A 57,671-nucleotide genomic window follows, 5' to 3' on the forward strand; every position below is an offset into this window, starting at 1 on the left:
TTCTTCTGGACAATATGTCCGTGGAAACCCTGGCAAAAGCGGTCGCGATGGTCGACGGACGTCTGGTAACCGAGGCGTCGGGCAACGTAACCCGTGAAACGGTTGCAGCAATCGCCGCCACCGGAGTGGACTATATCTCTTCCGGCGCGCTGACCCATTCCTACCGGACAATCGACCTAGGCCTGGATTTCTGAACTGGGCGCATCCCGTCTCACCAAGCTAACAGGCCACACAGGGTCGAGAGCACAGCGGCCACATTGGAGTGAGGAGCGCAAGTTTTTCTCAAAACGCCCCATCTCCGATTGACGTTCGCTTCGAATTGACTAGAAAAGGCCGGCACAGTCGGGCCGGAGGCAGGGCTCGGCGAAGAGAAGCAGGCCGCTGTAGCTCAGCTGGTAGAGCACGTCATTCGTAATGATGGGGTCGGGGGTTCGAGTCCCTTCAGCGGCACCACTTTAACATCCAGTTGCGTCCGATTTTGACTGATAGTAGCTTGTAGTTGCAGGATTTCTACTGTCGGATTGTTCGATGTTGTCCTGCCACGTGCGCTGTAATCTACCCCCAAATGGGGTACCGAATTGGGGTACGTGCCACACGATGACTGGAAGGTACCCCCAATGCCTGTCTTGAGCGACGCACGGATTCGGACTCTAAAACCTAAGGAGAAGCCCTACAAGCAGGCCGATTTTGACGGACTATATTTGCTGGTAAAGCCGAACGGTTCGAAACTCTGGCGCTTCAAGTATCGTTGGCTCCAAAAGGAAAAGCTGCTGGCGCTGGGCAAGTATCCTGAAGTGACACTGGCTGATGCGCGACGGAAACGCGACGACGCCCGCGGCCTGATCGCAAATGGCGAAGATCCTTCCAGCGTTCGCAAAGACAAAAAAGCCAGAGAAGAGGCAGAGAACAACGCTACCTTCTCCAAGTTGGCGGCAGAACTGCTGGAAAAGAAGCGCAGCGAAGGCCGTGCCGAAGCAACGCTGACAAAGACCGCCTGGTTTCACCGGCTACTTTCCGCAGACATCGGGAAAATGCCGATCACGCAAATAACAGCACGGGATATTCTGGTTCCGCTGCAGAAGATGGAAAAAAAGGGCAATCACGAAAGCGCCGTACGGATGCGGTCTGCTGCCGGGGCTGTCTTTCGCTATGCCATCGCCCTAGGACTCGCGGATAACGATCCGACCTATGGTTTGAAGGATGCCCTAATCCGGCCCCAGGTACAGCACCGCGCGGCAATCACTGATCCGGCGCAGGTCGGTGCATTGCTCCGGGCTATCGACGGGTTTTCCGGTCAAAGAACTACGCGCCTCGCGTTGCAACTGCTCGCGTTGACTGCCCTGCGCCCCGGAGAGTTGCGAATGGCGGAGTGGGATGAGATCGACGAAGCCAGAATGGCGTGGACCGTTCCGGCACATCGCGCCAAGATGCGTCGGCCTCACACAATACCGCTGTCCCGCCAAACCTTCGATCACTTGAAGGAACTGCGCGAACTGACGGGCTGGGGCATCTGGAACAACGAGGTCCAGAGATCAGCCCCGTACTCCCTATGAAATCCTCCTCAGCCGTGAGTTGTGCCTTTGATCTCGCCACCTCCCAGATCGGACGCAAATGCACACCGCACTCCGTTCGTGATACACTCAAGGCACTTGGGGATGAGCTTTGCACCTCTCCCAAAGACCGCAAAGCCTGGTCCCTAAACCTCGGCCATACGAACGAAAAAATCACGGAAATCTACTATGGGAAAATGTCGGACCAGCAACGTCGCAGCATTATTGAAGGGCTTTCTACTGGTGGTTTGCTGACCGCCAAGGAAAACGCAATGGTGCTCGACTTCTATGAAAGCCGCTTCGAACGCGGCAGTGACGAGTACAACATGGCCAAACGTCTAGCCGAAAGGCGTGCGGCTGCTCGCGACGGAAATGAGGTGCTGGAGTAGGGGCAATTGCTGCGCTGGCCACGAACGGCAGAGATGCGCGGAAAGCAGACTTTGGAAAGTGCAGCAGATTGCTCCAAACGGTCATTGCTTCAGATAGCAGCGTACGTCGGCTATGAGCCCAAAGTAGTCGTTTATTCTTTCGGAGATTCGCTGGTACTTGCCGCTGCAACTGCCGCAAATTGCTCAGCGCTCGGTCGATCGCCAGTTCCTTCAACTTCTGGCATCGCGACCCGCACCTCTTTACGGGCAAAATTTATACCTGCATCGTCGAAAGCAGCCTTTACACGGGCCTGCAGTTCCGCGCGGATAGTAAATTGTTCACCAGGCTTAGTCATGAACTTGCCTCTGACAACCATACCGACATCGTCGAAATCAAAAACTCCCTGGCTCTTAAAGGGTTCGATAAAACTACCCGCGAAAGCCGGGTCGTTCACCATATCTTCGCCGATCTCCTTAAACTTCCGTTTAATGACTTTCGGATCAGTGTCATAGGGTACCGTGAAGCTGAGTTTTACAATGACCCAATCGCGACTGAAATTTGTAAGTTGAGCAATCTGCCCGTACGGGATTGTATGAATGGCGCCGAGATGGTGGCGAAGTTGCATTGACCGGATTGAGATCTTTTCGACGTTCCCCATAGCGTCACCCACCTGCACGTATTCTCCTTTGCGAAAGGCATCGTCCATCAGGAAAAATACGCCGGACAAGATATCCCGAACCAATGCTTGTGCGCCAAGCCCGATGGCAATACCGCCGACGCCGAGACCAGTTACTACTGAATAAGCCGGGAAACCGAACCTTTGTGCGGCCGCGACTATGAGCGCAAAAAGAAAGAGCCCTACAACGATCCAACTCGCAACAGTTAACAAAAGTACCCCTGCCGAGTTTGGCTCCAAACCTCGCGCCCAACTGACAACATCCACAAAAACATTTCCGGCAACAACGATAATCCAACCCAATAGAACAAAACGCAGGACGGCCAGAATATAGGCAACGGTGATCTGAGTATCGCCCGTGAGATTGACGATTTCATCCACAAACCATGCTGCTGCTATCGTGAGTGCGAGCGCAGCAAGCAGAGTTACAAACTGGTTTAGCCTTTTCGCGCGCTCCTGCTCTTGCGTTTCCGCGGTGCCTACCGAGCGCGAAGTGCGCAAAATAGGGATAAACTGCACGGTGAGCAGTATTGTAACCCCGGCCAGCGCGATCCATTGCCAATATGTTTGCTCAAAAACGACCAGCTTGCTCCAGTCCGGCAAGCCTTCGCTCCACCTGAGCGCGATCCCGGGTCCGGGCGTCGTCAGATAGGCCGTGTACAGGCCCGGTGACGAAGTGTCGATGTAAGGCAGTTCGCGTATCGCATCATAATATTCGCGGATATTCTGAGCGGTGCTGGCGGAAAAAAGGTATTCGCCGGTGCGCGGCCCGCTTTCGACAAGAGCAATTGTTATTGGGGTATTCGGGACGCGCCATTTGTTTGGCGTTTCATCGTCAACGGATGGCGCCTGAGTGATGTCCGGTAGCCCTATACGATCAAAAATTTCATCCAACAGTAAAGCAACTTCAATGGACTGGCTGCGCCGGATTTCAGGCGGAAACAGCGACATGTCAATCGTCGCCGCTGCTCGACGTAGAGGCAGTATTGTATCCGATCCTTTAGCATCAGGCTGCGTTGCGATCTTGTAAACATCGGCCATCGCGGCAACAAAAGCTTGCAAGGTCGCCTGCGGGCTTCCGGTCTTTGGTGGCCGAAGGGGGTGTTCCACAGACTGCGCTAAAGCCACCGAAGAAAGTAGCGTTAGAATGGTGAATGCTACAGCGCAGATGACGCGGTTCGAATGAAGCATTTTTGAACCAACTTTTTTGAATATCAGTTACTTACATAGCTCGTCTGGCGACGACATAAAATTGTCGGCACATCCGAGGATATATCGGGGTCCAAATTGGCAATTTTGCAAATGCGGTGCAGCCAAGTAGCGGACCAAATTATCATCTTCGAATGCCGCTCGTCATCAGTTGGATCCGATAACGATGTGGTCTAAAGTCTCTAAACACGGGTAACCGATCAGGCGCATTCGCTCTACGGGCCTGGCACTGAACGTTGACTGCAAAAGACACTGTGATACTCCAACGGCTATATCATCTCCTAAACGCTCTCTGTTTTCGGTGTCGCGATGGCCATCTCCTGCGTGTACTCGGAAACGATTTCAGACGTGCCTGCAGCAACTGCTGCTTGGTAATTCTCCGGATTGACAATGAAATAGCAAAAGGCTTTTTCAGTTTTGCCCGCTAATTCGACCGCAATTGTTTTGCGAACATAAGTGTTGCCTTCGCGGTTGATGGGGTCGTAACCCTCAAGGTTATCAAGCTCTTTCAATCCCTGCGCCGTCACGCGGTACACCTCGCCGCGGACATGTTTGCCCGAACCTTTCTTATCCACCAACGTCGCCATGCGATGTAGGAAACCACAATTAGGATTGTCGCAGGCCGGTTCTTTCTGCACGATCAACGGCATGGTCTGTGTAGTTGTCGCCGCGCCAACAAAATCGCTCAGCAGCTTTGCGTTTTTCTCATAATTCGGGAATCCGCGCTTCAGCGACCCATACGTAAAGTAGAGGTATGTTGTGTCATTGTCGTCGTCCAGCGCGTCGTCTTCATCTAAATCCTCCTCCTGCGGCAGATCACTACGCACGTTCTCGGCCCACTCGTTGAGCAACTTCCGGGTTTCGTCTGAAAGTTCGACGTCAGGGTCCAACAACATCCGCATGCAACTCAGAACCTTGAAGTCGCCAGTGTCGAGGATCAGCCTGATGATATCTTCTGCGCCGTTCTTGATGGCAACGTGCATGGCAGAGTAGCCAGCAATGTTGACACTGTTCACGTCGATACCGAGTTTCAACAATTCTTCGACAGCGGCGACATGTTCAATGCCGTGGGTGGTTCCTGTGCCCAGTGTCTCGCCGGGGCCACCGCAAGCAAAATGCAGCAATGTGTCTTTTGTTTCGTGATCGAGTACATTCACACCAACCACATCTTCCCGTATCATTCTGAAAATACGATCCCACAGTAGGTGATCGCGCGACATGGACGCTTCTTTCGCCCATTTGATAATGCGGTCCGGTTGATGGTCCAGATCATCAAATGCAATGTTCAGAGCCGTGACGATTTCGCTAGGAGTGGCCATGGCACCGATACCCATGGTGCCATTCGAGAGTTTGGAGCGGCGCGGCCCCGCAAATGTTCCTCCAAGACGTTTTAGGATAGCGACATTGTTCTGCGTCGTGATGTTGTTCCACATATTCGTATTGCAGGCAGGGCAAAATATGACGGGTTTGGTTTGATACTGCCAGGCGACAAAAACCGACGTCAGCAGCGTATCTCCGATCCCATGCGCAATTTTCCCCATAGTGTTACATGTAATTGGTGCCACAACCACGCAATCCGCCCAATCGCACAATGCGAGGTGAGAGGCGCGCACCGCCATATCGAACTGCGTATACCGGAAGTTCCATTCATCGCTGTCGCGGTATACATCTTTGGGGGTGATGTGGTCGTAAATGTCGTATGCCTTTTCGTCTCGTTCTTTCACATCTCTGAAAAAGTGCTCTGCGTGGGGTGAAGGGATCAGTTTCACGTTGTGACCAAGGTCGGTGAGCTTCTGCACAAGTTCCGGCACTTTATCCGCCGCAGAGGAGCCGCAAGCGCAAAGCAACACATTGCGCTTCCCGTCGCGTGGCTCCGTCAAACCGCCCTTGGGATATCCGTAGTCATTGTGCTCCAGGCTCGGTGTCTCGGTTTTTAACAACACGCGCAAGCCGGCCTTCTTGATGTCTTCCTGAAGTCGCCCGGCGATATAGGCATCCATAATGTCTTTTCTTTTGCCGAGGTACTCGCCTTCGAGGAACAAATACGGCACCGTGGGTTTGCTTGTTATTTTTTCAAGCTGCCGCCGCATGCGTGTCGCAAGCGTACTGTCGCCGGACACATCAACCTCAACCAGATCCTCGGCGCCGATGTTGTTCAAGACACTATGCAGCATGTAGGACCACGGATCTTCGTCGTCATAAAAGAGGATCAGTTTATGGTCTTTTAACAGCTGCTGGACATCGCCCGGGTCACGCGGCATTTCTTTTTCTTGAAGTACGACCATCTCGGGATCATTGTTGTCGCGCAGCCCATGAAAGAGAGCTGTGCGGGTTATCTGCCAGACTTGCGAAGTTGCAGGGCTCATATCCACGAGGGTGACGTAATCGGTGTCCTCATTGTATCCGATACAAAGGCACCAGAACTCCTGCAAAAGCGCTGTTTCTGTGAAATCGCTACTGGGCAGAGCCACGGCATTGTGTCCGAGTACCTTGTTCAGATCGATGTTGATCTGCAAGTGACGCTTTTTCTGGTGCGGTTCGTCTTTATCGGGAGAATCAAAACTCTGGTCCGGCTTATGCGTCTCAGGAGATTTAAGGGTCCGCAACTGCGCCTCGAACCAAGCCTCCGCCGTGTCCGGGCTTTCTTTTGTTCTCGTGTTGAACGAATGAAACTCGGCTTTGACGTGCAGATCTTCCATTTTAGCAAGATACTTCCGCGCAATTTTGCTGAGCTCTGCGGCCGATCTGACCTTGCCGAGCGACTCCGTGTAGGAAAGTTCTGCCACCCGCATCAGCTTGTCTTCGCTGGCACCGTGATCTCCGAAAATCTCGAAGCTTTCCGCAAGAACACTCAAACCGTTCAAGTTGGGTGTGGAGCGTCTGAACATCTCATGCCGTTTGTCATTCGAGATGCTTAGATGAATGGTGCTGTCCACGTAACGGATCTCACGTTTGATCGCTTCGAGTTCGGTTGCGACCGCACCGCGGGCTGAGAACCGCAAGATTCCCCTTGCGCGGTGCGAGCTTCCGTCGCGATCGGACATCGCTTCGTAAAGCCGGCCGACCGTTGTCACCCACAGCTTGCCATACTTCTCCGGGTGAACATCCATCATATGCAGCAAGCCGGTGCTCGGGTTGCATTTGGCGATCACGGCAAAATGCCCCCCGGGCATCGGACGACCGTGTGCAATGCCGACCTGAAAATTGGCAACAATGATATCGTCTTTGCCCGCAACACGCTCGGATTCGAGAATGGCTTCCATCAACGTTTCCGCGCTGGTTGTTTCAGGGTCCATGAAGAAAGGCGTCACTTTGACCCGATCCCGAAGACCAACCGTGTGGATGTAGTTGCAAGCGATATCGAAAAGCTCACCCAGCGCGATACCCGTGTTGACGACATAGGAACTCGGCAAGTTGACCTTCCGGAAGATGTCATTGACCTCGCAAGAGAAGCCAAGTGCGGTCATACTCAACGCCGCAGCAGTAACGCTGCAGCAATTGATGGATTGCTGGAAGTCCTGCATGTAGACATTCACCAGGTCGCCAAAGAGCGTTGAGACAAATACTTCGCGTGTCTCGTTCTTCAGATCGCTCCATTTGTTGCGCGACAAGTAAGCCAGAGTTGTGTTTTGCTCTGCTTGGGCGGTCAGGCCAACCGGCAGTTCCGTATATGCAAGGTGCGCCTCGTAAAAATAATCTCCCGTTTCGGCGCGGGCGAGCTTCTCGTCAGTTTGCAAAAGGGCGATATTGCCCTCGAGCACAACATACATCCCGCTTGGCGGCAGGATATCTCCTTTGGCGACGTTTAAGACATCGAATGATGCTCGCAACTCGAGGGGTTCGCTTAACGTCACCGCATCCGGCAACGCCTCAAGAACGATAGCCCATTGATCGTCGCTTACAACCTGCGTTGTTTCGGTCCCCAAGGATTGTGTCTCGGTCATGGGTTGTATCCTTTCCTGCAGGTGCGATCAGTTTTAGGTCGCCGCCGTTTGATAGGGTTTTTTGCGTATGACGGGCATTGCGTTGAACAGGCTCGCCGCCTCTGCCGTCGTTCGAAGTGATGTCAATGCTTCGTTATCTGGCATCCCGCGCGCTTTGTTTGTCAGCGCTCTGGTCCGTTGAATATGATATTGCGACCATGGTGTCGGTTCGTCCGCGGTGTAGTCTTCGAGGGCTGTCGCCAAACGCTCTGCGTCCTCGAAGGCCTCTGCGTTCAGGCAAGCTTGTATGGCATTTCGGTAAAACCGAAAGTAGTTGTGACCAACACAACCCTTTGCAAGCAATGCTTCTCCTTCCCGCAGAATTTCAATGCGTCGCGCGGCATTTGATGTCGTTAGGGCAACCGTGGACATCACCCAAGGGCCTATAAAAGTATCGAGCGCCATTTCGCGCACTTTCGTCAGCGCGTCCTCGGCAAGCCTCTCTGCTTCAATGTCGTTGCCCTGTTCGAACTCTATGCGTGCAAGTGTCTCTTCCAAAAAGGGAAGGAACCGTTTCGCGCCGATGCGTTCGGCTAGTTTGCTGCCCCTGTCGATCTCCGAGCGTGCTTCGGCATACCGCGCCATCGAAGTGAGGATCCAGCCCGCTGTCAGTCGAGACACGATTTCCGGACGATGTGTTCCGAGTTTTTGCGCCAATTCGGCTGACTGCAAGGCGCAGGCCAGCGCCTGCTCGGTCTGGTTCATGTAAATTTTTGTTGTGGCCAACATGAACAGATTAGCACTCTGTACTGCACCCAGACCATGTTGTTCACAAAGCTGCAGGCAGTTTTCTATGACCTCATGAGCGGTAAACATCCTGCCACGCGCATAAGCGGCGTCGCCCAACCCGCTGAGCGCCAGGGCTTGCCTTTCCGGCAAATCGGCTCTCTGCGCATATTCAAGCGATTTGAAATGTTCTTCCTGGCAACCGTCTAGATCACCACGTGGGAAATGCAGGCTCCCACGCAGATAGTGTATATTGCTCAACTCAGACAAAAGCGTGCCGCCTTCGGCAATAGTCTGGGCTTCGTCGAGAACCGCGTACGCTTCATCGATCCGGTCCAGGATACGCATGGCGGCAGCGATGCCGATCAACGAACGGCATTTGTCCAACGCATGCGCTGCGCAGTCTTGTGCCTCGCGGAAGCATGTGATGGATTTCTCACTGTCACCTGACTCCCGCAGAACATCGCCTTTGACCCGCAAAAGTGCACCACGCGTGTCTAGATCGGGATCGCAGTTCAACCCCTTTTGTGCAAAATCCAGAGCATCATCTGATTGGAATGCATCTCTTGCGTCACGCGCCGCCGAGAGAAACGCCTCAGCGGCGCGCGGGTCTTCGGCGAACGAAAGATGTTGCGCATAAAGTACGACGCCGCGCTTCTCAAACCAATTTGCGGCTGCCAAATGCAATGCGCGCAAGTCTTTCCGCAGAATAGTACTGAGAATGGCATCCCGTATCAGAGCATGGGCAAAAAGATATCCGTCGTCGATGGGTTTTATCAGGGCTGCGTCCAGCAATGGGCGCTCGTCGTAAACGCTCACCTCTGCAATTTGCGTCACGGCGCTCATCGTAAAACGCTGCCCCAACACGGCTGCCGCATGCAGTATTTTCTTGTCTTGCGGCGCAAGTCGGTCAAAGCGGGCCTGAATCAAGCTTTGGATCGAACTGGGAACCAGCCCATCTACATCGTTCGCGTGGGCCAACATCTGAACCAGAAAAAGCGGGTTACCCTGCGCCTTCTCGATACACTCATCGACCATTTGGTTCGTGACGCGAATGGTCATCTGTGCAAGTTCCATCGCATCAGCCGATTTCAGAGCGCCCAGGGTCATTCTTCTTACACGCGCTGAACTTTCGATCGGAGCAATATCCATGTCCATCACGTATCCTTCCATACGTGATGTAAGCAAAAGAAAGACCGGATTGGCCTGACTTTCATCGACCAGAATATTTATCAAGGGCAGCATTTTGGGATCTGCCCAATGGACATCCTCCAAAACAATCAGTTGCGGTGTTTGCGCTGAGAAATGACGCACGACGCGTCTGATGGTTTCATGCAACCCTTCCACCCGAGCGGTGTCACTCATGGCACCAAGCATCACCGACATCTCAAGATCAGGTTTCACGCCCAGAATCTGAACCATGAAAAGTGTGGAAATCTCATTCAGGACGTCTGCCTCGGTCAATCGCTTGATCACGGACATGACCGCTGATTGTTGAGCGTGCTCTCCCAGACCACACATACTGCTTATGATTTTGTTCACGGGCGACTCTGCATCTCCCAGACCAAAGTCAAGAAACAGTGCGGAATGCCTGTCAAAACCTTTCGCTTTTGCCCTTAAAAGAGTTTCCTGAACCAGCCTCGTCTTGCCGATACCCGCATCTCCGCGCAGGTATACCGTTTCACCAGTACGCCGCGAGATGGTTCCGTCAAGTGCTCGACCCAGTAGCTCGACTTCTCGATCACGTCCGACAATTTTGTTTTGTGCGACCGCCCGACCGAAGCCGACAAACCGATGCGCCAGCACGGGGCTTTCGTACCCTTTAACCTGTAAAGAGACTGGAGCGTCGCAATGAATGCTTTGACTGAGAGACAGAAATATCTTGTCGTCAATCAGTGTTTCTTTTGGGCCAGCCTGATCAGCAAGGCGGGACGCTAGGTTCACAGTATCTCCAGTCACAGTAAAGTCTTGGTCTTTTCGTTGTCCGTAACCGCGCTTGGAGAAGAGAACGTTGCCAGCTGCAGCACCAATATGAACAGTCAGTTCACGACCAAATCTTCGAGATATCTCTTCCATGGCGCGGTGCATCTCGACGGTTGTCCGCAACGCCCGTTCACTATCGTTGCCAAATGAGACCGGCGCGCCGAAAACCGCCATCACACAATCGCCGATATGACGGTCCACCGTGCCACCCATGCGGATCACAATTTCATTGAAGCGATCATACAAGCAAGACAGCACATCGTGCAGATCTTCCTTGTCCAGTTCGCGCGATAACTGAGTATAGCTGCTGAGGTCGGCAAAAATGGTAGTGACGTCTCGCCGTTCAGCGTCAGAGGAGCTTTCAAGGTTTGTCGATGTGGGTGCAGTGACAGTTGGGTCGTATGTTTCCGCGGCCTTTTTCAGGCCCGCCAGGATTTTCTTCCGGTGCCCCAGAGAAACGATGCCGATTTCCTTCAATTCATCGAGGGTCAGATCGCCAATAAGTGACATATCAATGTCGTTTTGAACAAAAGCATCGAGGTATTGAGAAAACCCGATGTTGCTCAGTATTTTTTCAAGTTCATCCACCGAACAGTCCCGCAAGTACCCTTGTCTGATCTACTACTTTCACTTGAACTAAAGCAATCGTTAACCATTGAGTCGAATGGATCAAACGAGCTACTTGTTCGTGTTTGATCTGAGCAGGATAAACAAAAGAGTTCTGACGGATCGCAAATTCTGTTTTGGCCGATTGTCATCAAATCTCGAATAGAGGCCAGATACGGTTTCGTTCGCAACGCGGACGTTACTACAAATCAAGTACCGCGCCACGCACGGCTGACCGTTTGCGGGAAGCTAGATTTCAGTGCCATTTGGAACGATAATTATCGGCATTGGCAGTTTGTAGTAGCTAGACTGTTCAGACGATTGTCGGCTACGTCCGCTTAACAGGCATTCATTAAATTCTACCGAACGGCTGCTTGGAGCCCATAGCAGCCACTAAGTTGCGCTAGCTTTCGAGGCGAGAATTGCACTCGACTCGTTATTTACTTTTGAATTTCCGTAGAGTGCTTCCTGCAGTAGCCATTTGCGAACGGCGCGGACAGCTCTGCGTCTTCCCGCGCGTTGGTTCGTTGCTAGGTAATAGCCTCCAAAATGAAGCTCTATGTCATTCAGGCGAACCAACGCTCCTGTTTCTTCCTCAGTTTGACATAGGTGCTGGTCCATTAGAACCGCACCCAGCCCCGCAACCGCGGATTGGATTGCTAGGAGAGCCCCCAAGGGCCTTGGCAGATTAAGAACCGGAACCTCTTTCAAGCCAGATTCGCGAAACCATTCCGGCCAGAGGCGGAACGTCGCTTCTTCTATCAGCGCCCCTGACGCCAACACTTCAAGATTCAAATCTGAGCCTGTGCCCGGGGCAAAGCTTGGAGCAGAAAAGGCACTGACGAGAGATGGGAACAACAGGTCGTACCCTTCGGATGGATCGACACGCAGATATCTCAGGCCCAAGTCAAAATCATGCGCTTCAATGTCCATAACATCCGTTGTTATCGAGAGGTTCAACTCTATGTCGGGATGCGCAGCTTTTAATCTTGGCAGTCTTGGTACTAGCCATTTTTGTGCCACTGCACTCTCTGTTGTCATTGTGACAACACCTTTGGGTTCGGCGGTCAATGCTTCCGTCGCCTCGGCAATTCGATCAAGAGCAGGCGTAATCTGAGCCAAGTAGTCTTGCCCTTGCTCCGTGAGTGCGACACCAGATTTTTGTGTTCGGAAAAGATGTACATTCAGCCGTTTTTCCAACCCACGTATGTGACGGGAAATCGCTGAGTGCGACACGTTTAGTTCTTCGGCTGCACTGGTAAAGCTACCCAACCTTCCTGCGGCTTCAAAGGCACGAAGAGGATTTAGAGGGGGCAGGTTTCTTGGCATGGGGCATTGTGACTTTTTGGAACAATCCATGTCAAGAAACGGCGTTTGTCTGATTAGCCGTGTGCTGAGATTTTATGGGAGCGGTCAACGATGGAGCCTACCATGAAATATGCAGATACACATGAGTTTACATCACAATTTAAACCCGCGATCTCCTGCTCAAAGAGCCCAAATTCGGTCCGCGAGAAGATCAAATTTAGTTTCAGATCATTGTTTGCTCCGCGACTAGATCCCACGCGGTTGACCCGGGTTGAACGGCGTGAAATGGGCATCACAGAGCACGATATCGACTGGCACAACGCCTTACATGGTCCCTTGGTCAAATGAAAAGAGCAGCATTTTTTGCTGACCAAATAACCAAGAACGGCCTCAAACCGCTCTCAAATGTTACTGACCGGCGGCAGCGCCCGCAAAGCGGGCGCTAAAGCATGTGTCAGCGAATGATCAGAATATTGCCTTTAATGTTCAAACCTATGAAGCTGGCTTGGTGTCAGATTGATCTAAAAGCTCGTATCATACGAATGACTAGTTTTTGAGGGCGTAGTTGTGTTCGAGGTCAAAATTGGCCTCTACATGGTGAATCACCGTGGTTAGTTCACTGCAGATGCAGGCGAGGCAATTTCGCCACTGGGGGTACTATTCGGGGTATCATTGAGTATGAGTATATATTTCGTGATTAAAAATATATACTTACCTTATTTTATGTATTCCCTTCAGCGCACCAAAACCCCTAATTTATCAAATATATAACAATTTTTTAATATGTTTTGGCTAGTTTTGATCCACCCTACTAGCCACCCTTTTGACGGTTGAGAAATATTTCTCAAGGCCAGCGCGTATGGGAAAAGTATGAGAGCGCAAGGTTCAATGAGGCTAAGCCGAAAAGTCTACAAATTCATAACTATCATTCTAAGCGACTGAGCGAACCTGTTTTCGATCATATCCTTAATGACGTCAATTGCGTCGGACCAGTTCAGTCTCTGCTCGACTATCATGGCCAAACATCCCCGACTGAACTAATCAATTGTGTTCGGCGTCCGAAAAGCATTTCCGTCCCCAGAGATTTTCTACCAGGCTAATCCTGCAAAGTCTTGCTCCTACAATTTAGACAGTGCTGTACAAGTAGAAAAGCCCGCCGAGCGGAGCCGGCGGGCTTAGAACGATAGCGTTGTTCCAGTGAGTGGTTATCGCTCTGAACTTTGAAGTTCACATCCCATTATTTTTGATCTCACGACTTTCTCAACCTACCAATTAGACTAGACTTGCACACACTTTGCTGGCCTTAAGTATTGCTAGTTCATACAAGGTCCTTACTGTTGTTGGGAAACTTAAAGAGATTGTGGAAACTGTAGCCTATCAACCTGTTCGCGAGTGCCCTTTGTGTCTTTCTTTAGTCTACCAAGGGCGATCTCTAGAGAGGCTACATCAGCCTTCGTAGCAATTATTCGCGTAGTCTCGATTGATTTTGTCAATGAGCGAAAACCGAACAATGCAGCGGCTCCATTTAGCTTATGCAAGTGGGAGGAAAGCTCACTTCTTTCGCTCAAATCGGTGACCTTCTCATGTTGTAAAAAGAAATCTGACATCTCTTGGAAGAAATCCAAAATAGCTTTTCGCATTTGCTCTACACCCAAAGTACCACCCAGCTCTTGGAGTATGTTACTGTCAATTAAAGAAGTGCTAGGCTGCCTAGTGTTTGAATATATGGGCTCTCCCAGCAAGACTCTCTTGAGATCACTCAGGCGAATCGGCTTAGTCGTGTAACCGTTCATTCCAACGGCCAAGGCTCTTTTTAGGAGCGCCTCTTCGTTATAAGCAGACAGACCATGAATCCGGCAATATCTATTCAATCCTTTGGAATTCCTGATCATTTTGGTGAGTTCGCATCCGTCAATGTCCGGTAGACCAACGTCCATGAGAATAACGTCAAACCGCATACTTGTTGCCATTTTGTATGCATCGGCCGCAGAGGTCGCAGAATGGACTCTGTGGCCCAAGCTATTTAACATTTCGCACAAGACTGAATTGTTGACGACGTTGTCTTCGACGACAAGGACGCTTAGTTTTTTGGTGTTGGGCAAGGTGAAATTTGAAGCTGTATGATCGTCTTCAAGCACTTTTTGCATCTGTTCTTCCACTTTCATCTGAGGAAGCTTGAGAGTGAAATGACTTCCGTGCCCCAAATGCGAGTCTACAGTGATATCTCCCCCCATTAGCCTTGCAATTCGCCTTGAAATCGAAAGTCCGAGTCCATCTCCTCTAGATAATCGCCCTTTCACCGGTGCACGGGTCACGTAGTCACCGAATATTTCTTCAAGCTGATCCGTAGGAATTCCATCTCCGGTATCTGAAACAGTCAAAACTAAGTTTCGAGCCTGCTTTGCGTCTTCGAACTTCATCCGGACGCTGACAATTCCGGTGGAAGTGAACTTGATCGCGTTTCCAACAAGGTTTGTAACAATCTGGCCGAAGCGTACTTCGTCGGCGATGAAAGTACCAAACAAGCTTGGTTCGAGATCAGAGTCCAGTTTCAGCCCCTTCTCGGCAGCCAATGCTTCAAGAACTGCAACGACTTGAGATACCTTTTCGTGAGGGTTGAACGAAACTGGTGACAGAACCAAAGCGCCGGATTCTATTCTAGTAATATCAAGTGCTTCGTTAATCTGCTCTAGAAGAACTTCTCCGGATCCCGCAGCCACTTCCAAAAAATGGTTCTGCCTTTCGGTAAGATCTGTGGTTTTGAGTAAGTCCAGAACCCCTAGAATACCAGTGAGAGGAGTCCGCATTTCATGGCTCATGACTTCCAAAAACCGCGATTTTGCGCGATCAGTTCGCTCTGCTCTTTCTTTAGCCTCCAAAAGCGCTTGCTCGTTACGTTTTCTGTCACTTATGTCACGTAGATATACTGCGACCAAGTCTCCCGCTGCGTTCGATACCCTTGTGACATTGATTTCAGCAGGAAACTCATCCCCGTTGCGTCGGGTGCCCACTATCTCAACCCGATTTCTTTTAGTGAGCCCTGAGATCAGGTTGGGACCCTTGTTGTCATCAAATCTGTCGCTTTGGTCAAAATGAACTCCTGGAAGAATTGTGCTCTTGATGTTTTTGCCAAGAACTTCCCCTTTCCTCCAGCCAAATACTCTCTCCGCAGCGTTATTGAACTCTACAATTTCTCCCTTTTCATTGCCGATCACTATGGCATCGAGAGAAGCGGAAACCGTCGATTCCAATCTGCCAGTTGTCTCCCGAAGCGCAAGGTCGCGTTCCCTGGAAATCTGCAACGATCTGTACAAAAACAAAAGTACGGCGGCCAGCACGAAAACAACCGAAATAGCGACCAAACCAGCGTTTCTTAGTGCAGATGAAAACTTTTGCCGACGAGCCTCCGTTCTTTCAGCTCCGATGGTAATACCTAGCAACGCGAGTTCACGTGCTGCCGGTTGATAGAGAGTCGCCAAATCGGCGAGTTCACTAACATTGACGGGTGCATCATAGTTTTGAGTTAGCCGTGAAGCCTCCTCGGCGAACTTTTCAAGTTGTTCCAGCAACTCTAATGCACGGCTATCGCTTTCGATTATGTCTCTTGCGATTCCGTGGCTTACAAGATCAATTCGGCTTAAAGTGATCTGTGTTTGTATTACGGTTCTCAGAGAGTCTGGCCTGTACCGCGAAGCTTCTTCCAGCAAAATGGATCGCAAATTAGCGAATTCAGTATCCAGCTGTAGAACTGTCCATTGGGCATTCTCATTGCCGGCAGTCGCTAAGGCCCGCTGTTCAATCCAAAGACTTGTTCCCAAGGCAACTACGACTGCCACGAGAACCAAAACAGTCGCGGGAAAGATAAACCTGGCTAGACCTCCTATCATTCGACCCTCCAAAATAGTTTCTCCAGTCAGCCGAGAAACTTTCGTAATTCATTCGAGAAGTTCAATTGTTTGCAGTTGCCAAATTGCACGTGAATAGTTCGACTCAGTCTTGTAGTCGGGCCTATCGTCAAAGGGAAACATGACCCAATAAGGTCCTTTTTCGCGAACCGACATGGTTGATCCGTCAACTCGGGTCGCGATAATCGGTACTTCTGCCTCTAGCTCGGCAACAGGTATCTTCACCGAATAATCATTCAAAGCGGACAGTTTAAGCTGTTGAACTTCGGCATCGAGGTATTGAAGCAAGCTGGCAACCGGAACACCGCTGAATTGGTTAACTCCATCTGTCCAGATTGTTGAAGTTGAAAAGGAAACCTGTTTCATTGTGTCTAGATCTTCCAATGAGAGGTTTTTCTGTTCTCCTCCGGCAAATACAACTGTCAACGGAATTTGGTCTTGCGCTCTGACCGTTGAAGAACACACTAAGGCGACAGCAGTAGTGATGCTAAGGAAATTTCTTGAACTCATAGAATTGGCCTCCCTGGAAGCATGATGTTACTGTGGCGTTGTCACTGCTTCGAGCGTCGAACAGCGAATGAATGAACCTAGGTCGATCGTTGCTTGTGGCATAACAGTTTTTTCTCGGGGGCATTCCGTTACTTGATGAGTACCATCTTAATTGCCGATGATCATCAACTGGTTCGCGATACATTGGCCACCTATCTGGCCGAAAAAGCTGGGTTTGAAGTAAAGGTAGCTTCAAGTGCAGAAGAAGCTTATGTTGTGATTTCTGCCTTCAAAAACATCGACCTCGCGATTCTGGACTATCAGATGCCAGGTATGAACGATCTGGAAGGACTGGTTCGACTCAAATCACGTTTTCCAGACCAAAAAACAGCCATTATTTCCGGTGTCGCCTCCCCTGAAGTTGCTGACAGAGCCATTGAACTTGGGGCACTCGCTTTTTTTCCAAAGTCCATGCCAGTGGATTTGATGCTCGACAGTATCAATGAACTAACCGGAGATAGGTCGATCGCGCGCTCAGCAGGCATTCAACAAAAGCAGCCCGGTGCTTTCCCAAAGGACTATGGCCTGACAATTCGGGAACAACAGATTCTTGACATGCTTGCATCCGGCCAATCCAACAAATCGATAGCACAAGACCTGCTACTAAAAGAAGTAACGGTAAAATTTCACGTCACGAACATACTTGGAAAACTTGGAGTGAGTAACAGAACTCAAGCCGCGTTGCTTGCCAAGTCAAGTTCACACTCTCGGGGATAGTAGGCCCAACTAAAAGCAAACGGACTTGATGTTATACTCAACCCAAATTGCAGCCCGCGCAACGATCATTCAGGCGATCAGGTTGCCGGCACTGTCTTGGTTCAACCTAACAAAAATTCTTGCGGCACGTTTGGAATTGTCTAGCTCAGAACAAGGTCAAAAGGCACACTTATTGGTTGGCTAAATGGCCCCAATCATCGGATCTGCCCGGAATCCAGCAAAGAATTAGTCGCTCCACCTAACAAGTAGAGGAGCGACCAGAACGATCTAAAAATTACAACCACTCACAGATTGCTACTTTAGTATAGTAATCGAATGCAGCTGAAGCGAGAAAAAACTCACAGATCGTGCGAGTTTGACCTGCTCCCCTTGGAGTCCGCGTCTATAGGTTAGCTCTGTTCAGGGTTTGGTCCTCTCTTGACCTTTGGTGATACTCCCACGGCGTGAGCCCGTCGAGGCTCGAATGTGGGCGGTGGTGATTGTAGTCGGCGCGCCATGCCGCGATCATGCGGCAGGCATGGCGCAAAGACGGTATCAGGTGCTCGTTGAGGCATTCCTAGCGCATCCATCCGTTGAAGCTCTCGACCAGGCCGTGCTGCATGGGCTTTCCCGGCGCGATGTAGTGCCAGCCGACCTTGCGGTCCTCTTGCCATTTGAGCATCGCATTACTGGTCAGTTCGGTCCCATTGTCGCTGACCACAAGACATGGATACCCGCGAAGCTCGGTGATCCGAACCAGTTCGCGGGCGACACGCGCGCCGCCGATGGATGTATCGACCACAGCGGCCAGACATTCTCGGCTGAAGTCATCAATGACGTTTGGCACACGGAACCTGCGGCCATCCTCCAGCGCATCCGACATGAAGTCGAGCGACCATCTCTGGTTCGGCCCCTGTGGGATCGCCATGGGCGTTCTCGTGCCCACTGCGCGCTTGCGTCTACCCCGCTTACGAACGGTTAACCCTTCTTCGCGGTAGAGCCAATACAGCTTCTTCCAGTTCACTTCCCAGCCTTCCCGTTTCAGCAGGATATGCAGGTGGCGGTAGCCGAACCAACGCCGCTCACAGGCCAGTTCTTTCATCCTGGTGCGCAGTTCCGTGTCGGAAGGGCGCTTAGATCGACGCCGATACACACGCGGGTTAATCCCGGTCAACGCACAGGCGCGTCGCTGATTGTAACCCTTGGTCTTCATCGCCCAGTTCACAGCATTCTTCCTCAAACCGGGCTGCAGAAGTTTTTTCCGAGCATCTCTTTCAGTGTCACCACATCCATCATCTGCTCGGCCAGCATCTTCTTCAGTTTGGCGTTCTCGTTTTCCAGCGTCTTCAGTCGCCGCGCGTCTGACACCTCCATGCCGCCATACTTGGAGCGCAACTTGTAGAACGTCGCATCGCTGATGCCGTGCTTGCGGCACAGTTCCTTCGCACCGAGACCAGCTTGGTGTTCCTTCAAAATGCCGATGATTTGTTCTTCGCTGAAACGGCTTCTCTTCATCGTCTGTCTCCTCAGTTGGAGAACAGGCTAACCAAAATTCGAGGACTTCTCAGGGGAGCAGGTCATTTTTACGCATCAGAAAGTTTGAGCAAACGGCTCGCGGGGACATAGTCCACTGCTATCATTACACCTTTTGGGGCATAGTGCGACGCGCCGAACTCGTACCCCCTCATTGAAATCGTAAATCCCCATCAAGGCGCGCCGCTCCACACTGCTACTTGTTCGGCTTGTTCAAATTGGGTCGGTGGAATGAAAAATGCGGTTGTGCTCTGACATCTAAAAACCGCAATTCAATTCTCCAGCGAGCTTTTTGGGGCCCGTGGGGCGGCACGCCGAACCCAACAACCCGCTCATAACCGGTCGCAATATCCGGAATGCGCAAAAAATCAACGCGTGCCGCCCACGGTCAGAGGATTGCATGGTGGCAAAATTATGCCCGCTGCTCGTTACGAAACTTACTTTTTGCCTTTTGGAAACAGACTATTTCGCCAGATTTTGCAATGCTACGGGAATTCCCCAATTTCGAGGATTGGGTGCTCAAGGTAAGTTGTCTTCAACGGAACACTACTACCACTCCGGAATTCCCCCTTGTGAGAGAGGGGCTGGCTCTTACCCCCTCGTCCAGCCCCTCGCTCCACCCATCACAAAGCTATCAATTGCGACAGGCAGTATGCTTGATCTGATTGTAATTGGCAGTGCATATCAGCTTCACGGTCTGGTCCACTCGCTTTTTTCGGGGAGTTCCAGGTGAGCGACACTCGGGTCGCGTTGTTTCAGAAGCCCTTTCGTACTATTTTCTTCAATCTCGTGGAACACTTTTTTGGTTTAGTGTTGCAGCGTTATGCGGCTTTTTCTGATCGGCGTTGTTGTGATTTCGCTGTCCGCGGCGGTCTCGTGAACGAGGCGCTACAGGTCCAATTTTGATAACGATGTAGTCGGTTCCTCCCGGCGCACCAGTTGGCGACGAGCTGTTCTAGATTGAACGAAGTAGAAGCGTCAATGCCAGCAATTCCATAATAGATGTCGGTATCTTACTAAAAGTCCGAGCGAATTGCTTGCATCAGGTCCTGCTGACATATCAGTAGCCGAAATCAACTATGCGGTTGTGGGTCGTCAAGGTTCAACTCTCGCTGCGCATCATCAGCGGCGGCGAGACAGGCACAGCAGAAAAACGAATGGTACTAGTTGGCCCGCGCTGCAAGCTAGCTAGAGGGGACAAGAGCAACGCGGGCCCCCCGAAGGGTGGTAGTAGTAATTAGTTAGCGTGATTGCCTGACCCGGCTCCGCGTCGCAGCGCCGCAGGCAAGAAAAATCCGCGCTGCTGAGGGATGGGATCATTCGCGGCGTAGGGTTGCTCCGCAATAACCCCCCGACAAGGCGTGCCACGGCGCGCAAGATCAGGAAATGAGCACCGGCCCAACCCATGAAGCCAAAGGCCTCATTATCCAACGTGGCGCCAGCCAACAGGAAGAACAGGATGATGAATGGCCATTGATTGTTCTCGATCTCATGAAAAGCACGGTCATGATGGTGGGCAAGATTCCCGACAACTGCGCCTGCAACCATGCCTGATGAAAGAAATGAAACCTCCAGCAATAGCGAAAGACCCGCTGTCAGAAAGACGATACCCACCGCTTCGGCTTTCAGGGGCTCTCCCGTTTTCAAGCGCCCGGTCAGACAAGCGGATGGCACGCCAATCCGGCAAGGATGAGGACACCAAGGGTAATCAGAAAGCCGGCAACGTGCACATAATACCAAGCGTTAACTTCTTGTCTAGACTACTCAAACTCCGACCCTGCCTTGTAGGAACTGATGTCGGAGCGAATGCGAATATCCTTACACGATCTGAACCGAGGATCATAAGATTAAGGGATATTGATCTGTATTAAGGCGAAAGCGCGCCGCAGGTGGCAAAAGAGCTCATTCAGAAAATGCGGAGGAATTTTCGATGCCGACAAAGAAATCCAACACAAATAGCCCGACCTCACTTTTGGATGTTTTCAAGCAAATGCAGCCGCCCATGTCTGGCAATCCGGCCTTCGGTGCCCAGATCGAACAATTCTGGGACGCGCAAGAAAAAATGCTTGAGGAAACAGAGGCCTTTGCGCAGCATTGGTTCGAGCGGCGACATGAGGCGGTCCGAACGGCCCTGCAAGCTGCGCGTGAAGTGTCTTACGCTAACCCGTCGGAACCCTCGAAAGCCCTTCAGAGTATGGCGGAATGGCAGCGCCACTCGACGGAGCGATTGGTTGCTGACGCGCAGGAATGGTTCGAAACCGTGGCCCGTTGTGCAGTATATGTCGCTGAAACCGAGGCTGAAGCTGTTGAGCAAACAGTTGATGATGTTGCAGCCGCTACAAAGAGCGCAGGGAAATCTTCAAAGTCTGAGCCGGTTTAGATTTCCTGCTGCCGACTAAACCAGATTGAAATCATCAGAGAAGTAGATAGGAGGTCAAATGTACAAGAACATCCTGATCCCGGTTGCACTGGACCAAGAGCACGACACCCAAGCATCGTTTGAGGCCGCACACCAATTGGCTGATGCGGACGCTGTATTTACTGTTGTGCACGTCCAAGAGCCTATCCCCGCGTATGTGGGGTCTCAGATTCCAAGCGAAGTGCTTGCGAAGCTGCCAGAGCCGAGTTGCGACTGGTTCATCTGTCCCGGCACCTGCAAACAACACCACTGTTGAGCGCAGATCAAATCCAACAGTACAGCATTCTAAGAGGGTATGCGAACGACCCGTGCTCCAATGTGCCCGAAGGCCACGACCCAGCCATGTGGAAAAAACACAACGATTGCAGCTGAATCCTTTTGAAATCAGCGCAAACTAATGTTGGACATGGAGCTGGGAAATCTGATTGCCCTTCATCCAATCTCTCAGCTGTGTCGAGCAAACACACTCGTCGTCCCATCCAGACCAACGAGCAAGGTTTCATAAGGTTCTCGTTCGTCTGAAAAATCCATGCCGGGTGAACCCATCGGCATGCCTGGAACTGTCAGGCCGAGGCCTTCAGGATGTTCGGACAAAAGTCGATTTATGTCTTCTGCCGGAACATGACCTTCGACAAAAAAGTCCCCAACAATTGCAGTGTGGCAACTGGAAAGCACATCTGAGATTTTCATTTGTTCTTTAAGCGACCACAGCTGCTCCTGTTCCACGTTCAGTGTATCGGCGCGAAATCCTGCGGAAATCAGGTGATCCACCCATGCGGCACAACAGCCGCAGGTTGGCGTCTTGTAGACTTTGATGAGTGGGGCTTCTTGACCGACGGAAGGAGTGGCTAACACTGCTGCTGTACCCGCTAGTAAAAATTCGCGTCGTTTCATTGGTCTCTTCTCCGCTTCCTCATGGGACTACAAAGATATTGTGCCAAGGCCAAACTTTTCAATGTTACCGGACTGAGCATCAAACGGGCAGTTTCGATACAAGATCTGAATCTCAATCCAAGTAACACTGGTCGCCAAACGTTTTGTGAGTTGCGTCGCGTATGGCTCAAGTTCACTCGAGCGTTCGGCAATGGACCTCGCGATCGACGTCGTGGTGAGGGCCATAGCAACCTTCTAAGCCGTGGCCATGCCAATTGCCTTGGTGGTGCCTGCCCGTGCACCCTGACACTGCAATCACTATGACCAAGAATGCCGCTCTGCGCGAGTACTTGATCCAACGGTTCTGTTCCATGTGTCAAACAACTTAGCAGCGATCCAGCCACCTATGCTTTGACGCAGGTCAACTCCCGATTGCGGCAGCTTCCAAACAGCGGCAGTTAGTCTATCGTGAACAGCTCCTGTCTTTCAGCAACTCCGCGCAATCTGTATTGCCCCAGGGAAACAAGACTTGGAATAGAGCCCACCAAGTCGCCCGCCACCTTGTCGGAAACCACAATGTTCTGATCGAGCGCGCTGCACATGCCTAAAATGCGGGAGGTAGTATTGACCGCTGGGCCGACCACTGTGAAATCCAAGCGAGACCTACCGCCAATATTGCCGTAAAGAACATCGCCTGCGTGCAACGAAAGAGTGAAGCCGGTCGTTGGCAAACCATCCGCTTGCCGTCGTTGGTTGAGATCCTCAAAGGTATCCCGCAACTCCGCTGCCGCGTGAATTGCGACGCGGCGAGCGTCTGGAACTTGATTGATATCGAAGATGGCAAGCATTCCATCTCCCATGAATTTCAGAACGTTACCGCCATTGCGTTCGACTACGTCAACAGCTTCCGCGAAGTAGTCGTTTAGCAATTCTATGATTGAATCCCCCGGAAGCGCCTCTGACAATTTGGTAAATCCTTGCAAATCGAAATACCAAATCACCGCTGAAATAGTTTCCGATGAACCTCGGGTGATGTCCCCGGAAAGAACGCGCCTACTGGCGTCTTTTCCCAAGTACGCGGCGGTTATGTCTTCAGCCATCAGCCGGTTTGCCCCGCACTTCAGCGTCAGGCAAAGTGGAGATATCAGTTGACGCAAACCGTCAAGTTGCTGGCTTGTGAAGCCCCCGCTCGCGTCGGTTGCCAACGAAATAATGGCACCTTCTTCGGCCTGCATCGGGTCAACAGGCGTAGCGTTGTCCTGAACAAGGAAGAACCGTTTGACAGCAAAGTAGTCAGTTGCACCGCGCTCGCGAAGTTCGTCGAAGATCGGAAAGTTGAGCTCTGGTTCTTCGACTGTAAGGTCTTGTCTGATCTCTTCAATGTTGTTTGCCAAAAGATAGTAAATCGGGCTTAGAACGTATTCCTCAGGCGCATCTGATCTTCGGACAAAGTCCTGTCGTTCATTTCCGCCATCTCTGTGCCAGCGGAAAGCAACTGTCCCAATCTCCGGATGATGAGCGCGCACTGTGATGTTTGCTCTTTGAAGTGGAATTCCTGCCGAAACAAGACGGTTGCAGAATGCTTCTAGCCAGAGCTCCACAGGAGCATTCTCCAAGCCCTGTTGAACCAGCCAGTCGGCTATGTCCTTTACGGCCGCGGTCAGTTCCCAGTTTTGGACTAATGGAGCTGCCATGATGACCTCTCAACGAATTGACTGTTCCGTTAGTTCTCAGTCTATTTAACTTCAAGGACACTTCAATTTCAATTTCCAGCGCTGCTGTCATTATTCATCGCCCGCTTTTTGTCTTTTTTTGAATTTAGAGGCAATCCCGACGTTTAAGTACTTCACGATAAGTTGGTGGATGGCCCACTCACAAGCCCCCCTGCCGAACTAGACTGCAAATGTCCAGGACGGTTGACTAAGTCCCTTCAATTGCGGTTTCGACGTGGCCACAGAACTTATCAATATCGCGCTCTAGCATATCGCTTTCTCGGGTCTCATCTCTGACCGCCGATAGTTCATCTACAACAACCCGCAAGTCTCCTTTGGGAACTTCTTCAGCAATGCGCTTCATAGCTCGAATTAGGGCGGCCGTTACGAGGCCATTGCCCCTGACTGCGCGTCTCAATGCTGGCATCGAGTCCTGAAACAACGACTCTGCTGTGATGGATGGATAAACCACCCGCACGGCGCCGTCGTCATCCCGATATACACCCGTGTCTTCGCCAAAGCGCTGCTAGAGCCTGGGCCCAATTGATCCTGCTACCAAGGTGTAGACTAACAGAATAATGGAAGCAGACTTTGCAAAGTACAGCGTGCGGCCACTGCCGGCGTTACCAGCGAGAAGACACGGTGGCACCAGAACAGGTCTTTGATTTGTCCTGCGACTGAACCAGACGACGTCCTCACGCTTTGGAGACTTTCGAGCCATTGGAGCTGGTTGCCAACTTGTTCCATGGGAATCGAAAATGATCAAGACCTGCTTTGTCGCAATACTAGTTTTACTATTCGGCGCTGAACCAAATCGGCGATGTGTAAGCACGGTCTTGGACTTCTGCGGGAACCGCCTCGGGCAGCGGTATATCGTAGAAAGCTGCGTCTATGGTCGTCCATCGCGGCTTTGGAATTTCGATCACTCTCACATAGTAAAAAGCGTTGTTGTTCGGGTCAAAATCTGGGTCTTGCCAATAACCGGCGAGCTCCACGGAACCGATTGAGTTGCTGTATGTCGCGCTTTCAATGTCTACCGTCGAGCCTACTGGTTCGCGTGCGCGGCCATCCTCTCCAATCTCTCGGTCATCGGAGACTGCCACGTCGAAGATCCGCTCATGGGTTTCGCCACTCTCGTCGATCCAGCCTTTGATAATTTGGACTCGGTCGAGGTTCGCGCCATCTGGGTCGCGCAGCGCCCGGATCAGGAAGCTGGGAGAAACCCCATTAGGCGCGTTCCTAAGGTCTCCGCCCATCGGCACACCGTTCTTATACCCGTTGGAAACAAAATCCGAGGCGTACAGATCATCGGCATCAAAATCCCAGCCGCCAAAGACCCGGACTCGCATTCGCGGCCCGGTCGTAGCGTAGGCCTCTTTACGCTTGATTGCTCCGTGGACTTCCTCGCGGGTGTTTTCGCGCGCCCAAACAGCGGTGAGGCCAGCAGCCGATTCTTGCGCCGTAATGATACGCAATGCCGGGTCTTCGGCCGGGATTACATCAAAGTTGTGACGGTTCGCTGAAGGCTCTGTGTGTTGGTACTTTCCAAAGTAGTTGTCCTCGCGCGTGGTTGGGAGCGCGGTGTGCGTGTCCGTCGTGCCGTAGAAGCCGAACTTGAATGGGTTAACGCCTGTCTTACGCTGAACTTCGAGCCCGACCTTCAACGCAGAGCGCCCATACTCGTAGCGCAACATTTCAGGGGTCTTTGCGACGGTGCCCGAGATGTTCGCAACGTCCCAGGTTTCGAAATCCGCAAACTCATCATCAGGTGACAGCAATGGGTGCGTTTCCTCATCCCCCTTAATCTGGGTTACCTCATGCATCGGCTCCCAACGAATGCGTTTGGCCGCGTATTTCGCATCCATAGGTGTTCCGTCGAATTTCGTAGGCGCGAACATTATTCCGTTGGATATATTTCCGTTATGCGGAACAGATACTGCGCTTCCGCCCGTCTCTTCTTCGTACGCAGCCAGATAGTCCCACAGCGGCTCAGGGTCTTCGCTTTCAAAATAGGTAAATGGGCGGGTTCGACCGGTCTTATCGGCGCCGTCTCCGAAGATCACCACTCGGTGGAGATTGTTACCTCTCGGAGTTGATGTCCACTCGTACCCAGCCAATGATGTGAAGACGCCGGGTTCGTAGTATTCGTCGACCGTTTCCACGATTTGTTGCCAAAGGTCACCGTCCAAATCCAATCCAGCGGTCGGGTCTCGCCCTTCGATTGATGCGATTTCGATGATATCAGCGAACGCCTCCATCCGACCTTCTTGCCCAGAATTGAACCTTTCGTAAGTCAAACGACCCCACTCGTCAGCCAAAAGCCGAGGGTCAGCTGCTCGAACGGCGGTCGCAAGTCCCAACATTTCCGCGTGTTCAGTAATTGCGAGGAAATCGAGGCGCCTAATGAGTTGAACAGGTTGCCCAGTGTTTGAGGTTATCCTGTCACCGCGGGCCACACGGAAGGCGTCGTGGATGTTCAAAGAAGTCCCAACAAGCCCTGCGTCGAATGAAATTTCAGTGTGGAAGTGAAGATCACCAAATAGAACTTCATCAGGATAAGATCGGTCAACAAAAGGAGAGTAGGTCTGTGCGGGGACCACCGTATTAGGAGGTACTTCGCCTTCAAAGCCAACTGCTTGCGTTCCAAATGAAAGCGCTAAGGCGGTTGCAGCATGCAACATAATCGTGGGTTCAAAGTGAGTTCTCATGACTGCCCCCAAGACAAAAAAATAAAGCATATGTGTACGAGAAAGCGTGCATAAAATCAAATATTCAAGTGAGTTGGGTCCACCGTCCCCCTTCCGCGCTCATGGACCTGTCTAAGACTCGATCTTATGAGTCTGCTTTGGGCTGCGAACCGCCGAAAAAACAAAGCGCAGAGAAACGCGTAGTTGAGGCCGCGGCGGTTGGACATTAGAGTAATATCCGGCTTCAGCCGGTCATACCTGCCGCCTGTAGCCTATTGGCAAGACGCTCAAAATGATCCGGTCGCCGCCACATAGACCGAAACCCGCTGGCCAAGCAATCTACTGTGTCATCCTCAACCACAATACCTCGACTTGTGAACTCATCGTGACGTTCGGTGACGAATTCTCGCAATGCGTCGGAGGCGTCTCGCTCTCGTCCGAGCTGCGCGTAAGACGCAGCAACAAATGCAGTGGCCAATGAGTTCAGCCGCGCTGCTCCCATTAGAAAACTAAGCACTGCTTCATAGTTGCCGTTGAAAAATTCGACCTGACCCATAATCCATTCGATGGCAGACGGATGCAGCGGATCCAGTCCCATAGCTTCCGAAACCACTGCTCGCACCTTTTCGCGCTGGCCGAGCAGTAGGAAAGCATAGCCGCACCAAGCAATAGACTCCGCCTCGCTTTCTATCATGGAAAGTGTCTTGTTGAATTGCGCCTCGGCCCCATCCCACAGTCCGGCACAGAGATAAGCAAACCCAAGCTGGTTCTGAATATAGACGTCGCGGTTGTCGAGTGCCACGCCCTTTCGGGCGATTTTCAATGTGTGGATTGCGCCGTTGCGGTCGAAAATATGGATTTTACCGAAGCGGAACTCTTCAGGATTAATGAGGTCAGTGCGGAAGAGGACATTAATCTATGGGCGCTATCCTCGGAAACTGCGTAGGATTACTGACAACTGTTTTTTGGTGCGATTAGGTTTTTCTGCGTAATCGCTTGGCGTTTCTGCTTTGGGCTAGAAGCGGCCTTGCGGCGAGTCAGCAGCTCGACTTGCAACCTAGTCCCAAAAGCAGTCATTACACTAATTGAGCTGGTCCGGTGTTTTCAAAGGCTTGGCCGAATGCTCTGACAATCGGCTTGAGAAAGCTGTCGTTCGCAAGTTTCGTACTGACCGACCGCTTCTAGCCTGAATTGCATCAAAATTCAGCAGAATCCGAAGGTCTAGGGCAGTGGATGACGCTGAGCCGACGGCCACGCCGTTCGCGAAGCAGTCGCTCACGCCGAAAGCCGCGAATTACTAAATCGAGCCCAAACCGGAAGCACCTCTGCTCTGGCAACAGCACGCGCAGTAACATGAATGACCAAAGTTTTTAGTTCAGCCGCAGAGAGCTAAATTGCCAATTAGCCAAAAAATCCTTCTTTGTGCTGACTGAATATCGACCCGCGGGCCCTGCCTGCTGAAGAGACTTGTTCATCGCAGCACAAGAATCTTCCACCTCTTTATTGCTTTCATTAACCCGGTTGCCGAAGATAGCCACAACGGTTGCCGGTGAAAAGTGATGGGAAAAAAAAGAAAAATTGCAGACATCCCGTGGCTCAACCGCAGCGTCGAAGCAATGGTAGCGGCATGGATTTGGCTGGCATTTTCGACATCAAGGTGGGAGAGGATCGGATTTGAAGACCTCGAAGACTCATTGCGGAGCGGCGAGCCCGCAATCATCGTGCTTTGGCACCAACGACTGATGATGTCGCCGTACTTGTTTGACCCTTCGCTTGGACCAATTTGTTCGCTTACATCCTCTTCAAGAGCTGGTCAGCTTGCTGGAAATGTTGTCAAACGATTTGGGTTGGGTACGATCAGCATGTCTTCGCACCAACGCCATGTCGCGCTGACGCGGGCGGTTTTGCGAGGCATTCGCGAGGGAGTATCTCTTGGAGTGGCAGCAGATGGCCCTAGAGGCCCAGCCAGGATTGCTTCGCTTGCCCCAGTAACCTGGGCACGCGCTTCTGCGAAACGCGTTTTTTTGGTTAGTTACTCGGCGCGACGGGTCCACGTCCTGCCGACTTGGGACAAGATGTGGTTTCCCGCGTTGCGGACTCGCGGCGTGTTGTTTTGCCGGGAATGGCACGAAGCCGTTTCGAGCTTTCCAGACGACATCGAAACCGAAAGGCTTCGACTTAGTTTGCAAAAAGCGCTGAATGCGGTGACAGATGAGTCCGACCGCGCTGTAGGTCGTTTGCCCGAAGGGCGATAGAAGTAGTCCGGCAGGAATCACCATTTTCAGTTGATAGCTGACTCAGACTCGATCATCTTTTAGAAAATGGCATAAAGAGATTTTCCATATGAAAATGTATTGGCCCGAACATTTTGTGTTTGTTGGAAAATCGTCTCCAGATGGTGTGGCGGTTCCGAGGGCACGCATCGCCCGTCGCGCCGCGCTGATCGCGGAGCTTTTGAAGTCGAACGGTGTATCGCTGGGTGATCGCGTCGCCATGTGGTTGCACCGAGGCGAAGACCAGATCGCGGCAATGTTCGGATGCTGGTCCGCAGGCGCGGCTTTTTGTGTGCTGCCTTCCTTTGCGGGTCGGACTGCGACTGAACGGTCGCGGCACCGTGTGGATGATGTCTGGTCCGTTCTGCAGCCAAGACTGTTGCTCAAGGAGACGGGCACAGACTTGCCCGAGGCCTTGGATGCTACAGTTGACACGCTGGAGTTGCCGCAAGACAACGCCCAATCGGATTTATCCTTAGATCCAAATAGTTTTCTGGCAGATCGAAGCCCGGACGACATTGCTTTCGTCCAATTCACCTCGGGCAGCACAGGCGGGGCCAAGGGGGCCGTAGTTCGCTTTGGGCAACTTAAGGCCAACCTGGACGCAATAGCGCAGAGATCAAAGTTGTCAGAGGCAGATCGGATGGTGTCCTGGGCACCTCTTTATCACGATATGGGCCTCATGGCAGTTCTGCTTCCATTGAGCCGCAAAGCGAACCTAGTACTCATGGAAACTGAGTATTTTGTACGTCGCCCGGCCGCGTGGCTGGAAACGATTTCAAACTATGGTGGTACTATTACAACGGCTCCGCCCACAGCGCTGAAACTATTGACGCGCCGGACAGCCAAAAATGTGGACCTGACTGCTCTTCGATATGCATGGATCGGCGGCGAGATGGTGTTTCCGGCAGTGGTTGACGCTTTCGAGGAGGCATATTCCGCTGCAGGATTGCGCAAAGGGGTGGTGCAGCCGACCTATGGGATGGCGGAAACTGTCGTAGGCATTTCCTGTGGTGCTTCTGGTGAAACGTGGTCTGTCAGGAACGGGTACATCTCCTGCGGGCCAGTGCTGCCGGATATGGAGTGCCGGATCGTAACCGAAGACGGAACCAAGATTGGCGCCGGTGATGAGGGGCATATCCAGGTCCGTGGACCATCAGTTTTGAAAGGTTACCTCGGGCTTGAAGCATTCGCATCGGACGCGTGGTTTGATACCGGCGACTTGGGTTTCATGGATGGCGGTCGATTGTATGTTACCGGTCGAACGAAGGACGTGTTGAAGCGGGGCGCGGAAGCATTCCCTGCAACGGTGGTTGAAGCGGTTGCGGAAAACGCGCTGAACCTAGGCGTTGGACGCGCCGTGGCCTTTGCGTGCATACGTTCAGGCGCAGACCGGGAAGAGATTGTTCTCCTAGTAGAGTGTCGCAACTGGGATGATGATCAAGCCCGTAAGGTGGGCGCTGCAGTGGCTGGCGAACTGGGTTTACAGGTCGATGTAATCAGAAATGCGATAGGAGGGCGTTTACCGCGCACCTCCAGTGGAAAACTCATGCGCCAGAAGGCGGCGCAACTATTTAGGGAAGGACGGGTTTGATGGACCAGAAAAACCGGAATGACTGGACAGTTGATCGGCTGATCTCAATTCTGCGCGATCTCGCCAGCGAGAAGGTCCTGCCGAACCATCTTGTAAACGGCCACATTTCGGGTTCGGATACCGTATCTACTCTGGGGATTGATTCCATTGGCGCCGTCGAACTCATCGACCATCTTGAGGCCGAATCTCAGGTCCTGTTACCTGATGATTTCCTCGACTTTGAAGACAGAATCGAAGACATTGCTGATCGCCTGAACTCGCTGAAGCCGGGGGCAGCCAATGACTGAATCAAACTCCGGGGCGTCGCAGGAAGCTATTGAGTTTCACTACGATATGCCCGCCGATTTTTTTTCGCTTTGGCTCGGCAGATCTATGACTTACACGGCAGCGCGCTTCACGCGACCGGGCATGACACTGGACGAAGCGCAGGACGAAAAAATCAACTATCACCTCAGTGCCGCGAATGTTGCGTCGGGGCACCGCATGCTGGACATCGGTTGTGGCTGGGGCACTCTGTTGAGCGCTGGGGTCAAACGACTGGGAGCCGCCTCGGCACACGGCCTTACACTGAGCCCCCTTCAGCATCGTTACATCGGGTCTTTAGGCCTGCCCAACGTAACCGCGGCTCTGCAAAGCTACGAACATCATGAACCTGAAGAGCCCTACGAGTCCATTGTCAGCGTCGGCGCTTTTGAGCACTTCGTGAAACCCAGTATGTCACGGGAAGAAAGGCTGCGAATTTACTCGGAACTGTTCCGGCGTTGTGCCGAGTGGATGACGCGAGATGGCCGGTTTTCCCTACAGACCATGACGTGGGGTGACGCTGGTCCGGCAGAGCGTGATATGAATAGGATACATGAGATTTTCCCCGAAAGTGACCTGCCAGAAATCGCGGACGTGATCGAAGCGTCCCATCCGCATCTGGAACTGGTTTCAATGGAAAACCGCCCGGAAGACTACCAATACACTCTGGCCGAATGGGCAAAGGGGCTGATAGCCAACAGTAACGCTGCGATCAGGATCGTTGGTGAAGAGCGGTTCAAGTTTTATCTGAACAGTTGCAAGGGTGGGTCCCTGCTATATCGACGCAGACGTTTCTATCTTTGCCGTTTCGTGTTCAGGCGCAGGGGCAGATAAATTATCCGGCCGCGAGCCGGGTTTCGATGCGTTTGACAGCATTGAACGTCGGCTTTCCTCAGTCTTTGAGACCGCTTTGCCAAAACAAAGCCGCCCACAACGTGAGCGGCCTTGAGAAATTGAGACAAATCAGTTGGTGAGAGAAGCATTGCATTCACGCGCCGCTTCAATCGCTTTCTTCGTACCGGCAAGGCTCACTTCGAAGGCAAAATTGCTCTCCGGCATTACGATCATGGCTTCGCGCTCCATCACATCTGCCACGAAGTCGGGGTTGTTGGCCAACAAATAGCCACCCTTATACCCATCTGCCAGATTGGGTGGCGCTGCTGTTGTATCGCCGTAGTACAACTTGTTGTCCATGAGCAGTTCAACTTTGTCATCTTCGAACTCAATGTCCGCCTTGGTGAAGACCCCTATGTAGCCGAACTCCTTGTCTGGGGTCAGACCCATTTGCACAACGTTTGTATTCTCATCGACCCGTTCAATCAGGCAGATATTCCGGCTCTTGTCTACAAAGATGTTCCAGCCGGATTCTTCGCCGTAGTTTACAAACTCTGCATTGTCTTTCGGCAGAATGTTCTTGTCCTTGGCGTGCCCTAACGTTGCCCCGAATGCGAGAACAGCCGAAACAAAAACAATCTTAGTTGTAGTTTTCATAGATACGCTCCCAAAAAAAATATCGCAATATGAGGATGCGAAGATAGGCGGTAAACGCCGTTCTTGCAAACAAGCCTCAAAACCGAAGGGAAAAGGCTTCGTTTTTTCCTGAATTGCGGAACGATTTCGGTAGCCAAGCGTTTGATCATCTAACGCCGACCGGACCGGAATTCACCGACCCGATCGGCCACTAGCGACGGAAAACTCGTTACCCCCTCAATCCCCAAAAAACCCGCATTGTTCGGAGGGAAACCAATTGAACAACGCGGGAAGCAGTTTGGGGTATCCATTTTACGGTGCGGATCGCGGGTTGGATCAAAGTTCCCCGCGCCACCCTAACCTGAGATGATAGGCAACGCGGGGATTTAGTCTGCCCATGTGCCTTGCCAAACTATCTCGAATGTGCGTTGAGCCGCAGGTAGCAAAAAAGGTGCCTTGCCTACTAATTTTAGACTCTGCTGACTAACCTCGTGACCAACCAATCGCACGGCACGGCCACGTTTTCTAACGCGGGCCAGTAGGGTAGAGTATGGAAGCAAGCACCAAGAGAGTGAGAAACAAATTTAGCGCGCGCAAAAATACTTGATTTGGTGCATTTTGGATTCAAGTATTGGGGTGCGTAGCAAATCTTAATTACCTCTGTTGCTGCCGCATCCACCAGACGTGTCTGGTCGCCTCCCGGTGATGTAAGTGAGTGACGTCGCTGGGAGGCCATCTATTTCTTCTCAACGCACTGGTCCAATCATAACAAACTCCGAACTCGTATCAAATTGTGAAATAAGCCAAGGAAAGTCCGAATGAAATGGCATCGGCGTTTTTGACATCGTGTTCAAGTTAGCAAGGGGACTGAGTGCTACGAAATTACAAAAGCATAGCGGTCGCTGACGTGGCTTGGGATGCGGGAAGCGATGGAACGAGCTTTTTATCGGTGGTGAAAGAGGAAACAAGAGTTCACCTAGTGAGGTTTCGCTGCGGACGCCTATTCTTCGACAATTCCCACGGCGAGACCTTCCGTGAAGCTCAGAGCTACTTTGTCTCCCGGGCTAAGCTGCTCGACAAACTCGCGACCAACGTCTGTTTCAACCTCGATCATTTGTTCTGTACCACTGCTGTCCGTCACAGTGGCGATTGAGCTCGCGTTGTCGAAGGACACAAAAGTCAGAATCAAGGTGACCATTGTTCCGGCAGCCATGCCCGGTGTTGATCCCTCTGCAGCCTGGCCTTCCAATTCAACCAAACTGTCAACCTCGCCAGGGAAAGCAATGCTTGCAGCCATCCCCAGTGTGTACATCGCTTTGACTGTGTCACCCTCTTCAATTTGATCGAAGTTTTTGACTTCCGGTCCTGCAAGAATGGTCTCTTCTTCACCTGTCTCTGAGTTTTGCAGCACGATGAGCCGAGTGTCCGGATCAACTGACTTAACTGTCGCGTCGGCTTCGATGGTAACGCTGCGCTCAGCTGTTTGAGCAAAACTGAGTGCGGGCAAAATAAAGAAAAATGCAGACGTTAGAATTTTCGTTAGCATGTCTTCTCCTTATGAGATTCATGGTGGAAGTCTGTACACTAGCATGCAGTTCTTCAGGATGGCGAAACGTTGCCACACCACTTCGAATTTAAAAAGATGTTTGTCAGCCAGCTACACCAAAGACCGATGTTCTCGAACTTCAGATTTCCGCCAGACAGAGCATAGGAGATCTAGAGCGATTACGCGGACAATGCTTCAATGTAAGCTTTGTCCGCAACTTGGTCATTCCCGCAATAAATCTGAATGTCCGCCCACCCTAAAAACCGAGCAACCTCCTGCATCTAAATAAAGAAGCAAATGCAGGAGTTTGATCCATGAAGTACTTGTCTGCCCTCGGCGTTCTCGTCGGGGGTTTTCTTTTGCACCCACCGCCCAAGGCTGTCCTGACGACGATGCTCTGGGTGGTGTCTCGGTCTCATCCCGCTGTCTCGGCGCTGGTTCTGCTGGCGGTCCTCTGGACGTGGAGGCCCGACGATGACTGAGCTGAAGCTTGTCTGACGTCAGCACCAATGGGACAGTTTGAAAGAGTTACTGCGACGGAGCTTTAGCCGGTGAGTATCCCTGAGTGCTGGACAGCGCTTGGCTGTCGCGTTGTTTGAATACAGGACCGCCAGCAAATCCGGGATCGATTTCGATTACATAGAGCTGACCCGCCTTCGCCTGAAGCTGTAATTGAGGTTTCTCCATAATCACCAATCCAAGTCCTACGTTCAAAACGCTCGCCACAGTCTCAGCATTCAAATTTACCGTTCCGGGGCTGACTTCTTGCACATGGCGTGTACCAACAGACATGTCTGCCACAGCATTACCGTTTACAAAGACCCTATAGATATTTGCGCTGCCTGCAAATTCGTTTCCACGGAAAAATACAACCATTGAACGATTCGCTGGAACGGTTGGTACTAGGCTCGTTGTTCCTTGATTTCCAATTGAATCGGTTGTCTTTGGAGATGGAGTTTCGCATCCTGCAATCAAGAGAGTGGCAATTGTCGCGGCGATGGGTAGAAGCTTCATTTCCGGCTCTCCTAGATCATTCTCCGAGCTTCGGTATTTGGAAAACCAGATTAATGAGAAACACTTTGTCATGTATTGACATACGTCAATATGAAGACCCCACCTACTTATTTGCGCCAGCAGCGTACCTGTGCAGTTGTACGATTCTGCAACCTGTCTCAAGGTAGTGCTCCGCGTCTGGGTAGATTGCACATCCTTTCCGCATTGGGCTCCCATCAGTCATTCGCAGCACTAGGATTGAACGTCCGCCCCCCCAATCCGCCAGCACCAGCGACCCCCGTCAGCCCCCGGAACGACTCGTCAACGGTCCAGTCCTACGGACGCCGTCAGCACTAGAGAACGGCCTCTTCGGCGGTCAGAAGTGCCCCATGCTGACCCGCTGACGCTCCATTCCGCCCGTCGCTTCGCTCAGCAAAATGCCCCCGAAACCGCCCCAGTTTCTCGGGCTTCGCTGAAAAGCTCTTAGGTTTCATCGGACGGCAAGGATTCCTACCACCCCAGCCAGTTCATCAGAACATGGAACGAGACTAGGCACTTGGGGCTAAAGACCCCTCACATCAGGGACTTTCTGTTCGCGGATCAAGGTATTCAGTTGATGAACCTTGATAGTCAGATAGCGGAGCGCGTCCATCGGCACTTCTGCGATCGGGCCGTTCCAGTCCTATCCGTGCATGACAGTTTTATTGTCGATTACACCCGCGTGGGGGAGCTGAAGCGGGTGATGGCCGAGGCGTCTACTGGAGTGGCTGGTGCACCGTTACCCACATCGAACAAGTTCTACGGGCTGGACGAACAACCCGATCCGAACGCCGACCACGTCAAAGACTACATCATCTGTCGGCAGACGGCCCGGTCCGAGGCGTATCTTCAACGGCTGGCGGAACATGAACGGAGAACAGGGCGAGAGGTGGTGCCGTTCGAAGCTCAAAATTGACGCTGCAGAAATAAGTGGGCCGAGTTATCGGACAGACGAAGGGTTGAATTGTGCATAAATCAGTTTCTAACACTCCGTGAAGTCACAGGAAGCTATTGCTGTGATCATTCAGTTCTTTCATCTTCAATTTTGTGACCTGACGTTCACTTGGAGCGGTGCGAAGCTAAAGCCTTTGCAAAAACGCTACGGATACTCATTTTGGCAACCCTGCTTTTAACCAACCTTCGCGCCAACTATCTGCACAGGATGGAACAGTGAATATTGGCATTTGTGTCTGCGCTGAGGCTGCAGTCAGGCCCGGGCGCAACGTCTGAAGGTCCGCTACCGCTTTGCGAGCTGCAGCATCATCGGTGAGGTGTCCCAAAGCAGCAATCAGCATAAGATGGCTCATTACGAAGTTTGAGCGTACAGATAAAGCTTCTCGGCAAGCCTTAGCCGATTCTTCATAACGCCCAAGGTGAAAAAGCGCGCTAGCCTGAGCAAGGTAAGCAGCGTGGCGCAATGGATCGTGAGGGCTGAGCTCAACAGATTGAACCGCGTGACTTAGTGCTTCCTCTGGACGATCAAGAAGAAAAAGGTTGATGGAGCCCAGCATATGGACCGTTGCGGCATTTGGATTTTGCTCAAGAGCTTGTTTGAAAGCAACCCGCGCGCGTGGCAGGTCTCGCGCCAGCATAGAGATTGAATGCGCAGCGTACGCCAACGCGATGCCGTCTGCACGATCGCTCAACAGAACCCGCTCGGCTGCCTTAATAGCCTCTTTCGGCCCTTCACCAATTGGCTCAAGCCCTTGAACCATTCGCTGAATATGCAACCAAGCCAACAGCCCTGACGCGGATGCGTATTCTGGATCACGCCTCAATGCGAGGTTTGTCAGACGTATGGCCTCTCGATTGTCTTGATCCGTTAAAAGATGGAAATGCGATTGTGCTCGAAGATATAGTTCATAAGCTTCCAAATTTTCCGTAGGTTTTGCCCGCGCTCGGTTAGTTTCGGCGTGCCTTAAAGACGGTTCAATCGCGGTTACGACCTCCAGCGTTACTTTGTCTTGAAGGTCAAAAATATCATCAAGCACGCCGTCGAAGCGGTCTGCCCAGAGATGACTGCCGTCTTCCGCATCAATCAACTGCCCTGTAATGCGGACTCGTTGACCTGCTCGTCTGACTGAACCCTCGAGAACGTAGCGCACTCCAAGAATGCGACCCACTTCGCGTATGTCCGTGCTTTTTCCTTTGAATGTAAAAGATGAATTTCTTGCCACGACCATCAGCCAACGGAAACGAGACAACTCTGTGATAATGTCTTCGGTGATGCCGTCCGCAAAAAACTCCTGTTCGGGATCACCAGACATATTGTCGAATGGCAGCACTGCAATCCCGGGTCTGACATCTGCCTTTTCTGACAGATTGGCAAAAGTGCCCTTTGGCCAGCACCAAACACCAATGCGGCGCGTGATGTTTTTGAGTTCTGTCTGCTCACCGCCATCGAATTTGGATGCGTCACCTCGGTCAAGACTGTTGTGAGATGTGTCCGATATCAAAACCTGATCCGGTTCGGCCAGCGCTTCGAGACGAGCGGCGACATTTATTCCGTCACCAAAAATGTCATCGCCTTCTGTAACGACCTCGCCAGTATGAATGCCAATTCGAAGCTTGATGCTCTCTGGTTTCTGCGCTGACTGTAATGCAATAGCGCAATCTGCAGCGTCTGATGTGGACTTAAACTCGGCAATCCAACCGTCGCCCAAGCTTTTGATCAATGTCCCCCTGTGGGCTTGCAGCAGCGACTGAAGTGTATCTTCACGGAATGATCTAAGCGCAGCAATCGTACCTTCACGGTCATGATCCATCAGTGCTGAATATCCGACGATGTCCGCCGCAAGCACTGTGGTAAGCCGTCTGTCCATTCGTTCCCCCGTTTTGAGGAACTTAGCGCGACACTCAACTTCTGTCAGCCCGACAACTTTGCCTTTGAGCGTTAAACCCTAAGTCCCAAACTGCTCTCAAAATCCATTCCATGCTGGAGATCATCCCAGATGCGGTCGACCAACTCTGCCACCTCTGGATGGTCCGACCAGCGATGAACGTCGATTGGCCGCGAGTGCCATGGGTCCTCTATCTCCCCCATAACCTCCTCCTTCCTCAATGTATTACGGATCAGGAAGGAGGATACTCGGGTCTCTCTATCCTCCTGTTTCTATTCATTACTTATACCTATTCCCCACCCCCATAGAACTCCTGCTAGAGGTCAGGAAAGAGGAGGAGTCAGGGGGAGTCAGAACACCCGAAACCACTGGGGCATAAATGGGGGCATTTCTCGGAGGGTTTAGCCCCAAGTGCCTAGTCTCGTTCCATGTTCTGATGACCTGGCTGGGGTGGTAGGAATCCTTGCCCACCGATGAAACCTATGGGCTTGTCAGCGAAGCCCGAGAAACTGGGGCGGTTTCGGGAGCATTTAGAGGGTCAGCATGGGGCATTCTCGACCGCTGGAGTACCCGTTCACTGCCGCTAGAGTGACCACTAACTGGCGCTGACGGCGTCCGTAGGACTGGTTCAGGGGGCTGACGGGTGGTCGCTGGCGGTTGGGGGGGACGTTCAGGTTTAGTGCAGCGAATGACTGTTCTGAGCTGATAGTGTTGAAAAACTCGATGCCGCTATATTTGCCTCAAAATCTTAGAACAAATTCCTTCCAACTTGGCACTCAGAAGATAATGTTTGAAAAAGTGAGATTTGGCGGAAAAATGTTTCCCCAATTTGGCCTAATCGGTTCGGACAAGAAGTTTTTCAACACTATCAGCCCTAAGCCGACACCATCAGGTCACCCACAAGCAGACGCCTGAACCGCTTTGTCGTTGCGGCGAAGCCAACGTTTCAATTCAATTTGACTTGTGTCAATGCGGTACCGTTCTCAGCCGAGTTCTTTTTTGTTCCACGAAGAAACTTCAGCGAGGGGTGGTTGCAGGGCAATGCTGAATCTCAGATCAATTGCGGCAAAGCGGTCAACGTCAGCACTGAGTGCGCTTGCCTGCCTACTTTTCCTGTCAGGCTGCGAAGAAGCGACACCGCTGGCCGCAACTGCTCTAGTCTACCCTGGGGTAATCGTTGCAGCGCCGGTTCTAATTGCGGCCAAAGACGGGGATATCAGGCAGCCAGTTCTGGTGAAAACGTCTTCGGGCGCTCCACTCACACCAGATTTTAGCGGTGCGGCACGTGCGACGTACACAGTTGATACATCGACGGTTGTTTGTACTGGAAAACACAAGCTTAACGAACGCACTGTAGTTTTCGACAGCACTGCAGCGAGTGGATACAAGAAGCAATACAAAATACCTCTTGCGTGCAACCAAGGACTAAAGGGGCTTGCATTCTTTGCGCCAAGAACTCCTGCGGACGATGGGCCGGTCACAACGGCCAGCGTGAGCGTCGGACCGAAGAACGTTCCACTGGACAAGTTTGAAAGACTAGGCGATGAACGGTTTGGTTGCTACGGACCTTTTCGAGCGCGGGGCGCTAACGTCGATCCATTCAGCGTGAAGTGTTACGATGCTGGAAAACCTGATAGCCGCTTAGGCGACTTTTTCAGCGTTTTCGCGCAGACGGGGAACACCAAGAATACAGACGAATTTACCGTTTGGATATTTCCCCCAAACTAAATACTGGAAATGATTGCTGGGGCCACAAAGCAGCCCTTCCGAAAGTTGCCACATGCTGCGCTGCCGTGAAAGGCCGGTTTGTCCGGATAGTGTTGAAAATCTCCAGTTTTGGCCCACTCGCTTTTTCGCGATTTCCATCGCGTCAGCAATGTTGGCACCACTTGCCCAGAGTAGGCCATGACAGCCTCTCACATAGCGGAACCAATGCTTTGGCCGACCCCCTGGCCCAAAACTTCAACCGCCTCTCAATGTGTAGTTTTTTCACCGGTTTTGGCCAAAACTGGGGTTTTTCAACGATACCCGCCCGAAGCAGACGTTCGGTACAGGATCGGCAAGCCCGCAAATCATAGCTGGTTTGAAGATCACGCGGTATCATCACTTGGTGGCCTCTTCCGGTTGCACCGGGTAGCCAGCAAGGGTCAGGCCTTCCATTATTTTGTCAATAAGCTCTTTGGGCATCCCACGTGCGCGAAACGGTGCACGCGGATCTGACTGGTATTCGGGGAACTGCTGTTTGATATATTCTACGGTCTCTTCAGCCTTCTTTTGCTGCCCGTTTAGGGCATAGCTGGCCGCAAGACTTGCTTTGTTCATGGGCAATCTACCCGCCGCAGCCAACTGTATTTTGATTGCTTCCTCGTAATCACCGCGAGAAATAGCATCCAGATGCGCCGCATAGGTATAGCCCGAATGCAGTTTTGGGTTGAGCGCCCGTGCCCGGTCGATCCATGCCAACCCCGTTTCAAAATCACCTGAATAGGCAAAGAAAATACCCAGATCAGCTAGAATCCAAGAGTCATTCGGGTTCAGTGCCACCGCACGCTCAGCATGTTTACGGTAGACATCCATGCTCTCACCCAGCAACCGGCTCCGTACTGCCAGTGCGTAATATGCATCTGGGTTATCGGGATCTGCTTCGATGGCATGTTGAACCGCGTCAAAGCTTTTCTGAGCCCAATCGGGATCAAGGTCGTAAGAGTTCTTTTTTGAATCAAGGTAGTTGTACGCGAGGCGCGACCAACCCAATGAATAGCCTGGCTCTTCCCGCACGGTCCGCAGCAGACAATCGCGTGCCTTTCGGTGCTCGGGCAGTGCAAAGGTCTGATAAAACCAGTGTGCGGTTATAAAGCACTCATATGCATCGAGGCTTTCGGGCGCCTTTTCGCGGATCGTTTTCAGAACATCGGCCTTGAACAATGGGGCATCGCTCGATCCGATAAGCGAGGCAATCTTGCTGGCGACTTCCACCTGCACGTCCAGAACGCTCGCAAGGCTCAGGTCGCTTTCAAAGGGGCCAGGAGCCTGAAGCTGCAGACAAGTTTTTGCATCGGTAAACGTGGTGGTGACGCGAAGCTTGTCGTCAGAACGCTGCACCGTGCCACCCAGTATGTAATCCACAGCCAGCTCATCGCGGATCGCTTGGCAGTCCGCATTTTCTCTGAATGCCTTGCCGGCCCCTGGCGCCAATACGAACAGGTTGGTGAACTTGGCGAGCATCACGTTAATATCGCGGGTCAGGCCATCGCTGAAATAGTCGTCCTGCGGACCGCCGCCGACATTCTCGAAGGGTAGGATCAGCACCTTTGGTCCGGTTGGCAGGGCATAGGCCTCTTCTTTTGGGTAGAACTGGTACGCCAAACCTGCAAGCGCCAGAACAGCTGCAGCAACCACGGCGCCCAATTTTCGACTATCACGCCGCGGTACCGGCTTAACCGCCTTGTCCGCTGGCCAAGTCCAGAGTTCCACGCTTCGAGTGATGTTCTTCAACTCGTGGATGCCAGAATGCCCGAACTCGACATCCAGCTTTCCTATGACCATTTCGGCAACCGGTTTCGATACAACGATCCCGCCGGGGGGCGCCAAGGCCTCGAGCCGCGCAGCAACATTGACCCCATCACCCAGCAAGTTATCACCCCGGACCATTACATCACCAAGATGAATACCAATGCGAAACTGCAGCCGTTTGGGCCCTGGGCTTTCCGCGGCGCGCCGGGCCATATCCCCCTGTGCAGCCAATGCCGCCTGTACCGCTTTGACCGGGCTGGAAAATTCAGCCACCACGCTGTCCCCGGCACTACCGAAGATCCGACCGCCATGGCTTGAAATTTGCGCGTCAATCAGTTCCCGGCAGACCGTCAGTTCGGCCAGAGCCGCTTCCTCGTCCTCGCCCATTAGCCTTGAATATGCGACAGCATCCGCAGCGAGGATTGTGGCCAACCGTCGTTCCATAAGAACCTCTCAGTGACTGAGTTTAGCCTAATGGTGAGATTTTTCTATGCGCGTTAACGAGCAGCTTCGAATGTCGACTCTGTCCGCAAGGCAGTCGCTCATTCACCGCGCAGTCAATGTCTGCTTCGAACCCAAAGCAGACATAGATGATGAGCGCAGCATTCGTCACTCAGGGCGGGAAGCGGACTTTCGCGGCACCTGCAAAGAGTAGGATTCGTCGCGGGGAAGCGGACATCCAGTTTGTGCCATGACAGCCAAATTGGTTGGACTATCAGAAGGGCACGCATTGTCGGGACTTCGTGACATCCGTTAGACTGTGAACAGGAGGGTCCTATGCAGCGCCGACTCGCCGCGATCATGGCTGCCGATGTCGTTGGGTATTCGTCGTTGATGGGCAGCGACGAGGCAGGTGTATTGTCCGCCCTCAAAACTCTGCGTTCAGAGATTTTTGATCCCGCAATTGCCAGACATCACGGGCGGCTCGTCAAGTTGATGGGGGATGGTGCTCTTGTCGAATTCGCTTCGGTTGTCGATGCCGTAACCTGTGGCGTCGAGATCCAGCGGGCAATGGCTGAGGCTGCTCCAACCATCGCCAACGGGTCGCGGTTGCAAATTAGGATCGGGATAAACCTCGGTGATGTCATGATCGCTGATGGGGACCTTTACGGTGACGGGGTAAATGTCGCCTCTCGCATTGAAGGTCTGGCGGACCCAGGCGGCATCGCGGTTTCTGAGAGTGTCGTCCAACAGGCCATGGGCAAGGTGGATGCCGGATTTGAGGATCTCGGACTGAAAAACCTGAAGAACATCGCTGAACCGGTTCGAGTTTTCCGGGTCATGTCCGACAGAGCGCCCGCATCCAAACGGCGATCAAACAAGCTGCCATTGATGACCAGCGCATCCGCGTTGGTTGGTCTGGGCGTTATAGGCTTGTTCACGTGGTGGATTGACTTTGATCACGAGCCGCTTGACGCCCCGACCTTTGATGAAGCTGCTCTGTTAACAGAGCCAACAGGTCCGACCGTTGCGGTTTTGCCGTTTCAAAACCTTAGCAATACAGACGCCCACGATTTATTGGCTGTGGGCATAGGCGAAGACATCATCGTTGAACTGGGGAACTATCAGGACCTCAATGTTTTGTCCCGCCAATCCACCCATTCCGTTGGACCGGACGAAAATGACCCGCTCAGTATCCGGCAGAAATTCGGCGCGGACTATGCGCTGGAAGGTTCTGTCCGGCAGGTTGCAGATCGTCTGCGCGTGACAGCGCGATTGATAGACACTACCTCGGGGCTTCAAGTCTGGTCGGGGGCGTATGACGAAAGCCTCACGACTTCAAATATTCTGGACGTTCAGCTGAACATTACCGAAAAAGTGGCCTCGGCTGTGGGTGACGCGGGCGGGGCAATCAAACGCATTCACGCAGGTCATGCGCGCGCGAAACCTCCGGATCATCTCTCGTCTTATGAATGTTCCCTGCTGCGCGTTGGTTTTCTAAACAGACGAGATATTCAAGAGCGCGTCCGCGGCTGTATCCTGCGGGTTGTCGAAGACGAACCCGAGTATTGGCGCGGGTGGGCGCAATTGGCCGAGGCTCTGCTAACGGATGTGAAGCTTTTTACCGGGCTGTATCCAGGGACTCAGGATGAGAAAATCCGACGCGCGGAAGAGGCGGCGCGGAACGCGGTTTCACTGAACCCATATTCTGCGCGTGCTCACTTCCTTCTGGCGCTTGTGCTCCAGATTCAACGTGATCTTGACGGGTTCTTCTCGTCTGCTGAAACGGCGCTGGCATTGGGGACAGATCGTTATCTGCAAGGGCAGATCGGCTATGAGTTCATTTGGTCCGGGCGCCTGGAATTGGGTGCCGCTCTTGTTGAGAATGCAATTGCGCTTGACCCAAATGCAGCGGACCCAAACTGGTATCAGTCACTGGCTGAGTATCATTTCCTGAATGGAGATTATGAAACAGCGCTTACCACCTATCGCAAGGGGGCACAGCCGGACATTTGGTGGTCGGTTTCTATCGAGGTTGCGATTCTGGCTGAACTGGGTCCGCACGAGGCGGCCATTGCAGCGCGGGATCGGCTAAACAAAATTCGTCCGGGTATTAAGATTGGTGACATTGTCTGGATGTATCGCCGCTTTGCGCGCCCGGATGAACACATTCTGCCTTTCGTGGAAGCCTACAGAGCTGTGGAAATGCCAGAGGGCCGGTTTGCCCCACTTGAGGATAGTGCAGGCTAACCAACACGGCATGTTAAGGCATAGGGTGGCGCAGAGTCTGGCGCCGATTGTTATTCGGGCACGCCCGCTCTTTGCAAGCTTGCCAGCCAGATCCGTCGGTTTTCTGGGTGGTTTTTCGATCCTGCGAATTGCCTGCGCATCGCTGAGATTGATAGTTTCGGGTTGATTTCAAGTGCATCTTTGACAGCCTCTTGGGCATCGTCTTGTCTGCCCATCTCGGCAAGAGTGGCCGCGCTCAACAGGTGGTGAAAAAGCCGCCAAGTATTGCTTGTCGCCACCGCGCCTAATTGCCGGGCTGCGTCCAGCGCTTCTGCGTAGCGTTCAAGATGAAACAAGATGTGACCCTGGTAGAAGTACATGTTTTGAAGAAGCGGATCGCGCGGGCTTAACCGGATCGCCATCTCTATCTCGGGCAGGGCGCGGTCCTGCATACGAAACCAGTCATAAGTATGCGCCAATTCCAGCCGGATACGCGCGTCGTTGGGGTTGAGCGCGACAGCGCGTTCGAGATTTGCGATGGCTGGATCGGCCTCTCCTGTAAAGCGGTAGATATAGCCGAGGGCCGCATGCGCCTGCGCGTCCTGATCGTCCAGTTCAATTGCTCGCTTGGCCGCCTCAGTCGCGGCAATCAACGTGTCCTGAGGGGTATCCGACCACTGAAAGAAGAATATCGTTCCCAGCGCGCGGGCCAACAGGCTGTGTGCTGCGGCGAATTTCGGATCAGCTGCGATGGCGGACTGTGCAAACGTCACCGCGTCCTGCTGGGCCTCTTGCGAAAACACTGCCTGCCGCGCCCGGCCGCGCAAATACAGATCCCATGCACCCATGTCTTCGGTCGGTTTTTCCTGCGACCGTGCTTCGCCGGACTGATATATCTCAGGCAACAACTGGCCGGCGATGGCCCGGCTGATCTCGTCTTGAATATTAAAGACATCCGTTACCTGACGATCAAAAACCTCGGCCCAGATGGTTTCGGCGCTGTCGACATCAATAAGTTCTCCGCTGATGCGCATCTGACCGTCGGCCCTTCGGACGCTGCCGCGGACAACATAGCCAACCCCAAGGTCGCGCGCGATTTCTATCGGGGTTACCTGATCCTTCGCGTAAGAGAACATCGTTGCGCTGGACACAACGAACAGTTCCCGATTGCGCGACAGATGCGCGATCAGGTCGTCGGTGAGACCATCGACGAAATACTGACCAGTTCTTTCGTCCCCGATATTGTCAAACTGCACAACGGCCAAAGAGGGTTTTCCGGTGTCCGGCAATCGCTGCCGGTCGGCAAATATGGAAAAGGACAGCATGGCAATTGCCAAAGCCAACAGAACACCCGCAACAAGAACGCCGCGTTTGGGCGCTTGGGCAACGCGCTCAGGCGGTTCATCCGATGCAACCGGGGCCACAAATTGGAACCCGCGCTTTGGAAAGGTTTTGATGTAGTCTGAGCTTGCCGCAGTGTCGCCCAAGGCCTTGCGAACGGACCGGATGCGCGTGTTCAGCGCCGCGTCCGTGATCGCCGAGCCGCCCCAAATCTCGTCAATGATCTCTTGCTTGCTGACGATCCTGTCTCGGTTCCTGACGAGAAACTCCAGCAATTGCAGGGCCTGAGGTTCCAGAGCAACCGGTTCGCCACAGCGGTTCAATCCCTGTGTCGGCTCAAGTTGGAAATCTAAAAAACGGTACATACTGAAACCTACACTCCGCCATGTCCTTGGCTCAACGAAGTTTGCGGATTGTCAGATGAATGTCAGAAAAAATCAGATTCCGATCAAGCCCGGCGCGTTCGCCCGGCGTAACGTTTCCGGGGGTTAGCGTTCCGTAGCATTACTCAAAAAAATAAGGAGATTGGATATGGCCCAACTGAAAAAACTTTGCATCGCGGCTGCGGTCGCTCTGGCGGGGAGCACTGCATTGGCTGAAACGGATCTTGAGGCGGCGTTGGATAACGGTGCCGAGCGCCTCAATGCCGATCAGATCGCAGAGCTTCTGATCGGAAATACTGTCACAGCCACCTCTGGAGAGAAGAGATTTCGCTTTTTCTATGACCCCAACAATATCGTGAGCGGAGAACTTACGAACGGTGGATGGAACGGTGCCGGCGCATTTGCCATCACCGATACAGATAAGGTTTGCGTTTCCATGGCAGCCGACAAGGGGCGCTATCGCTGTATGACAGTTCTACGTGTCGGGGACACGGTGCATAAGTTCAGTGCCGACGGAAAGAGAACATTCGAGCTGCACAGCTTTGAACCGTCTACCGGTCTCTGAGTTTCGGTTTCAAACTGGTTCTGACACTGGACCTGCCATTTTTTCTGGCTGAGGAGAAATGGCAGGCACGAAATCAGCTGCCCTGTTCTCCATGCGCGGTGAATGTCCGACTTGAGCGGAAATGGTTAGTCATAGGTCGAACACTTCCGGTGTCCGCTAAGGACCGGGCGTGTAGCCTTAGATTGGAGGTACGGCTCGCACGGTGACCAACTGTCTGGCCGCGACCCTTTCGCGATGTATCATATACAGCCCCGCACCGATGATGATCGCAATGCCAAGCAGACTAAGCGCGTTCGGGAAGTCGTTGAAGACAAGATAGCCGAACAAGGTCGCCACCGGCAGCTCAAAATACTGCAGCGGCGCCAGCGTGACAGAAGGCGCAAAAGACAGCGCATAGGTCATCATCATGTGGCTCACCGTCGCGAAAAAGCCAGCGCCCAAAAGCCACAACAACGCGATGTCTGTCGGCCAAACGGGATCAAACAAATCAGAGCCGGAACCTTGCGCAACAATTAGAGCTGGAATGCAAAACAGGCTGGCGATCAGGCCGGTGTGGAATTGCAGGGTCACAGGGTGCACCCGACGCGACAACCCCCGGGTCAAAAGAATGTAGAAAGCGAAGGCAACTGCCGTGCCAAGCGGAATAATGGCAACCGCGCCGAAAGCTGCGAAACTGGGCTGTATGACGAACAACACCCCGACAAACCCCACAAGCGCCGCGCCTACGCGACGCGGGCCGACGTCTTCACCAAGATAGAACTTGCCGACCAACAAGACGATGAAAGGGGCAACGAACACGATTGCCAGCGCATCGGCAAGGGGCATCACCCGGATTGCGGCAATGAAGCAAAATGTTGCGAACACCAGCAGCAATGAGCGGAAAACCAGCACCATCACCTGACCTTTCGCCACGCGCAACGACAGCCCCATTATCCAGATGAAAGGCGCCATTAGCGCGCATTGCACCACAAACCGAGCAGCCGTAATCTGCCCAACCGGCACACTGGTCGACGCGAGTTTCGCAGACACGTCCAGCAAAGGAGCGGTTAGGCAAAACCCTAGCATCAGCGCAACGCCGACAAGGGTGCGATCTGGAGATTGAGGTATGGGTTCAGCAGAGGTCATCGTTTCATTTAGAGATGTCGCCAAATGCGTGTCTGTTCTCAATACGACCACAGACAAAAGTCCCACAATCCACGAGTTCGGGTTGAATTGGATATAGCGCTCGTGGCGAAAGTCTCCTCTGAAGGGCCGCACAGCCACATCAGGTGGCCGGGCCAAGGGGCAGCTAAGGGCCGTCATCACACATCCCAACAAACTGACTTATCGGCAGTTTCGTCCGCATTGCGGTCGTTCGCCCAATCGGAACGGATGTCTACTTTGCGGGACACCTGTCGATTGCATCGCTTACATTGGGCTATCTGTTTACTTAATCGAAAATGCGTTCGCCCTGCTCGTCAATCACCTGTTTCGCCTTTGCGATACTGAAGCTTTCGCCCTGATCCCGGGTTTCAAAGACATCCGCCCGGATCACTGTATGGGTCTTGCGATCTCCATCGATGGTCTTTTCTATACGGGCCAAAAGACGGTATTTGCCACCTTCGTGCATCAGGTCCGGAAAGATTTCGAACCCTCTGAAATAGACCGGCTCCGGCTCCGATTTTTCGCCACCACCGAAGAGTTTAGAGAAGAGGGACATTGGGCGGCTCCTTTCAGCGTTGCCATGACCGGAGACTAGCGCCGCTTAGGACAGGCGTGAAGCATGTCATGCTATCAGAACACCGGTCTTCGATCCGACGGTACGCTCCTTGCGTGGCCTAGTACGTCCAGATCCTTGGCAAAAGCCCATTCCCCCGCATCACTCTCCCTTGCACGGAGGGCCCAAAACCGCCGTTCAAACAGACCATCGCCAACGACTGCACCGAGCCCAACCTGTACCCTGGATTTTATTGCTGCATGCGCTTGCAGCAGTAACGACACTGCAACTGCCGAATACCTTGTGCGGCCAAGCAGCGGAAAAACTGTCATTCATGCAAGTAGCAGCGATGCTCGCGGCGGCAGCTCACAGTTCGCTCAACAAAACCGTCCTTCACTTCATCCGCAACAGCTATCGCCTAGCTGAATTGGTGGACACGGGACCGTGGCATATGAACAGTAAACACAACAGTCGCCTTCCAACGGCTTCAAAACTGTTTTGCACGACTTGCATTCATAGAACCACTGGCAAGCATCCGTTGGCATTTGCTCGGTTTCGCTGTGGCCGCACTTCGGGCAAATCAGGGTGCTTTCTAGGACCACAGTTTGTTTTGTCATAGTCTCACATCTGCATGATCAGGTAATCGTTAATCCGTGCCTCGTTAAACACAACGACCCAAGCCACGCCGGTGATTAGAGTCGTTCCTGCAAGCCGCCATTTCAACGTCGGCAAGGAACCGCGCCGATAAGATACCATCCATGATATCACGACGAGCGCCGTTGACATCGTCAGCACATAGTAACTCGCTGCGGCAACCTTCCCAAAGATTGCCAACCAACTGCCACCCAGCCCCAGTAACATCATCGTCATGGGCAAAACGCAGAAAGTCGCGACGCCAAGCGCTGATAGCGATCCCAAATAGCTGAGGCTAAGGTACTTCTGCATTCTGTTTCCCTGATGGACTACGTCGCGCGGAGTTGTAGAGACAACAACCTCTCGTTTAACTTCTGTAGCCACTACAGGATCAAGACAGGAAATCTCACATGTTTGCGATTGGGGAGGCATCCCGGCAAAGCGGTGTCGGAATTGAAACTATCCGCTATTACGAACGCGAAGGGATCGTGCCGAAACCAGAAAGGGCATCGAATAATCGACGCATGTACTCTGCGCACGATGTGGGACGGCTTTGTTTTCTAAGGAAGTGCCGAGACTTGGGTTTTTCGCTTGCCGATGCAAAGGTGCTTCTCAACCTGTCCGAAGGTGATAGCGAGGATTGCCAATCCGTTAAGGAACTGGCCGAGCTTCATATCTCCAATGTGCGTATGAAGATAATCGAACTTAAGCGATTGGAGGCCGCCCTGAATGAACTTACGGCCAACTGTAACATCGGGAACGTTTCTTGCCCGATGCTTGCGCAGATACGGACCTACTAATGGCATTTTGAGGCTCGCAGTCGCCCTATGCCAACGCAGCATGACCCAAGATTCGGGCCACGCAGAATCTACCGTTCGTTAGAGAGGTCAACTCGTTGATTTAGCAATGTTTCAATCAATCAATGAACATTTGTGCGTCGCCGCGGTGTTCTTGAAGCACGCGGCGATTTCGGACAGTGAGCCCTACCTGCCGTGCCTGAGCAATCAATTTGCTACATACGCAGTCGGCAAGTTTTATCAGAAGTCGACCTCTGATTTCCGAAACGCAGAGCAATGGTTCTGCTTATCTTTGTCCCAAATTGGGCTAGGCAGACTCAGATATTCTGTTGCTTTCCATTGTATCAAGGCTTGTATCGTGCGTACTCGAAGTCCATATACACTAGGCTTACGTTTTTCTTTTTCGACCTGCTGTCTCCTCAATTCGGCGTTCAGTCTTTCGATTCAGACCGACCACGCCGAGTCGCCGCAATCATGCGGGCGACATGTATTAGGAGACTTCCACCATGGCAAATGGCACAGTAAAATGGTTCAACTCGACCAAAGGTTTTGGCTTCATCGAGCCTGAAGACGGTAAGCGCGATGTGTTCGTGCATATCTCAGCACTTGAACGTTCCGGCATCAGCGAATTGAAGGACGGCCAGAAGGTTACCTTCGACGTCGAAGCTGGCCGTGACGGACGCGACAGCGCCGCCAATCTGGCACTGGCCTGACCTTTTACGGGCACCCTTATGGGGTGCCCGTTTGCACAATGGGCTGCTAAAAGCCCTTGGAGAAAAAGTCAGTTGCAACAGCGGGAATTGACCCGGGCGCTCGCGCAATACCGTGTGCCCGATACGAAGCGTAGCGTTTTTGAACTGACAATCACTGTCATCCCCTTTTTCGCGCTATGGGGCGCAGCGTGGTTTGCGCTATCCCTTAGTATCTGGGTCACTGTTCTACTGGCCATCCTGAACGCCGCATTTCTGGTGCGTCTCTTCATCATCATGCATGATTGTGGTCACGGATCATTCTTTAGAAACCGTACCGTTTGCAATTGGACAGGTCGGGTCTTGGGTGTTCTCGCCCTCACACCTTATGACGTCTGGCGGCAAAGCCATGCGATTCACCACGCCTCAACCGGCAACCTTGATCGGCGTGGTATGGGCGACATCCCTACGTTGACCGTAGAGGAATACCTGAAGCGAAAGTGGGCCGGTCGTGCCGCTTACAGGTTGATCCGGAACCCCTTCTTCCTGTTCTGTATCGTACCGGTCTACACGTTCTTTCTTCAAAATCGCTTGCCTTTTGGTTTCATGCGGTCAGGCTGGCTGTATTGGGCAAGTGCAATGGGAACAAACGCCGCGATTGCGGTGGTCCTGGCTGCTATTTTTTGGACCGGAGGCCTGGATGTACTGGTTTATGTATTCCTGCCAACCATGATTGTCGCCGCGTCGATTGGTATTTGGCTATTCTATATTCAACACCAGTTTGAACACACGACCTGGGAGCGGGAAGAGGTGTGGAATCTTCAGAACGCCGCATTCTATGGAAGTTCTCACTATGCCCTGCCAGGCATCTTGCGGTGGTTCTCTGCCAATATTGGTGTGCACCATGTTCACCACCTTGCCAGCCGCATACCTTTTTATCGGCTAGACGAAGTTTTGCGTGACCATTCCGAGTTGGAAAATTGCCAGCGTATTACTCTATATGAGAGCTTTCACTGTGCACGATTGCATCTTTGGGATGAAGAAAGTCAGCGCTTGCTGACATTTTCCGAGGCTTTGTCGAACGCCAATCCCAACAAGAGTTTAGTGTAGCCTGGCACGCACCAAGTAGGCTTCGACAGTGTCTCCTCCGAGGGCGCGAATGGCCTCTAGTCGGTGAAGGCCTTCAATCAGCACGAACCTCTTGTTGTCCGCTCGTACTTGAATCGGGGTCTTCTGGCCGTTCTTCAGGATATCTTCGGCCAGCGACAGGACTTTTTGCTGATCAAGTGTTTTTGCACGTTTCACAGGTACATAGATCAGGTCGAGCGGGTATGGTTTTTTCTCCAGCATAAGCTACGAGGGCAACCTTTCATGCATTTGTTCCGGTCCAGAGTTCGCTTCAAAGGCAGGCGCTGGAACGTGCGTCATAGAACCGAACGAACAGCATCGCGCAGTTCCCGATGCATGATCCAAGTGGCTGGCTCATCGTCATTTTCGACGTGAGAAAATGCCAGAACTTACGCGGCGCCATCATTCTGCATCGATCCGGCTTCGGGAAGTTGGAGTTCCAGATATTCAGCGATCAATAGTCCGATTTTCTTGAAGACCTTGATGGACGCCTCGCGCGATTTGTAACCGGCTGCCTGTGACAAGTGACCAATAGTCAGACCGTCCTTGCCCGCGATTGTAAGTGCTTTGAGCATTGTGAGCTGCGCAGGGGAGAACCTGATCTGGCGCAATGCCTCTGCATATTCTCTTTCACTGGGAACGAAGGTGCCGGAGTTTCCCTCCAAACGGCGTTGACCGCTACGTTTCCTGTCTCGTTCTTCGAGAATTTCTTTTAAGGCTTCAATGGCCAATGCTGGTGTTTCGCCGACTGCATCAGCAATCATTGCCTGTGTTTTAGCTGGTGGCTTGGGGAATGCGCGCGCAACGCTGTTACCGCTCAGAATGCCAGCCTTAATCAAGTACTTTCCAAATTCTACTTCAATCACTCCTGATACGTCAGCGTTCCGCGACTTACGAACACTGCGGTCCTGAAATGCTCTTTGTTCCAGACCACGAGCTGACATCTTTGAACCGGGAAGGGTTACTTGAGGGGCATTTTTACGCATCAGAGAAACACCACTACAACTATCGCCGCAACAAAAACCGCTAACGCGATAAACATCTTAACCCTGTAGGACCTGCGATGAACCTTTTCGGCTTTGAGCCTTTTGCCCAGATTTTCGTCAATCGAGTTATGGTTCACGGCTTGGTCCTTCCGGATATGTCGGGCGATATTGATTTCCACCAACCTATTGTCGCGGCACATTTTCGGTGCACGTATCGTTCTGTCGTGTGAATGGCCGATTGCATTCCCAACCATCACCTCTTCGATTCAAATGAGCATTTGAAGGGACAAGGATCGCAACGCACCTGTCCCGGTTTGCGCGAAAACCACGTTCGCACTTCCATCCGGAATAGGTTTCAGGTGCAAGGTATGCATGCAGTGGAACGGCCACAGGCTCACAGCCGCTCTCCGCTGCCCTGTAGCCTCTGAGGCATACCCACCCATCCGAGCTTCTTTTGTCGCTCAGACGACCGTTTTTTGGAACTTCTATTGCAACACAATCCTGGTTCTCCTTACGAAATCCCCAGTTGCAGTGTAATTCCTGCACACCAAACCGGGTTTCGACGTACCCATTTTGAGGTGAAATCACCTCTTCACACTCGTCCCCGATACGCTGGAACAACCGGTTGCACTCCCACCGATCTCCGGTTGATGCAAGATAGGCATTTTCTGGAACTCTTATTTCCTCGCAGAGTTCTCCGACAATCTGAAAACCATGATTGCATTCCCAGCCGCTGCCAAAGAAGCTACCCGTCAAATATGCGTTTTCCGGTAAGTCTATTCTTTGGCACGATCCGTTCTTGTTTTCGAAACCTTCGTCACAAATCGATCCATCGGCATTGCCTGCGACTTGGGCAGGAAGCTGCGTCCCTGAGAACAACACCAAGATTGTCGGGATCAAACAAAGAATGCAGCGCGCAAACAGGATGAATGACTGATTGAAACGGAGCCTGAGACCTGATCTATCGGGCATCAAGCACGCAATTTATGAGCCATGTGTTGTTCATACGGCGCCTTCTTTCATGGGTCACGCGATGGCTGGCGCATGTCAGGTGACAGTTGCGAATGCATGTGAGGAACGAGCTCATAGCGAAGACCCCAGCGAAACCCGTTCCTATGCTGGGGCACATGCTACAGTTAGTCTGAAGGCCATTGGATCATCGAAGCCGGCAGCATCGCGGCGACGAGTAATTTTCACCAATGCACTTTTGTGGTCCTTAGCCAGAATAGAGTCAAGGAAGTTTCCCTCGTCGCAATGCAAGTACCGCCAGGGCAGGTAGTTTTTGAAACTGCCGGTGACCAAGATCCTTGGTGAACTACCGAAAGAAATTGTCTGGCCTGAGTGCGGCGAAAGAGGAGTATGTGATCAAGGCTTCCCCGTGACTATGAATGACTGGCCTGATGACATTGGCTGCAACGCAGCGATTTTCGCGCCGCTTCTGCACAAGTACTCGCGGCGTGATCAAATGGCCGCTCGGTCCCGCACCCTGTAAATTGCGCCTGAGCCGAGAAAACTGTGCTGCGAGCGTACGCAACAAGATTTTGACACTTCCGCTCAGGGCACGCTGCGTCCCACTCCTGCGTAAAAGAACTAGAACCACTATGGATTGGCGACCGACAGCGCCGCTCGCCAAACTGTCTCAGATGTCTATTCCAATTCAACGCCCAGGTATCGCACGGTGCTATCGACCTTTGTGTGCCCAAGCAGAAGTTGGACCGCGCGGAGATTTCCTGTCTTGCGGTAGATCTCAGCTACTTTGGTTCGGCGAAGCGAATGCGTGCCATATCCGCTCGGTTCCAATCCGATTGCGGTCACCCAGTCTCGAACCAGCCTGCCATACTGGCGCGTCGAGATGTGTGGTCGATCATGGAATCGGCTTGGAAACATGAACCGGCTAGCAAACATTTCCGGTGATTTTACCCATACCAATACAGTTTCTCGCGTGTTTTCCGTCAGTTCGAATTGAACAGATCGCTTGGTTTTGCTCTGGATCACCGAAACACGCTCACGGACGCGATCGTCTTTGACAAGATCGGTCACAGCGAGTTTGACCAGATCGCAGCCGCGTAGCTTGCTATCAATCGCGACGTTGAACATTGTGAGATCACGCAGATTTCCAGAAAGTTCGAGCCGGGCACGGATCGCCCAGACCTGTTTTGGGAGTAGCGGTCGTTTCTGACCGATGATCCGCCCCTTGTTCCAAGCTCAGGGTTTTGGGGTGACTGCAGGTAGTTGGACTCTTGGCATATTTTGCACTCCGATCCACCCTCCGCACCCAAGCAACAGCACCGCGCTGACCACCGAATAGTACAAGCGGCGTGAATGCCTGCTGTCCGATTATGAATACTGGCATGGTTTAAGTGTGTGCATTAGGCGGCTTGAGCCCATATCACTACGCATAAGAACGGTTCGAGTCCAAACCGCGCGTACGCTTCGTCTTCAGCACCGATTACCGATCGGGTTCCACGTTAAAAGGCCCGGGTCAGCACCAATAAGATAAAATGAGATATGATCAGAAAAGCTGGTAAGACCGGCGTCAGGTTATCAGCGACGCCGAGCTAACCCGGGGCTTACTGATACGCCATTTCGCCACGCGCTCAACCCCTTGCAGCGTCGACAAATCCGTTCTCCGAACCCTTCGCTCCAGAATGGCGTTCTGCAACGAAGACACGGGCGTTCTTGCGGCACGTCATTGTGGGCGCGAGCCATGATCGTATCTGCGTCGTTGTCGAAGTCTTCCATCAGTTCTTAGCCTCGATTTCTGTTTTGGTTTATACAGCGACTGGAAAAGAAAGTTCCGAGCCCTAAGCCTTGAGATTGAAGGAGCTGCCTGGTTCAGACTGTCCGATGGGACGGCCTGTAATCCGAGGGGTTTTAATAGGACGAACTGGCATTCCTTCGTTCTCAGCAGCTTGGACAGCGAAAGCATACCGAGAACCGCTTGCGCATCCTCGTGGTATGGCTCGTTGATCTGATGATCCGTCGTCTGCCTCAGAAATGAGCGACTCCGAGTAGAGGTGCCGAAGTTGAGTCTCAGACACACCATCCGCTTCCATAATCAATTGCACCATGGGATCGGCCAAAAGTTGGTCGAGCAAGAACTGCGACAACTGCTTTGAAGACAATTTATCCTTTGCGCGGGCTCTCTCCAAATCAGTAAGAGAAACGGTCAAGGTTCGCGCCAGACCGGGGTGAGATTTCCGTGGAAGCAGAAAGATTAGCACTGATGCTTTCCAGGCTTCTGGATCCAAATAATCTGGTGGTGCGGAAAGCTCAGTTTCTATGTCGTATTCGCCTGCCGGGAGTAATTCGTCGAAGCCAGGGAAAGTAAACGGCCTGGAAAAGACTGCGATTGTCTTGCTGATTATCTGGTTCATTTGGGTAGTTCTCCTTTGCTGATACTGCTCGCTCGGAGATGCAGACAAGAACAAGCCACCCACTCCCGGCAGGGTATTATCAGTTTTGAGGTTTAGGCTTTGATTTTTCGGGGACGACGTCAGGCGCTTCAGACGTAACTTCTTTTTTCGGTACGCTCGCATCGTTTTCCTTTAGCGCGGCAGCCGCTCTGGTCGTCAGGTCTTTGAAAGACATCATTTTGATCCTTTGATTGTCCGCAACACCCACGAGCCCAGATGGGGTGTGAAAAGTGAATGCGGCTACGTCCAATATAGGGATTGGGTGCCTCATTTACTACGTAAAGCCGTAGAATATGACGGATGGCTGAAGCAGAACCGAGGCGGCGGCACCTTGGCGCGCTACCTTCGATTCGAGTATGGGCGATCAGTGTTTGCTGCGTTGCAGTCAACCAAAGCGCTATCACCATGGAAGACCTTTGCTACATCGGGCGCAGCCATGCAGCGCGAGAGCGCGCAATAGTTCAATTTCAGCTTCACCTCGCCACCAGGGCGAAGCAGAAAATTGGTGTTTTCAACAACGATATGATCACTGGTGGCTCCGACGAACGTGACGCCAGCAGGGAATATTAGACCCGCCGCATCAGTGTCCTGGAGTCCGATCGCAAGGATCGACCGAGTATTCGAAGGACTGTCTAAAGTCACACACTGCATTGAAGGTATAGGATAATTCAATTGCAAGGGATTTGGATTTGATTTGGTCTTCGTTTCGATCACTTCCGCCCAAAGCGTGAAAACATCTGTGTAAAGCCCGTCGATCGCGTACCCCGAAACGGGGTCGGTACCCAGCAGGATGGCCTCACCCAGACGCAGGTTGTTGATTTTTCCAGTCGCCCCCTTGCCAAGCGCCCATGGCAAACTGGCTGAGCCGCCGCCTGACACTGTTTCCAGAGCGGGTCCATTTGCAAGTTCGGTGCCGACGGCAAGCGACGAAAGCAATTCCATTGCTCCTGCAGAGGGTGCCACATGACTCAGACAGGCAAAATTTGCACCAATCCCCTTCAGAGAAATCCCTTCCATTCTAAGAATTTGAGACACAGTGCTTTCAATGTGTTCAGGCAAGATGCCTTCCCGCATATCCCCCATTTCCACCATCAGGATAATATTGTGAGTAATGTTCTTTCCCAGCGCACCCATGGCCAGGCTTGCGATAATGTCCATCTCTGTGTTGAAGCTGACATTGCAGTTATCAACAACTTGCGCGACCTGGCTCAGCATGGGCGTTCGGATCAAGGATATGGAGCACGAGATCCCAGCATCGCGCATACGCATGATATTGCTGATCCGCGCGTCCGCCAGCCCTGTCGCGCCACCTTCAAGCATAGCATTCGCAATCTCAGGATGACCGCAAACGGCTTTTGTCACACCTGTCACCGTAATTCCGCGGGGTCTAAGGTGGTCGACCAGGAACCGTGTGTTGTACCGAATTTTGTCCAGATCAACGTCAATACGCAGCTTGCTCATTCAATCGTCGTAGCACGTACGGGTTGCAAGCGCGGAAAGGCAGATAGAACAATATTCACCAAGTTTTTTGGAGGACGGTTCAATGCGTCAGTGACCGGGAGATACAATTTGCGGTTATAGTCTGTGATGGCCTTTGAAATCTCAATATCATTCATTCCTTCATGGTTGATCGTCATGCCAATTACCTCTGTGTTTGCAAAAGCCTCGATCAGGGTGATTTCATCGCAAGGGTCGGGCATAGTCATGTTGGGGAAATCACATCGACGTTTTCGTTTAGGCGCGTGTTGAAGAATAACTGCATGTGGTTGACTGCCTCGCAGAATGAAGGCTGATGTGCAAAAGGCCGGATGGCTTAGCGCGCCCTGGCCCTCGATCACTATGACATCGGGGCGCTCACCTTCAGATGCTGCAACAACAGCACGCTCAAGTTCGCCACAACAAAATTGCGGCGGCACCGAATCCATCGCAACGCCATACTTGGCGCCCTGCATCAAACCTGTCTGGCCGGTGCCAACTAAAACTGTTTTGATCCCATGCGTGTTAAGTGCGTT

General features: G+C 52.4%; 47 protein-coding genes, 1 tRNA gene and 2 pseudogenes (2 of these 50 only partly in view). 21 read left to right on the forward strand and 29 right to left on the reverse strand.

Features of this window, described 5'->3' with window-relative positions; translation table 11 throughout:
• The 4 genes from nadC to ACR3EQ_RS22945 form a co-directional block, all read left to right on the forward strand.
• On the forward strand, nt 1-194 hold the end of the coding sequence (nadC, locus tag ACR3EQ_RS22930) for a carboxylating nicotinate-nucleotide diphosphorylase (protein ID WP_480492233.1). It extends 655 nt beyond the left edge of the window; only the last 194 of its 849 coding nucleotides appear in the window; its start codon lies beyond the left edge, outside the window; it ends in the stop codon at nt 192-194.
• A gap of 183 nt (nt 195-377) precedes the next feature.
• Nucleotides 378-453: transfer RNA gene (locus ACR3EQ_RS22935), tRNA-Thr, on the forward strand.
• Between the two features lie 164 nt (nt 454-617).
• A complete protein-coding gene (locus ACR3EQ_RS22940) occupies nt 618-1,553 on the forward strand; it encodes an integrase arm-type DNA-binding domain-containing protein (protein WP_170619620.1) in 936 nt (311 codons plus the stop codon).
• Nucleotides 1,550-1,939, forward strand: coding sequence for a hypothetical protein (locus ACR3EQ_RS22945; RefSeq protein WP_170611806.1), 390 nt, complete (start codon nt 1,550-1,552; stop codon nt 1,937-1,939). Before ACR3EQ_RS22940 ends, ACR3EQ_RS22945 begins: the two co-directional genes overlap by 4 nt.
• 131 nt (nt 1,940-2,070) lie before the next feature.
• On the opposite strand, the gene ACR3EQ_RS22950 is transcribed toward ACR3EQ_RS22945, so the two are convergent.
• From ACR3EQ_RS22950 to ACR3EQ_RS22975, 6 genes are all read right to left on the reverse strand, one after another.
• Entirely contained in the window at nt 2,071-3,786 is a 1,716-nt protein-coding gene (locus ACR3EQ_RS22950; protein WP_170617493.1) for a mechanosensitive ion channel family protein, read from the reverse strand.
• Nucleotides 3,787-4,085: 299 nt separating this feature from the next.
• Nucleotides 4,086-7,748, reverse strand: coding sequence for a flavoprotein (locus ACR3EQ_RS22955; protein ID WP_480492235.1), 3,663 nt, complete (start codon nt 7,746-7,748; stop codon nt 4,086-4,088).
• Between the two features lie 33 nt (nt 7,749-7,781).
• Nucleotides 7,782-11,084, reverse strand: coding sequence for an AAA family ATPase (locus ACR3EQ_RS22960; protein WP_170617489.1), 3,303 nt, complete (start codon nt 11,082-11,084; stop codon nt 7,782-7,784).
• Between the two features lie 411 nt (nt 11,085-11,495).
• On the reverse strand, nt 11,496-12,461 hold the full coding sequence (locus tag ACR3EQ_RS22965) for a LysR substrate-binding domain-containing protein (RefSeq protein WP_480492237.1): 966 nt from the start codon (nt 12,459-12,461) through the stop codon (nt 11,496-11,498).
• Nucleotides 12,462-13,759: 1,298 nt separating this feature from the next.
• Nucleotides 13,760-16,297 carry a hybrid sensor histidine kinase/response regulator gene (locus ACR3EQ_RS22970; RefSeq protein ID WP_480492239.1) on the reverse strand — a complete coding sequence of 846 codons (2,538 nt, stop codon included), beginning with the start codon at nt 16,295-16,297 and terminating at the stop codon, nt 13,760-13,762.
• Nucleotides 16,298-16,345: 48 nt separating this feature from the next.
• Nucleotides 16,346-16,825 carry a molybdopterin-binding protein gene (locus tag ACR3EQ_RS22975; RefSeq protein WP_170617483.1) on the reverse strand — a complete coding sequence of 160 codons (480 nt, stop codon included), beginning with the start codon at nt 16,823-16,825 and terminating at the stop codon, nt 16,346-16,348.
• Between the two features lie 135 nt (nt 16,826-16,960).
• Here ACR3EQ_RS22975 and ACR3EQ_RS22980 point away from each other — a divergent pair, with 135 nt between their 5' ends.
• A complete protein-coding gene (locus ACR3EQ_RS22980; RefSeq protein WP_170617481.1) occupies nt 16,961-17,581 on the forward strand; it encodes a response regulator transcription factor in 621 nt (206 codons plus the stop codon).
• Between the two features lie 382 nt (nt 17,582-17,963).
• Here the strand turns inward: ACR3EQ_RS22980 and ACR3EQ_RS22985 are convergent.
• Nucleotides 17,964-19,075, reverse strand: a pseudogene (locus tag ACR3EQ_RS22985) (IS3 family transposase).
• Between the two features lie 747 nt (nt 19,076-19,822).
• Here ACR3EQ_RS22985 and ACR3EQ_RS22990 point away from each other — a divergent pair.
• From ACR3EQ_RS22990 to ACR3EQ_RS23005, 4 genes are all read left to right on the forward strand, one after another.
• The gene (locus ACR3EQ_RS22990; protein WP_170817360.1) at nt 19,823-19,999 is read left to right on the forward strand and encodes a hypothetical protein; all 177 of its coding nucleotides are present in this window, start codon (nt 19,823-19,825) and stop codon (nt 19,997-19,999) included.
• A gap of 480 nt (nt 20,000-20,479) precedes the next feature.
• A complete protein-coding gene (locus tag ACR3EQ_RS22995) occupies nt 20,480-20,647 on the forward strand; it encodes a hypothetical protein (protein WP_480492241.1) in 168 nt (55 codons plus the stop codon).
• A 376-nt stretch (nt 20,648-21,023) separates the two neighbouring features.
• Nucleotides 21,024-21,473: a hypothetical protein gene (locus tag ACR3EQ_RS23000; protein WP_480492243.1), complete on the forward strand. Its 450-nt coding sequence runs from the start codon at nt 21,024-21,026 to the stop codon at nt 21,471-21,473.
• A gap of 58 nt (nt 21,474-21,531) precedes the next feature.
• Nucleotides 21,532-21,768: a universal stress protein gene (locus ACR3EQ_RS23005; protein ID WP_480442346.1), complete on the forward strand. Its 237-nt coding sequence runs from the start codon at nt 21,532-21,534 to the stop codon at nt 21,766-21,768.
• A gap of 188 nt (nt 21,769-21,956) precedes the next feature.
• On the opposite strand, the gene ACR3EQ_RS23010 is transcribed toward ACR3EQ_RS23005, so the two are convergent.
• The 4 genes from ACR3EQ_RS23010 to ACR3EQ_RS23025 form a co-directional block, all read right to left on the reverse strand.
• A complete protein-coding gene (locus ACR3EQ_RS23010; RefSeq protein ID WP_170619817.1) occupies nt 21,957-22,406 on the reverse strand; it encodes a DUF411 domain-containing protein in 450 nt (149 codons plus the stop codon).
• A gap of 437 nt (nt 22,407-22,843) precedes the next feature.
• Nucleotides 22,844-24,079 carry an adenylate/guanylate cyclase domain-containing protein gene (locus ACR3EQ_RS23015; RefSeq protein ID WP_170617387.1) on the reverse strand — a complete coding sequence of 412 codons (1,236 nt, stop codon included), beginning with the start codon at nt 24,077-24,079 and terminating at the stop codon, nt 22,844-22,846.
• A gap of 812 nt (nt 24,080-24,891) precedes the next feature.
• Entirely contained in the window at nt 24,892-26,805 is a 1,914-nt protein-coding gene (locus ACR3EQ_RS23020) for a DUF3604 domain-containing protein (RefSeq protein ID WP_170617389.1), read from the reverse strand.
• A 223-nt stretch (nt 26,806-27,028) separates the two neighbouring features.
• Nucleotides 27,029-27,607: a tetratricopeptide repeat protein gene (locus ACR3EQ_RS23025; protein WP_480492245.1), complete on the reverse strand. Its 579-nt coding sequence runs from the start codon at nt 27,605-27,607 to the stop codon at nt 27,029-27,031.
• Between the two features lie 736 nt (nt 27,608-28,343).
• Here ACR3EQ_RS23025 and ACR3EQ_RS23030 point away from each other — a divergent pair.
• From ACR3EQ_RS23030 to ACR3EQ_RS23045, 4 genes are all read left to right on the forward strand, one after another.
• Complete coding sequence (locus ACR3EQ_RS23030) at nt 28,344-29,039, forward strand: lysophospholipid acyltransferase family protein (protein WP_480492247.1); 696 nt, start codon at nt 28,344-28,346, stop codon at nt 29,037-29,039.
• 88 nt (nt 29,040-29,127) lie between these two features.
• A complete protein-coding gene (locus ACR3EQ_RS23035; RefSeq protein ID WP_480492249.1) occupies nt 29,128-30,651 on the forward strand; it encodes an AMP-binding protein in 1,524 nt (507 codons plus the stop codon).
• A complete protein-coding gene (locus ACR3EQ_RS23040) occupies nt 30,651-30,938 on the forward strand; it encodes an acyl carrier protein (RefSeq protein ID WP_170682848.1) in 288 nt (95 codons plus the stop codon). Before ACR3EQ_RS23035 ends, ACR3EQ_RS23040 begins: the two co-directional genes overlap by 1 nt.
• Nucleotides 30,931-31,788, forward strand: coding sequence for a class I SAM-dependent methyltransferase (locus tag ACR3EQ_RS23045; RefSeq protein ID WP_480492251.1), 858 nt, complete (start codon nt 30,931-30,933; stop codon nt 31,786-31,788). Before ACR3EQ_RS23040 ends, ACR3EQ_RS23045 begins: the two co-directional genes overlap by 8 nt.
• Before the next feature lie 129 nt (nt 31,789-31,917).
• Here ACR3EQ_RS23045 and ACR3EQ_RS23050 read toward each other — a convergent pair whose 3' ends face one another.
• Nucleotides 31,918-32,445, reverse strand: a complete 528-nt coding sequence (locus tag ACR3EQ_RS23050) for a hypothetical protein (RefSeq protein WP_480492253.1) — start codon at nt 32,443-32,445, stop codon at nt 31,918-31,920.
• Nucleotides 32,446-33,424: 979 nt separating this feature from the next.
• Entirely contained in the window at nt 33,425-33,970 is a 546-nt protein-coding gene (locus ACR3EQ_RS23055) for a hypothetical protein (RefSeq protein WP_480492255.1), read from the reverse strand.
• Between the two features lie 314 nt (nt 33,971-34,284).
• On the opposite strand from ACR3EQ_RS23055, the gene ACR3EQ_RS23060 reads away from it, so the two are divergent.
• Nucleotides 34,285-34,452 (forward strand): hypothetical protein, encoded by a 168-nt coding sequence (locus ACR3EQ_RS23060; RefSeq protein WP_170611812.1) that lies wholly within the window; start codon nt 34,285-34,287, stop codon nt 34,450-34,452.
• A gap of 46 nt (nt 34,453-34,498) precedes the next feature.
• Here the strand turns inward: ACR3EQ_RS23060 and ACR3EQ_RS23065 are convergent, their stop codons facing one another.
• Nucleotides 34,499-34,984, reverse strand: coding sequence for a hypothetical protein (locus ACR3EQ_RS23065; RefSeq protein WP_170611814.1), 486 nt, complete (start codon nt 34,982-34,984; stop codon nt 34,499-34,501).
• A 595-nt stretch (nt 34,985-35,579) separates the two neighbouring features.
• On the opposite strand from ACR3EQ_RS23065, the gene ACR3EQ_RS23070 reads away from it, so the two are divergent.
• Nucleotides 35,580-35,918 (forward strand): nitroreductase family protein, encoded by a 339-nt coding sequence (locus ACR3EQ_RS23070; RefSeq protein WP_170611816.1) that lies wholly within the window; start codon nt 35,580-35,582, stop codon nt 35,916-35,918.
• A gap of 193 nt (nt 35,919-36,111) precedes the next feature.
• On the opposite strand, the gene ACR3EQ_RS23075 is transcribed toward ACR3EQ_RS23070, so the two are convergent.
• Both ACR3EQ_RS23075 and ACR3EQ_RS23080 read right to left on the reverse strand, forming a co-directional pair.
• Nucleotides 36,112-37,824 carry an adenylate/guanylate cyclase domain-containing protein gene (locus ACR3EQ_RS23075; protein WP_170611818.1) on the reverse strand — a complete coding sequence of 571 codons (1,713 nt, stop codon included), beginning with the start codon at nt 37,822-37,824 and terminating at the stop codon, nt 36,112-36,114.
• Between the two features lie 71 nt (nt 37,825-37,895).
• The gene (locus ACR3EQ_RS23080) at nt 37,896-38,045 is read right to left on the reverse strand and encodes an adenine nucleotide alpha hydrolase family protein (RefSeq protein ID WP_170611820.1); all 150 of its coding nucleotides are present in this window, start codon (nt 38,043-38,045) and stop codon (nt 37,896-37,898) included.
• 838 nt (nt 38,046-38,883) lie between these two features.
• Between ACR3EQ_RS23080 and ACR3EQ_RS23085 the strand changes: the two genes are divergently transcribed.
• Nucleotides 38,884-39,570, forward strand: a complete 687-nt coding sequence (locus ACR3EQ_RS23085; RefSeq protein ID WP_170816205.1) for a hypothetical protein — start codon at nt 38,884-38,886, stop codon at nt 39,568-39,570.
• Nucleotides 39,571-39,945: 375 nt separating this feature from the next.
• On the opposite strand, the gene ACR3EQ_RS23090 is transcribed toward ACR3EQ_RS23085, so the two are convergent.
• Nucleotides 39,946-41,388: a hypothetical protein gene (locus tag ACR3EQ_RS23090; protein WP_480492418.1), complete on the reverse strand. Its 1,443-nt coding sequence runs from the start codon at nt 41,386-41,388 to the stop codon at nt 39,946-39,948.
• A 3-nt stretch (nt 41,389-41,391) separates the two neighbouring features.
• Nucleotides 41,392-41,799: pseudogene (locus ACR3EQ_RS23095) on the reverse strand (adenylate/guanylate cyclase domain-containing protein); the annotation flags it as partial.
• A gap of 333 nt (nt 41,800-42,132) precedes the next feature.
• Between ACR3EQ_RS23095 and ACR3EQ_RS23100 the strand changes: the two are divergent.
• On the forward strand, nt 42,133-44,046 hold the full coding sequence (locus ACR3EQ_RS23100) for an adenylate/guanylate cyclase domain-containing protein (protein ID WP_480492258.1): 1,914 nt from the start codon (nt 42,133-42,135) through the stop codon (nt 44,044-44,046).
• Nucleotides 44,047-44,096: 50 nt separating this feature from the next.
• Here the strand turns inward: ACR3EQ_RS23100 and ACR3EQ_RS23105 are convergent, their stop codons facing one another.
• Nucleotides 44,097-45,731, reverse strand: coding sequence for a winged helix-turn-helix domain-containing protein (locus tag ACR3EQ_RS23105; protein ID WP_170609806.1), 1,635 nt, complete (start codon nt 45,729-45,731; stop codon nt 44,097-44,099).
• Between the two features lie 166 nt (nt 45,732-45,897).
• Between ACR3EQ_RS23105 and ACR3EQ_RS23110 the strand changes: the two genes are divergently transcribed.
• The gene (locus ACR3EQ_RS23110) at nt 45,898-46,314 is read left to right on the forward strand and encodes a hypothetical protein (RefSeq protein WP_170609804.1); all 417 of its coding nucleotides are present in this window, start codon (nt 45,898-45,900) and stop codon (nt 46,312-46,314) included.
• Between the two features lie 177 nt (nt 46,315-46,491).
• Here ACR3EQ_RS23110 and ACR3EQ_RS23115 read toward each other — a convergent pair whose 3' ends face one another.
• The 4 genes from ACR3EQ_RS23115 to ACR3EQ_RS23130 form a co-directional block, all read right to left on the reverse strand.
• The gene (locus ACR3EQ_RS23115) at nt 46,492-47,439 is read right to left on the reverse strand and encodes a DMT family transporter (protein WP_480441988.1); all 948 of its coding nucleotides are present in this window, start codon (nt 47,437-47,439) and stop codon (nt 46,492-46,494) included.
• A 304-nt stretch (nt 47,440-47,743) separates the two neighbouring features.
• Nucleotides 47,744-48,013, reverse strand: coding sequence for an HlyU family transcriptional regulator (locus tag ACR3EQ_RS23120; RefSeq protein ID WP_480442119.1), 270 nt, complete (start codon nt 48,011-48,013; stop codon nt 47,744-47,746).
• 395 nt (nt 48,014-48,408) lie between these two features.
• Nucleotides 48,409-48,627: a GDCCVxC domain-containing (seleno)protein gene (locus ACR3EQ_RS23125; protein ID WP_237217120.1), complete on the reverse strand. Its 219-nt coding sequence runs from the start codon at nt 48,625-48,627 to the stop codon at nt 48,409-48,411.
• 4 nt (nt 48,628-48,631) lie between these two features.
• Entirely contained in the window at nt 48,632-48,955 is a 324-nt protein-coding gene (locus tag ACR3EQ_RS23130; RefSeq protein ID WP_480492260.1) for a hypothetical protein, read from the reverse strand.
• A gap of 98 nt (nt 48,956-49,053) precedes the next feature.
• On the opposite strand from ACR3EQ_RS23130, the gene ACR3EQ_RS23135 reads away from it, so the two are divergent.
• The 3 genes from ACR3EQ_RS23135 (at nt 49,054) to ACR3EQ_RS23145 (ending at nt 51,239) form a co-directional block, all read left to right on the forward strand.
• Complete coding sequence (locus ACR3EQ_RS23135) at nt 49,054-49,443, forward strand: MerR family transcriptional regulator (protein WP_480492262.1); 390 nt, start codon at nt 49,054-49,056, stop codon at nt 49,441-49,443.
• Nucleotides 49,444-49,946: 503 nt separating this feature from the next.
• Nucleotides 49,947-50,153, forward strand: coding sequence for a cold-shock protein (locus ACR3EQ_RS23140; protein WP_170430361.1), 207 nt, complete (start codon nt 49,947-49,949; stop codon nt 50,151-50,153).
• Between the two features lie 72 nt (nt 50,154-50,225).
• Complete coding sequence (locus ACR3EQ_RS23145) at nt 50,226-51,239, forward strand: fatty acid desaturase (protein WP_480492263.1); 1,014 nt, start codon at nt 50,226-50,228, stop codon at nt 51,237-51,239.
• On the opposite strand, the gene ACR3EQ_RS23150 is transcribed toward ACR3EQ_RS23145, so the two are convergent.
• From ACR3EQ_RS23150 to ACR3EQ_RS23175, 6 genes are all read right to left on the reverse strand, one after another.
• On the reverse strand, nt 51,231-51,479 hold the full coding sequence (locus tag ACR3EQ_RS23150) for a ParB N-terminal domain-containing protein (protein ID WP_480492265.1): 249 nt from the start codon (nt 51,477-51,479) through the stop codon (nt 51,231-51,233). The genes ACR3EQ_RS23145 and ACR3EQ_RS23150 overlap by 9 nt on opposite strands.
• A 167-nt stretch (nt 51,480-51,646) precedes the next feature.
• Nucleotides 51,647-52,243 (reverse strand): hypothetical protein, encoded by a 597-nt coding sequence (locus tag ACR3EQ_RS23155; protein ID WP_480492267.1) that lies wholly within the window; start codon nt 52,241-52,243, stop codon nt 51,647-51,649.
• A gap of 1,647 nt (nt 52,244-53,890) precedes the next feature.
• Nucleotides 53,891-54,430, reverse strand: coding sequence for a tyrosine-type recombinase/integrase (locus ACR3EQ_RS23160; protein ID WP_480492412.1), 540 nt, complete (start codon nt 54,428-54,430; stop codon nt 53,891-53,893).
• Between the two features lie 617 nt (nt 54,431-55,047).
• On the reverse strand, nt 55,048-55,620 hold the full coding sequence (locus ACR3EQ_RS23165) for a hypothetical protein (RefSeq protein ID WP_171212929.1): 573 nt from the start codon (nt 55,618-55,620) through the stop codon (nt 55,048-55,050).
• Between the two features lie 378 nt (nt 55,621-55,998).
• A complete protein-coding gene (locus tag ACR3EQ_RS23170) occupies nt 55,999-57,120 on the reverse strand; it encodes an alanine/ornithine racemase family PLP-dependent enzyme (RefSeq protein WP_480492269.1) in 1,122 nt (373 codons plus the stop codon).
• Nucleotides 57,117-57,671, reverse strand: the 3' end of a protein-coding gene (locus ACR3EQ_RS23175) for an N-acetyltransferase DgcN family protein (RefSeq protein ID WP_480492270.1). Its footprint extends 645 nt past the window's final position; the window shows 555 of its 1,200 coding nt (coding positions 646-1,200); its start codon lies off the right edge, out of view; it ends in the stop codon at nt 57,117-57,119. The genes ACR3EQ_RS23170 and ACR3EQ_RS23175 overlap by 4 nt, the downstream gene beginning before the upstream one ends.

The organism is Ruegeria sp. AN11 (assembly GCF_056536005.1).

Bases quoted from the DNA above. Each gene is read 5' to 3' on its own strand.
- ACR3EQ_RS23120 (WP_480442119.1), bottom strand. From the start codon at position 48,013: ATGTCCCTCTTCTCTAAACTCTTCGGTGGTGGCGAAAAATCGGAGCCG.
- ACR3EQ_RS23015 (WP_170617387.1), bottom strand. From the start codon at position 24,079: ATGGCAGCTCCATTAGTCCAAAACTGGGAACTGACCGCGGCCGTAAAG.
- ACR3EQ_RS23045 (WP_480492251.1), top strand. From the start codon at position 30,931: ATGACTGAATCAAACTCCGGGGCGTCGCAGGAAGCTATTGAGTTTCAC.
- ACR3EQ_RS23065 (WP_170611814.1), bottom strand. From the start codon at position 34,984: ATGAAGCTTCTACCCATCGCCGCGACAATTGCCACTCTCTTGATTGCA.
- ACR3EQ_RS23075 (WP_170611818.1), bottom strand. From the start codon at position 37,824: ATGGACAGACGGCTTACCACAGTGCTTGCGGCGGACATCGTCGGATAT.
- ACR3EQ_RS22970 (WP_480492239.1), bottom strand. From the start codon at position 16,297: ATGATAGGAGGTCTAGCCAGGTTTATCTTTCCCGCGACTGTTTTGGTT.
- ACR3EQ_RS23000 (WP_480492243.1), top strand. From the start codon at position 21,024: ATGCCGACAAAGAAATCCAACACAAATAGCCCGACCTCACTTTTGGAT.
- ACR3EQ_RS23130 (WP_480492260.1), bottom strand. From the start codon at position 48,955: ATGCAGAAGTACCTTAGCCTCAGCTATTTGGGATCGCTATCAGCGCTT.
- ACR3EQ_RS23170 (WP_480492269.1), bottom strand. From the start codon at position 57,120: ATGAGCAAGCTGCGTATTGACGTTGATCTGGACAAAATTCGGTACAAC.
- ACR3EQ_RS23150 (WP_480492265.1), bottom strand. From the start codon at position 51,479: ATGCTGGAGAAAAAACCATACCCGCTCGACCTGATCTATGTACCTGTG.
- ACR3EQ_RS23085 (WP_170816205.1), top strand. From the start codon at position 38,884: ATGCTGAATCTCAGATCAATTGCGGCAAAGCGGTCAACGTCAGCACTG.
- ACR3EQ_RS22940 (WP_170619620.1), top strand. From the start codon at position 618: ATGCCTGTCTTGAGCGACGCACGGATTCGGACTCTAAAACCTAAGGAG.
- ACR3EQ_RS23165 (WP_171212929.1), bottom strand. From the start codon at position 55,620: ATGAACCAGATAATCAGCAAGACAATCGCAGTCTTTTCCAGGCCGTTT.
- ACR3EQ_RS23080 (WP_170611820.1), bottom strand. From the start codon at position 38,045: ATGGGGGAGATAGAGGACCCATGGCACTCGCGGCCAATCGACGTTCAT.
- ACR3EQ_RS23040 (WP_170682848.1), top strand. From the start codon at position 30,651: ATGGACCAGAAAAACCGGAATGACTGGACAGTTGATCGGCTGATCTCA.
- ACR3EQ_RS23070 (WP_170611816.1), top strand. From the start codon at position 35,580: ATGAACCTTGATAGTCAGATAGCGGAGCGCGTCCATCGGCACTTCTGC.
- ACR3EQ_RS22995 (WP_480492241.1), top strand. From the start codon at position 20,480: ATGAGCACCGGCCCAACCCATGAAGCCAAAGGCCTCATTATCCAACGT.
- ACR3EQ_RS22945 (WP_170611806.1), top strand. From the start codon at position 1,550: ATGAAATCCTCCTCAGCCGTGAGTTGTGCCTTTGATCTCGCCACCTCC.
- ACR3EQ_RS23110 (WP_170609804.1), top strand. From the start codon at position 45,898: ATGGCCCAACTGAAAAAACTTTGCATCGCGGCTGCGGTCGCTCTGGCG.
- ACR3EQ_RS23140 (WP_170430361.1), top strand. From the start codon at position 49,947: ATGGCAAATGGCACAGTAAAATGGTTCAACTCGACCAAAGGTTTTGGC.
- ACR3EQ_RS22950 (WP_170617493.1), bottom strand. From the start codon at position 3,786: ATGCTTCATTCGAACCGCGTCATCTGCGCTGTAGCATTCACCATTCTA.
- ACR3EQ_RS23100 (WP_480492258.1), top strand. From the start codon at position 42,133: ATGCAGCGCCGACTCGCCGCGATCATGGCTGCCGATGTCGTTGGGTAT.
- ACR3EQ_RS23050 (WP_480492253.1), bottom strand. From the start codon at position 32,445: ATGAAAACTACAACTAAGATTGTTTTTGTTTCGGCTGTTCTCGCATTC.
- ACR3EQ_RS23005 (WP_480442346.1), top strand. From the start codon at position 21,532: ATGTACAAGAACATCCTGATCCCGGTTGCACTGGACCAAGAGCACGAC.
- ACR3EQ_RS22965 (WP_480492237.1), bottom strand. From the start codon at position 12,461: ATGGATTGTTCCAAAAAGTCACAATGCCCCATGCCAAGAAACCTGCCC.
- ACR3EQ_RS23020 (WP_170617389.1), bottom strand. From the start codon at position 26,805: ATGAGAACTCACTTTGAACCCACGATTATGTTGCATGCTGCAACCGCC.
- ACR3EQ_RS23155 (WP_480492267.1), bottom strand. From the start codon at position 52,243: ATGCGTAAAAATGCCCCTCAAGTAACCCTTCCCGGTTCAAAGATGTCA.
- ACR3EQ_RS23115 (WP_480441988.1), bottom strand. From the start codon at position 47,439: ATGACCTCTGCTGAACCCATACCTCAATCTCCAGATCGCACCCTTGTC.
- ACR3EQ_RS23090 (WP_480492418.1), bottom strand. From the start codon at position 41,388: ATGGTCATAGGAAAGCTGGATGTCGAGTTCGGGCATTCTGGCATCCAC.
- ACR3EQ_RS23035 (WP_480492249.1), top strand. From the start codon at position 29,128: ATGAAAATGTATTGGCCCGAACATTTTGTGTTTGTTGGAAAATCGTCT.
- ACR3EQ_RS22975 (WP_170617483.1), bottom strand. From the start codon at position 16,825: ATGAGTTCAAGAAATTTCCTTAGCATCACTACTGCTGTCGCCTTAGTG.
- ACR3EQ_RS23055 (WP_480492255.1), bottom strand. From the start codon at position 33,970: ATGCTAACGAAAATTCTAACGTCTGCATTTTTCTTTATTTTGCCCGCA.
- ACR3EQ_RS23105 (WP_170609806.1), bottom strand. From the start codon at position 45,731: ATGTACCGTTTTTTAGATTTCCAACTTGAGCCGACACAGGGATTGAAC.
- ACR3EQ_RS23060 (WP_170611812.1), top strand. From the start codon at position 34,285: ATGAAGTACTTGTCTGCCCTCGGCGTTCTCGTCGGGGGTTTTCTTTTG.
- ACR3EQ_RS22955 (WP_480492235.1), bottom strand. From the start codon at position 7,748: ATGACCGAGACACAATCCTTGGGGACCGAAACAACGCAGGTTGTAAGC.
- ACR3EQ_RS23135 (WP_480492262.1), top strand. From the start codon at position 49,054: ATGTTTGCGATTGGGGAGGCATCCCGGCAAAGCGGTGTCGGAATTGAA.
- ACR3EQ_RS23125 (WP_237217120.1), bottom strand. From the start codon at position 48,627: ATGACAAAACAAACTGTGGTCCTAGAAAGCACCCTGATTTGCCCGAAG.
- ACR3EQ_RS22980 (WP_170617481.1), top strand. From the start codon at position 16,961: ATGAGTACCATCTTAATTGCCGATGATCATCAACTGGTTCGCGATACA.
- ACR3EQ_RS23030 (WP_480492247.1), top strand. From the start codon at position 28,344: ATGGGAAAAAAAAGAAAAATTGCAGACATCCCGTGGCTCAACCGCAGC.
- ACR3EQ_RS23010 (WP_170619817.1), bottom strand. From the start codon at position 22,406: ATGAAACGACGCGAATTTTTACTAGCGGGTACAGCAGCAGTGTTAGCC.